Annotated in this window: 46 protein-coding genes and 1 riboswitch (1 of these 47 running past the window's edge); of the genes, 25 read left to right on the plus strand and 21 right to left on the minus strand. The window is 72.8% G+C overall.

What is annotated here, in order from left to right; all coding sequences use genetic code 11:
• On the plus strand, nt 1-1290 hold the 3' portion of the coding sequence (locus ACFW3D_RS10705; protein ID WP_500503607.1) for an acyltransferase family protein. Its footprint begins 813 nt before the window's first position; the window shows 1290 of its 2103 coding nt (coding positions 814-2103); the start codon falls outside the window, past its left edge; its stop codon occupies nt 1288-1290.
• Nucleotides 1291-1309: 19 nt separating this feature from the next.
• On the opposite strand, the gene ACFW3D_RS10710 is transcribed toward ACFW3D_RS10705, so the two are convergent.
• Nucleotides 1310-1798 carry a DUF1877 family protein gene (locus ACFW3D_RS10710; RefSeq protein WP_500503609.1) on the minus strand — a complete coding sequence of 163 codons (489 nt, stop codon included), beginning with the start codon at nt 1796-1798 and terminating at the stop codon, nt 1310-1312.
• Nucleotides 1799-1842: 44 nt separating this feature from the next.
• Between ACFW3D_RS10710 and ACFW3D_RS10715 the strand changes: the two genes are divergently transcribed.
• Nucleotides 1843-3039: a hypothetical protein gene (locus tag ACFW3D_RS10715; protein ID WP_500503611.1), complete on the plus strand. Its 1197-nt coding sequence runs from the start codon at nt 1843-1845 to the stop codon at nt 3037-3039.
• A 7-nt stretch (nt 3040-3046) separates the two neighbouring features.
• Here ACFW3D_RS10715 and glgB read toward each other — a convergent pair whose 3' ends face one another.
• The 4 genes from glgB to ACFW3D_RS10735 form a co-directional block, all read right to left on the minus strand.
• Nucleotides 3047-5674 carry a 1,4-alpha-glucan branching enzyme gene (glgB, locus tag ACFW3D_RS10720; protein ID WP_500503613.1) on the minus strand — a complete coding sequence of 876 codons (2628 nt, stop codon included), beginning with the start codon at nt 5672-5674 and terminating at the stop codon, nt 3047-3049.
• 37 nt (nt 5675-5711) lie between these two features.
• Complete coding sequence (locus ACFW3D_RS10725; RefSeq protein ID WP_500503615.1) at nt 5712-7169, minus strand: maltokinase N-terminal cap-like domain-containing protein; 1458 nt, start codon at nt 7167-7169, stop codon at nt 5712-5714.
• A gap of 253 nt (nt 7170-7422) precedes the next feature.
• The gene (treS, locus tag ACFW3D_RS10730) at nt 7423-9123 is read right to left on the minus strand and encodes a maltose alpha-D-glucosyltransferase (protein ID WP_500503617.1); all 1701 of its coding nucleotides are present in this window, start codon (nt 9121-9123) and stop codon (nt 7423-7425) included.
• Nucleotides 9120-11117 (minus strand): alpha-1,4-glucan--maltose-1-phosphate maltosyltransferase, encoded by a 1998-nt coding sequence (locus ACFW3D_RS10735; RefSeq protein WP_500503619.1) that lies wholly within the window; start codon nt 11115-11117, stop codon nt 9120-9122. Before ACFW3D_RS10735 ends, treS begins: the two co-directional genes overlap by 4 nt.
• A 567-nt stretch (nt 11118-11684) precedes the next feature.
• Here ACFW3D_RS10735 and glgP point away from each other — a divergent pair.
• Nucleotides 11685-14321 carry an alpha-glucan family phosphorylase gene (gene glgP, locus ACFW3D_RS10740; protein ID WP_500503621.1) on the plus strand — a complete coding sequence of 879 codons (2637 nt, stop codon included), beginning with the start codon at nt 11685-11687 and terminating at the stop codon, nt 14319-14321.
• Between the two features lie 87 nt (nt 14322-14408).
• Here the strand turns inward: glgP and ACFW3D_RS10745 are convergent, their stop codons facing one another.
• The 5 genes from ACFW3D_RS10745 to glgX form a co-directional block, all read right to left on the minus strand.
• Nucleotides 14409-16784, minus strand: a complete 2376-nt coding sequence (locus ACFW3D_RS10745; RefSeq protein WP_500503623.1) for a M4 family metallopeptidase — start codon at nt 16782-16784, stop codon at nt 14409-14411.
• A 411-nt stretch (nt 16785-17195) separates the two neighbouring features.
• Nucleotides 17196-19082: an ABC transporter ATP-binding protein gene (locus ACFW3D_RS10750; protein WP_500503626.1), complete on the minus strand. Its 1887-nt coding sequence runs from the start codon at nt 19080-19082 to the stop codon at nt 17196-17198.
• Nucleotides 19079-20923, minus strand: coding sequence for an ABC transporter ATP-binding protein (locus tag ACFW3D_RS10755; RefSeq protein WP_500503628.1), 1845 nt, complete (start codon nt 20921-20923; stop codon nt 19079-19081). Before ACFW3D_RS10755 ends, ACFW3D_RS10750 begins: the two co-directional genes overlap by 4 nt.
• 34 nt (nt 20924-20957) lie before the next feature.
• Complete coding sequence (locus ACFW3D_RS10760; protein ID WP_500503761.1) at nt 20958-22157, minus strand: MFS transporter; 1200 nt, start codon at nt 22155-22157, stop codon at nt 20958-20960.
• Between the two features lie 135 nt (nt 22158-22292).
• Nucleotides 22293-24575 carry a glycogen debranching protein GlgX gene (glgX, locus tag ACFW3D_RS10765; RefSeq protein WP_500503630.1) on the minus strand — a complete coding sequence of 761 codons (2283 nt, stop codon included), beginning with the start codon at nt 24573-24575 and terminating at the stop codon, nt 22293-22295.
• Between the two features lie 262 nt (nt 24576-24837).
• Between glgX and ACFW3D_RS10770 the strand changes: the two genes are divergently transcribed.
• The 5 genes from ACFW3D_RS10770 to ACFW3D_RS10790 all read left to right on the plus strand — a co-directional run bounded on the left by ACFW3D_RS10770 (nt 24838) and on the right by ACFW3D_RS10790 (nt 30154).
• Nucleotides 24838-25974, plus strand: coding sequence for a L,D-transpeptidase (locus ACFW3D_RS10770; RefSeq protein ID WP_500503762.1), 1137 nt, complete (start codon nt 24838-24840; stop codon nt 25972-25974).
• Between the two features lie 202 nt (nt 25975-26176).
• Nucleotides 26177-27355, plus strand: a complete 1179-nt coding sequence (locus ACFW3D_RS10775; RefSeq protein ID WP_500503763.1) for a L,D-transpeptidase — start codon at nt 26177-26179, stop codon at nt 27353-27355.
• 58 nt (nt 27356-27413) lie between these two features.
• A complete protein-coding gene (locus tag ACFW3D_RS10780) occupies nt 27414-28181 on the plus strand; it encodes an enoyl-CoA hydratase/isomerase family protein (RefSeq protein ID WP_500503632.1) in 768 nt (255 codons plus the stop codon).
• 377 nt (nt 28182-28558) lie between these two features.
• Complete coding sequence (locus ACFW3D_RS10785) at nt 28559-28933, plus strand: ATP-binding protein (protein ID WP_500503634.1); 375 nt, start codon at nt 28559-28561, stop codon at nt 28931-28933.
• 288 nt (nt 28934-29221) lie between these two features.
• A complete protein-coding gene (locus ACFW3D_RS10790) occupies nt 29222-30154 on the plus strand; it encodes a scabin-related ADP-ribosyltransferase (RefSeq protein ID WP_500503637.1) in 933 nt (310 codons plus the stop codon).
• A 204-nt stretch (nt 30155-30358) separates the two neighbouring features.
• Here ACFW3D_RS10790 and ACFW3D_RS10795 read toward each other — a convergent pair whose 3' ends face one another.
• Nucleotides 30359-31996, minus strand: a complete 1638-nt coding sequence (locus ACFW3D_RS10795) for an FAD-dependent oxidoreductase (RefSeq protein ID WP_500503639.1) — start codon at nt 31994-31996, stop codon at nt 30359-30361.
• 140 nt (nt 31997-32136) lie between these two features.
• Here ACFW3D_RS10795 and ACFW3D_RS10800 point away from each other — a divergent pair, with 140 nt between their 5' ends.
• The 10 genes from ACFW3D_RS10800 to ACFW3D_RS10845 all read left to right on the plus strand — a co-directional run bounded on the left by ACFW3D_RS10800 (nt 32137) and on the right by ACFW3D_RS10845 (nt 41029).
• Complete coding sequence (locus ACFW3D_RS10800) at nt 32137-33237, plus strand: SchA/CurD-like domain-containing protein (RefSeq protein WP_500503641.1); 1101 nt, start codon at nt 32137-32139, stop codon at nt 33235-33237.
• An 81-nt stretch (nt 33238-33318) separates the two neighbouring features.
• Nucleotides 33319-33756 (plus strand): cupin domain-containing protein, encoded by a 438-nt coding sequence (locus ACFW3D_RS10805; RefSeq protein ID WP_089225060.1) that lies wholly within the window; start codon nt 33319-33321, stop codon nt 33754-33756.
• A complete protein-coding gene (locus ACFW3D_RS10810; RefSeq protein ID WP_500503643.1) occupies nt 33753-35021 on the plus strand; it encodes a beta-ketoacyl-[acyl-carrier-protein] synthase family protein in 1269 nt (422 codons plus the stop codon). Before ACFW3D_RS10805 ends, ACFW3D_RS10810 begins: the two co-directional genes overlap by 4 nt.
• Nucleotides 35018-36238 (plus strand): ketosynthase chain-length factor, encoded by a 1221-nt coding sequence (locus ACFW3D_RS10815; protein ID WP_500503645.1) that lies wholly within the window; start codon nt 35018-35020, stop codon nt 36236-36238. The genes ACFW3D_RS10810 and ACFW3D_RS10815 overlap by 4 nt, the downstream gene beginning before the upstream one ends.
• 28 nt (nt 36239-36266) lie before the next feature.
• Entirely contained in the window at nt 36267-36524 is a 258-nt protein-coding gene (locus ACFW3D_RS10820; RefSeq protein ID WP_500503646.1) for an acyl carrier protein, read from the plus strand.
• Nucleotides 36525-36527: 3 nt separating this feature from the next.
• Nucleotides 36528-36986, plus strand: a complete 459-nt coding sequence (locus ACFW3D_RS10825) for an SRPBCC family protein (RefSeq protein WP_500503648.1) — start codon at nt 36528-36530, stop codon at nt 36984-36986.
• A complete protein-coding gene (locus tag ACFW3D_RS10830) occupies nt 36983-37315 on the plus strand; it encodes a TcmI family type II polyketide cyclase (protein WP_500503650.1) in 333 nt (110 codons plus the stop codon). Before ACFW3D_RS10825 ends, ACFW3D_RS10830 begins: the two co-directional genes overlap by 4 nt.
• Nucleotides 37308-39038 carry a carboxyltransferase subunit alpha gene (gene accA, locus ACFW3D_RS10835; protein ID WP_500503652.1) on the plus strand — a complete coding sequence of 577 codons (1731 nt, stop codon included), beginning with the start codon at nt 37308-37310 and terminating at the stop codon, nt 39036-39038. The genes ACFW3D_RS10830 and accA overlap by 8 nt, the downstream gene beginning before the upstream one ends.
• Nucleotides 39035-39676: an acetyl-CoA carboxylase biotin carboxyl carrier protein gene (locus tag ACFW3D_RS10840; protein ID WP_500503654.1), complete on the plus strand. Its 642-nt coding sequence runs from the start codon at nt 39035-39037 to the stop codon at nt 39674-39676. The genes accA and ACFW3D_RS10840 overlap by 4 nt, the downstream gene beginning before the upstream one ends.
• A 6-nt stretch (nt 39677-39682) precedes the next feature.
• The gene (locus ACFW3D_RS10845; protein WP_500503656.1) at nt 39683-41029 is read left to right on the plus strand and encodes an acetyl-CoA carboxylase biotin carboxylase subunit; all 1347 of its coding nucleotides are present in this window, start codon (nt 39683-39685) and stop codon (nt 41027-41029) included.
• Between the two features lie 4 nt (nt 41030-41033).
• Here ACFW3D_RS10845 and ACFW3D_RS10850 read toward each other — a convergent pair whose 3' ends face one another.
• From ACFW3D_RS10850 to ACFW3D_RS10860, 3 genes are all read right to left on the minus strand, one after another.
• Complete coding sequence (locus ACFW3D_RS10850; RefSeq protein ID WP_500503658.1) at nt 41034-42110, minus strand: methyltransferase; 1077 nt, start codon at nt 42108-42110, stop codon at nt 41034-41036.
• Nucleotides 42107-43177, minus strand: coding sequence for a right-handed parallel beta-helix repeat-containing protein (locus ACFW3D_RS10855; protein WP_500503660.1), 1071 nt, complete (start codon nt 43175-43177; stop codon nt 42107-42109). Before ACFW3D_RS10855 ends, ACFW3D_RS10850 begins: the two co-directional genes overlap by 4 nt.
• A 91-nt stretch (nt 43178-43268) precedes the next feature.
• Nucleotides 43269-44333 carry a hypothetical protein gene (locus tag ACFW3D_RS10860; RefSeq protein ID WP_500503662.1) on the minus strand — a complete coding sequence of 355 codons (1065 nt, stop codon included), beginning with the start codon at nt 44331-44333 and terminating at the stop codon, nt 43269-43271.
• Nucleotides 44334-44516: 183 nt separating this feature from the next.
• Here ACFW3D_RS10860 and ACFW3D_RS10865 point away from each other — a divergent pair, with 183 nt between their 5' ends.
• Nucleotides 44517-45074, plus strand: coding sequence for a sigma-70 family RNA polymerase sigma factor (locus ACFW3D_RS10865; protein ID WP_500503664.1), 558 nt, complete (start codon nt 44517-44519; stop codon nt 45072-45074).
• The gene (locus ACFW3D_RS10870) at nt 45071-45769 is read left to right on the plus strand and encodes an anti-sigma factor family protein (RefSeq protein ID WP_500503665.1); all 699 of its coding nucleotides are present in this window, start codon (nt 45071-45073) and stop codon (nt 45767-45769) included. Before ACFW3D_RS10865 ends, ACFW3D_RS10870 begins: the two co-directional genes overlap by 4 nt.
• A gap of 111 nt (nt 45770-45880) precedes the next feature.
• On the opposite strand, the gene ACFW3D_RS10875 is transcribed toward ACFW3D_RS10870, so the two are convergent.
• Entirely contained in the window at nt 45881-46504 is a 624-nt protein-coding gene (locus ACFW3D_RS10875; RefSeq protein ID WP_500503667.1) for an FMN-dependent NADH-azoreductase, read from the minus strand.
• Between the two features lie 125 nt (nt 46505-46629).
• The gene (locus tag ACFW3D_RS10880) at nt 46630-47076 is read right to left on the minus strand and encodes a MarR family winged helix-turn-helix transcriptional regulator (protein ID WP_500503669.1); all 447 of its coding nucleotides are present in this window, start codon (nt 47074-47076) and stop codon (nt 46630-46632) included.
• A gap of 68 nt (nt 47077-47144) precedes the next feature.
• On the opposite strand from ACFW3D_RS10880, the gene ACFW3D_RS10885 reads away from it, so the two are divergent.
• Nucleotides 47145-48236: a YhgE/Pip domain-containing protein gene (locus ACFW3D_RS10885; RefSeq protein WP_500503670.1), complete on the plus strand. Its 1092-nt coding sequence runs from the start codon at nt 47145-47147 to the stop codon at nt 48234-48236.
• 85 nt (nt 48237-48321) lie between these two features.
• Nucleotides 48322-49107, plus strand: a complete 786-nt coding sequence (locus ACFW3D_RS10890; RefSeq protein ID WP_500503672.1) for a hypothetical protein — start codon at nt 48322-48324, stop codon at nt 49105-49107.
• A gap of 355 nt (nt 49108-49462) precedes the next feature.
• On the opposite strand, the gene ACFW3D_RS10895 is transcribed toward ACFW3D_RS10890, so the two are convergent.
• The 4 genes from ACFW3D_RS10895 to gcvT form a co-directional block, all read right to left on the minus strand.
• A complete protein-coding gene (locus tag ACFW3D_RS10895) occupies nt 49463-50845 on the minus strand; it encodes an L-serine ammonia-lyase (RefSeq protein ID WP_500503674.1) in 1383 nt (460 codons plus the stop codon).
• 154 nt (nt 50846-50999) lie between these two features.
• On the minus strand, nt 51000-52271 hold the full coding sequence (gene glyA, locus ACFW3D_RS10900; protein ID WP_500503677.1) for a serine hydroxymethyltransferase: 1272 nt from the start codon (nt 52269-52271) through the stop codon (nt 51000-51002).
• Between the two features lie 64 nt (nt 52272-52335).
• Nucleotides 52336-52716, minus strand: a complete 381-nt coding sequence (gcvH, locus tag ACFW3D_RS10905) for a glycine cleavage system protein GcvH (protein WP_500503679.1) — start codon at nt 52714-52716, stop codon at nt 52336-52338.
• Between the two features lie 84 nt (nt 52717-52800).
• Nucleotides 52801-53913, minus strand: coding sequence for a glycine cleavage system aminomethyltransferase GcvT (gene gcvT / locus ACFW3D_RS10910; RefSeq protein WP_500503681.1), 1113 nt, complete (start codon nt 53911-53913; stop codon nt 52801-52803).
• A 178-nt stretch (nt 53914-54091) separates the two neighbouring features.
• Nucleotides 54092-54192, minus strand: a riboswitch (glycine riboswitch).
• 173 nt (nt 54193-54365) lie between these two features.
• On the opposite strand from gcvT, the gene ACFW3D_RS10915 reads away from it, so the two are divergent.
• Nucleotides 54366-55043 carry an AAA family ATPase gene (locus tag ACFW3D_RS10915; RefSeq protein WP_500503683.1) on the plus strand — a complete coding sequence of 226 codons (678 nt, stop codon included), beginning with the start codon at nt 54366-54368 and terminating at the stop codon, nt 55041-55043.
• Nucleotides 55044-55077: 34 nt separating this feature from the next.
• Here ACFW3D_RS10915 and ACFW3D_RS10920 read toward each other — a convergent pair whose 3' ends face one another.
• Entirely contained in the window at nt 55078-55824 is a 747-nt protein-coding gene (locus tag ACFW3D_RS10920) for a hypothetical protein (RefSeq protein ID WP_500503685.1), read from the minus strand.
• 196 nt (nt 55825-56020) lie between these two features.
• Between ACFW3D_RS10920 and ACFW3D_RS10925 the strand changes: the two genes are divergently transcribed.
• A complete protein-coding gene (locus ACFW3D_RS10925) occupies nt 56021-56803 on the plus strand; it encodes an enhanced serine sensitivity protein SseB (protein ID WP_500503686.1) in 783 nt (260 codons plus the stop codon).
• 77 nt (nt 56804-56880) lie between these two features.
• Nucleotides 56881-57666: an enhanced serine sensitivity protein SseB C-terminal domain-containing protein gene (locus tag ACFW3D_RS10930; protein ID WP_500503688.1), complete on the plus strand. Its 786-nt coding sequence runs from the start codon at nt 56881-56883 to the stop codon at nt 57664-57666.
• The last annotated feature ends 5 nt before the right edge of the window (nt 57667-57671 follow it).

The following is a 57671-nucleotide window of genomic DNA, read 5'->3' on the forward strand; positions in this document are numbered from 1 at the left end:
GGTGCCCGGGCGCTCCTGCCGGTGCTCGGCGCCTCGCTCGTCGTGGCGGGCGGCTGCGCGCCGGACGAGGGCGCGGCCCGGCGGCTGCTCGCCTCCCGGCCGGCGACCTGGCTGGGCGGGCTCTCGTACGGCTGGTACCTGTGGCACTGGCCGATGCTGGTCATCGGCCCCGCGGCGCTGGGCCTGGCCCCTTCCGTGCCGTCGGCCCTCGCGCTCGGCGTGGCCGCGCTGCTGCCCGCCTGGCTCACGCTGCACCTGGTCGAGAACCCGGTGCGCTTCCACCGGGCACTGCGCGGCCATCCCCACCGCGCCCTGCGCCTGGGCATCGGCCTGTCCGCGGTGACCGCCGTGACGGCCCTGACCGTGACCGCGTTCCCGCCCGCGGTCGACTCCGGCGCCGCGGCCCCCTCGCTGCGCCGCGCCCTGGCCACCGCGCCCGCCCCGGAGCAACGTCTCGCCACGCTCCTGGCGGGCGCCGACACGCGCCTGCCCGCCAACCTCGCGCCGCCGCTCGCCCGGATCAAGCAGGTCCGCTCCGCGGTCTACCGGGACGGGTGCCACGTCGACTACGCGAGCACCAGCACACCGCCGTGCGCCTACGGCGACCTCTCCTCCGGCACCGTCGTCGTGCTCTTCGGCGACTTCCACGCCGCCCAGTGGTTCCCCGCACTGGACCGGCTCGCGCACGAGCACCACTGGCGCCTGGTCTCCCTGACGAAGGCTTCCTGCAAGACCGCAGCCGTCACCATCGTCAACCACAACCGGCCCTACACCGCCTGCGACCGCTGGCGCGAGAAGGCCTTCGCCCGGATCGCGCGGCTGCGTCCCGCGCTCGTCCTGGTCTCCTCCTCCGAGGCGGGCACCCCGGCCCGCCTCGCGGCCGACCCGCGGCGGCAGTGGACCGACGGGTTCCGCGACACCTTCGGCCGCCTCACCGCCACCGGCGCCTCCGTCGGCGCCCTCCTCGACACCCCCTGGCCGGAGCTGGACGCGGTCGACTGCACCGCCGCCCACCCGCTGCGGCTGTCCCGGTGCACCCGGCCCGCCACCGAGGCGATCAGGGACCCCGCCCGCAGGACCGCCGTCCGCGAGGCCGCCCGTGCCACCGGCGTCCACGTCATCGACCCCGAGCCCTGGCTCTGCGTCCCCGACGGCACCTGCCCCGTCGTCGTCGGCGACACCTTCGTCTACCGCGACGACAGTCACCTCGCCGACGCCTACAGCGAAGCCCTCGCCCCCGTCCTGCACACCCGGCTCGCCCCGCTGCTGCCGCCCACCGCGGGCGGGTGAGCGACGCGGTGAGGGATGCTCAGTCCCACCACACGACGACGTACAGCCCGCGCCGCGAGGCCTCTTCGTAGAAGGCCCGCAGCATGGAGAAGTGGCCCGTCAGGTATCCCCAGGGGTCACGGACGCCCGGCATCCCGTGATCCGCCCCGTGCGCCCGCACCGCGGCCCAGTCGATCGCCGCCAGACCCTCCGCGACCTGCGTCACACCCGCCGGGGCGACCGCACCGGGAGGCGGCCCGAACACGCCGACCGCCTCCGGGTGGTCGAGGAAGGCGACGTCGGCCTCAGGGTCGCCGTCCAGCGCGCGTTCCAGCGCGGCCAGGGCCGGTGCCGCCACGCCCGCGGCCCGGCACACCGTCCGCAGTGGTGCCGGTGCCCAGTCGAGGTCGAGGACGTCCGCGCGTGGTGGGTCCCAGTTCGGGTCGCCGTCCGGGCTCTCCCGGGCCGCCTTACGGCAAAGGTCCAGGAACTCCTCTGTCACCCGTGCGAGTTGCTGTGTCACTGCCATGGGACCGTATTGTCCCGTTGCTGCGCCGCTGGTAGGAACGCCGCATGGATGTGGGGACGCTCACCGCGGTGGCCGGCCTGCCGCTGGCGGCCCTGGCGGCGTATCTGGCGTGGGAGCCGCAGCGCACCGTGCGCCGGCAGCGTGCGGCCGATCGCTTCGTCGAGGTGCGCCGGCACCTCAAGGAGCACCGGGCGGAGCTGGCGGAGGCGGGACTGGCCGCGCATCCCACGCGGGACCGCGACCTGACGCTGCTCACGGCGCCGGGATGGATCCCCGCCGAGCCGCTGCCCGCCGCCCGGGTACGCCTCGGTCTGCGGCCCGAACCGGAGCCGGGAAAGGGCGAGTTCGAGGTCGCGCGGCGCAGGCTGCGCGGCTACTGGCCGCGCGGGGACGGGTTCGCCTCGGCCGTGGGCGAGTACGACCGGCCCGCGATGTGGTTCAACGGGCCCGGCTACCGGTTGACCGGGGTGACGCCCGAGCAAGGGACGCTGGCCCTGGAGTTCGCGCTGGCCGGCTACTTCGACTCCTACGACACCGCCGAGCCGCTCGCCTACGAGGCAGCACTGCGCCACCGCGACGGCGACGACCCGATGACCGGCCGCTACCGCCGCTGGCTGCGGGACCCCTTCGACCTGGGCCGCCGCTGCGCCCAGTCCGGCGTCAGCACCCTCACGGTCAGGGTCGACGGCGACCGGGCGTACTTCTTCCTGCACCGGCGCGATGCCCAGGGCGTGGCCACCGCCATGAACACCACCCACGTCGTCCCCGCCGGGGAGTTCCAGCCGCACGTCGACGTGCTGCCGGTGTGGCACTCCGACCTTGACCTGTGGCACAACACGATGCGCGAGTACGCGGAGGAGTTTCTTGGCGCGCCGGACGCCGGCGGCGTCGGCGGGGCGACCCTCGACTACGACACCGACGAGCCGTACGCGAGCATGAACCGCGCCGCCCGCGAGGGCCGCGCCCGCTTCAGCTTCCTGGGGCTCGGGCTCGACCCGCTGAACTGGAAGCCGGAGCTGCTCACCGTCTGCGTCTGGGAGGCGGCCACCTTCGACACCGTCTTCGGCGGGATGGCCGAGCGCAACGAGGAGGGCGTCATCGTGGTCGGCCACGGCCACCAGGGACTGCCCTTCACCGAGGAGAACGTCCTCGGCTACGCCCGGCACCCGCGCACCCACTCCGCCGGGCGGGCCTGCCTGCACCTGGCGTGGCGCAGGCGGGCCGCACTCGGCATCCCGTGACGTCCGGTCAGGCGGGCCGCAGCCAGACCGTGGCCAGCGGCGGCAGCGTGAGCTGCACGCTCTGGCGCCGCCCGTTCCAGGCGACCGGCTCGGACTTCAGCGGCTCGGCGTTGGTGACGTCGCTCCCGCCGTACGCCGCCGCGTCGGTGTTGAGCACCTCCCGCAGCGCCTCCACCCCGTCCGGCACGCCGATCCGGTAGCCGTGCCGGACGACCGGCGAGAAGTTGCTGACCGCGACCAGCGGGTTCCCGTCGGCGTCCAGACGCACGAAGGAGAAGACGTTGTCCTCGGCGGCGCCGCCGTCGAGCCAGGCGAAGCCGTCCGGGGTGGTGTCGCGCTGCCACAGCGCCGGCGTGGCCCGGTACAGGGTGTTCAGGTCCCGCACGAGGTCCCGGACGCCGCGGTGGTCGCCCGCCGCGGAGTAGGTCTCGTCGAGCAGCCACCAGTCCGGTCCGTGGTCGTGGGACCATTCGGCGCCCTGGGCGAACTCCTGTCCCATGAACAGCAGTTGCTTGCCCGGGTGGGCCCACATGAAGCCGAGGTACGCGCGGTGGCCGGCGCGCTGCTGCCACCAGTCGCCGGGCATCTTGGCCACCAGCGCGCCCTTGCCGTGGACGACCTCGTCGTGCGAGATCGGCAGGACGTAGTTCTCGCTGTAGGCGTACACCATCGAGAAGGTCATCTCGTTGTGGTGGTACTTGCGGTGCACCGGCTCGTGCTTGATGTACTCCAGCGAGTCGTGCATCCAGCCCATGTTCCACTTCAGGCCGAAGCCGAGCCCGCCGAAGCCGGCCGGGCCGACGTGGTGGGTGGGCCGGGTGACACCGTCCCAGGCGGTGGACTCCTCCGCGATCGTGACGACACCGGGGCAGCGCCGGTAGACGGTCGCGTTCATCTCCTGGAGGAAGGCGACGGCGTCCAGGTCCTCACGGCCCCCGTAGGCGTTCGGCGCCCACTCGCCGTCCTCGCGCGAGTAGTCCAGGTAGAGCATCGAGGCGACCGCGTCCACCCGCAGCCCGTCGATGTGGAACTCCTCGCACCAGTAGACCGCGTTGGCCACCAGGAAGTTGCGGACCTCCGTGCGCCCGAAGTCGAACTCCAGCGTCCCCCAGTCGGGATGGTCCCCGCGCCAGGGGTGCTCGTAGAGGTTGGTGCCGTCGAAGTCCGCCAGCGCCCAGTCGTCCTTGGGGAAGTGGGCCGGAACCCAGTCCATGATGACGCCGATGCCGGCCCGGTGGAGCGCGTCCACCAGGTACCGGAAGTCGTCCGGGGTGCCCATCCGGGCGGTCGGCGCGTAGTACGAGGTGACCTGGTAGCCCCACGAGCCGCCGAAGGGGTGCTCGGCGACCGGCATCAGCTCCACGTGCGTGAAGCCCAGGTCCCGCACGTACGCCGGGAGCTGCTCGGCCAGTTCGCGGTAGGAGAGCCCCGGCCGCCAGGAGGCGAGGTGCACCTCGTACACCGAGAAGGGGGCCTCGTGCACCGGCAGCCGGCCGCGCGAGGCCATCCAGTCGGCGTCCTGCCACTCGTGGCGGGAGGCGGTGACGACGGACGCGGTGGCGGGCGGTTCCTCGGTGCGGCGGGCCATCGGATCGGCCTTGAGCCGCCGTCCGCCGTCCGCACCGCAGACCTCGAACTTGTACCGCTGCCCCTCGCCGACCTCGGGCAGGAACAGCTCCCACACGCCGGACGAGCCCAGCGAGCGCATCGGGAAGGCGGTGCCGTCCCAGTAGGTGAAGTCGCCGACCACCCGCACTCCGCGCGCGTTGGGCGCCCACACGGTGAACCGGGTGCCGGTGACACCCTCGTGCGTCATCGGCTCGGCACCCAGCGCCCGCCACAACTGCTCGTGCCGTCCCTCGTTGACGAGGTGCAGGTCGAACTCGCCGAGCGCGGGGAGGAAGCGGTACGGGTCGTGCACCTCGTGCTCGTCGCCGTCGTAGGCGACGGCCAGCCGGTACTCGGGGACCTCGCTCAGCGGCAGCACACCGCTGAACAGCCCCTCGCCCTCGTGGTTCAGCACCGTCCGCGTCCCGCCGGTCAGGACGGCCACGCTGCGCGCGTACGGCCGCAGCGCCCGGAAGGCCAGGCCGTCCGCCACCCGGTGGACGCCGAGCAGTCCGTGCGGGTCGTGGTGGGCACCGTCCAGCAGCCGCCGGCGCTCGCCGGGGTCGAGTTGCGGGGCCGGCGGCACGTCGCCGGGCACCGGGCCCGCGGCCGCCGCGACCTCGGGTGCCGGCGGCGGCGCCTGGTGGCCGACGGCCGCGTGGGGCGTGGTGCGCGGGGCGGTGCCCGAGGCGGGCGGCCGCTCGGACCCGGCGGGGTCGTAGCCCCGCGCGACGGACTCGGAGGAGCCGGACGTGTCCGTTCGGGGACGGTCCGCCGCGGCCGGGCGGGCGCTCTTGGCCGCGGATTTCGCGCCGGCGGCCTTCCCCCCGCGTGCGGGCTTCGCCGCGGCGGCCTTCTGCGGCCGGCCGGCCGAGGCCGGTGGGGTCGGCGGGGCTGCGGGGGGCGGCGGGGGAGCCGAGCCCTCGGACCCGGTGCCGCGAGCGGGACGTGCGGCGCGGGCCCCCCCGTTCCCGCCCGGGCCGGGGGTGCCGGGTGTGGCGTCGGGGAACGGCTGGCGATCGGTCACGATCAGGTCCTCCTCGGATGGGCGTGGGGGTGCCCGGTCAGGGGGTGCGGCCGTGCGGCGGCTGCGCGAGGCGGCGCACCGCGGCCATGGGGATGGGGAGCCAGGCGGGCCGGTGCCTGGCCTCGTAGAGCACCTCGTAGACGGCCTTGTCGGTCTCGAAGGCCCTTATGACGACGGGCTCGTCCCGCGGATCGGTCCCGGCGGCCTCCGCGTAGCCCGCGCAGAAGGCGGCGCGCTGCGTCTTAGCCCATTCGGGCGCCCCGGGGGCGGACGGGTCGTGGTGCCGGGCGGCGTAGTCGAAGGAGCGCAGCATCCCGGCGACGTCCTGCACCGGCGGCGCGGGACGGCGGCGTTCGGCCAGCGGCCGGGCCGGCTCGCCCTCGAAGTCGATCAGCACCCACCCGCCGGGGCCCGTGCGCAGGGCCTGGCCGAGGTGGAGATCGCCGTGGACGCGCTGCGCGGCCAGGGTCGTGCCGCGCCCGCCGAGCGAGGCGAGGTCGTCGAAGGCGGTCCGCAGCGCCGTGCGGTACGGCCGCAGCGCGGGCACGGCCGTCGCGGCGGCGTCCAGCCGCCCGGCCATCGCGGCGGCGAGCAGTTCGATCTGGGGACGGCGCAGGGTGGTCGTCGGCAGGGCGCGCGCCAGCGCCAGGTGGACCTCGGCGGTGGCGCGCCCCAGCGCGCGCGCCTCGCCGGAGAAGTCCGTGCCGTCCTCCACGGCCTGCAGGGCGAGTTCCCACGCACCGGCGGAACCGGGCAGGAAGCGCTGCAGCACGCCGAGTGTGGCGGGCTCGTCGTACAGGCCGAGCGCCTCGAACCAGGCGGCGGGCGCCGGGACGCGCCGCGAGCCGGCCCGCGCCAGGGCGAGGGAGAGCTCCAAGTCGGGGTTGGGGCCCGGGGCGACCCGCCGGAACAGCTTGAGGATGAAGGTGTCGCCGTAGATGACGGAGCTGTTGGACTGCTCCGCGGTGACCAGTCGCGGCGCCAGCCCCGCCGGGATCGCCGCGGCCGGCTCGGAGCCGAAGCGCAGGTGCCCGGTGCGGCCGGGGGCGCGCAGCCGTTCCAGCAGCAGGGACGTCAGACGGGGGTCGTGCAGCGCCTCGTAGATGGTCAGCCCGTCCAGGGGCCCGCCGACGGCGTGCCCGACGAGGGCGGGCGCGAGCGCGGGCGGCAGCAGCGCCCGGGTGCCGAGCAGCAACTGGTAGGTGTCGGCCGGCTTCCCGTGCCCGGCGCCCGGCAGCCGCTCCTGCACGTCGTGGTGGACGTCGAGCAGCAGATGGAGCAGTCCCGGGGTGCCCAGCCGGCCGTCGGCGGGCAGCAACTCGGTGGCCGAGACCAGCCCGAAGCCGCCGATCGGCCGCCCCTTCCCGGCGAACCACCGCTGCCGGGGCAGCCATTCCCGCAGCATCGGGACGAGCGCGGGGAGCAGCCCGGGCGCCGGGGGCACGGTGGTCCCCGACCGGACTGCGGAGGTGCGAAGCCACGAGGTGTCCGACATGACGTCCTTTCCTCGGGTGCCGGGCCTGCTGGTTCCCTAAGTGAAGGGGCGTGCTGCGGCGATGGTCCGACGAGTGGGACGTGTCGGACGAATATCATCCGAGCCGGTGGAGCAATTGGCGTACTTGGCGTACGAGGGACAAGGGCCCGTACAGCATCCGATATGACGCTGGATCCGGCAGGGGGAGCCTGCCCCGGCGGCCCGGCACGAAACCGTGCCGGGCCGCCGGGTCGCCGTCACCCGGCGGGCCCGCCTACACCGCGTCGCGGCGCAGCCGGAACCAGTAGAAGCCGTGACCGGCGAGGGTGAGCAGGTACGGCCATTCGCCGATGGCCGGGAAGCGCACCCCGCCGATCAGCTCGACGGGATGCCGTCCGGTGAAGGACCGCAGGTCGAGCTCGGTGGGCTGGGCGAAGCGCGAGAAGTTGTTCACGCACAGGACGAGGTCGTCCTTGTACTCGCGCAGGAAGGCCAGCACGGCCGGGTTGGTGGAGGGCAGCTCGGTGTACGAGCCCAGGCCGAAGGCCGGGTTCTGCTTGCGGATCTCGACCATCCGACGGGTCCAGTGCAGCAGCGAGCTCGGTGAGCTCATCTGTGCCTCGACGTTGGTGACTTGGTAGCCGTAGACCGGGTCCATGATGGTCGGCAGGTAGAGCCGGCCCGGGTCGCAGGAGGAGAAGCCCGCGTTGCGGTCCGGGGTCCACTGCATGGGGGTGCGCACCGCGTCGCGGTCACCGAGCCAGATGTTGTCGCCCATGCCGATCTCGTCGCCGTAGTAGAGGATCGGCGACCCCGGCAGGGAGAGCAGCAGGGCGGTGAAGAGCTCGATCTGGTTGCGGTCGTTGTCCAGCAGCGGGGAGAGCCGGCGCCGGATGCCGATGTTGGCCCGCATGCGCGGGTCCTTGGCGTACTCGGCGTACATGTAGTCGCGCTCTTCGTCCGTCACCATCTCGAGCGTCAGCTCGTCGTGGTTGCGCAGGAAGATGCCCCACTGGCAGTTGCTGGGGATGGCCGGGGTCTTGGCCAGGATCTCCGAGACCGGGTAGCGGGACTCCCGGCGTACCGCCATGAAGATGCGCGGCATCACCGGGAAGTGGAAGGCCATGTGGCACTCGTCGCCCCCCTTGGCGTAGTCGCCGAAGTAGTCGACCACGTCCTCGGGCCACTGGTTGGCCTCGGCGAGCAGCACCGTGTCGGGGTAGTGGGCGTCGATCTCCTCGCGGACCATCTTCAGGAAGTCATGGGTGCGCGGCAGGTTCTCGCAGTTGGTGCCCTCCTCCTGGTACAGGTACGGCACCGCGTCCAGCCGGAAGCCGTCGATGCCGAGGTCCAGCCAGAACCGCAGGGCGGCCAGGATCTCCTCCTGGACCTTGGGGTTCTCGTAGTTGAGGTCCGGCTGGTGCGAGAAGAAGCGGTGCCAGTAGTACTGCTTGCGCACCGGGTCGAAGGTCCAGTTGGAGCTCTCGGTGTCGACGAAGATGATGCGGGCGTCCTGGTACTGCTTGTCGTCGTCGGCCCAGACGTAGTAGTCGCCGTAGGGGCCGTCCGGGTCCGTGCGGGACTGCTGGAACCACTCGTGCTGGTCGCTGGTGTGGTTGACGACGAAGTCGATGATCACCCGCATCCCGCGTTGATGGGAGGCGTCCACGAATTCCACGAAGTCGGCCAGGTCGCCGAACTCCGGCAGTACGGCCGTGTAGTCGGCGACGTCGTAGCCCCCGTCTCGCAGCGGCGAGGCGAAGAACGGCGGCAGCCACAGGCAGTCGATGCCGAGCCACTGCAGGTAGTCCAGTTTGGCAGTGAGCCCTTTGAGGTCGCCGATGCCGTCGCCGTTGCTGTCCTGGAAGGACCGTACGAGCACTTCGTAGAAGACGGCCCGCTTGAACCAGTCGGGGTCCCGGTCTTTGGCCGGGGTGTCTTCGAACGTGTCAGGTACGGGTTCGTTGACGATCAAGTGGGTGACCCTCCTGTCGATGGAGTAGGTCGCAGGGTGAGGATGTGCGCGGGCGCGCGGCCCGGCTCGAGGCGCACATAGTTGTCCCTGCCCCAGTGGTAGGTCTCGCCGGTGAGCTCGTCGCGCACCGGGGTGGACTCGTGCCATGCGAGGCCGAGTTCCGGCATGTTCAACGAGACGGTCGCCTCCTGGGTGTGGTGCGGGTCCAGGTTGACGACCACCAGTACGACGTCGCTGCCGTCGCCCGAGCGCTTGGAGTACGCCAGCACCGCGTCGTTGTTCACGGGGTGGAAGCGCAGGTCGCGTAGCTGCTGGAGCGCGGGGTGGCGGCGTCGCAGCCGGTTCAGCGTCGTGAGCAGCGGAGCCAGCGAACGGCCGTCGGCCTCGGCTGCCGCCCAGTCGCGGGGCTTGAGCTCGTACTTCTCCGAGTGTAGGTACTCTTCGCTTCCCTCGCGCACCGGCGCGTTCTCACAGAGCTCATATCCGGCGTACACCCCCCATGTGGGGGAAAGGGTCGCCGCCAGGACCGCACGCGCCTCGAACGCCGGGCGGCCGCCGTGCTGCAGGTAGGCGTGGAGGATGTCCGGGGTGTTGACGAAGAAGTTGGGCCGCATGTAGCTCGCGGCCTCACCGGACAGCTCCGTCAGGTACTCCGTCAGCTCCTGCTTGCCGTTGCGCCAGGTGAAGTACGTGTACGACTGCTGGAAGCCGATCTGGGCCAGGGTGTGCATCATGGCCGGACGGGTGAACGCCTCCGCCAGGAAGATGACGTCGGGGTCGGTGCGGTTGATGTCGGCGATGACCCTCTCCCAGAAGACCACCGGCTTGGTGTGCGGGTTGTCGACCCGGAAGATCCGCACCCCGTGGTCCATCCAGTGCCGCAGCACCCGCTCGGTCTCCTGCACGATGCCGCCCAAGTCGGCGTCGAAGGCGATCGGGTAGATGTCCTGGTACTTCTTCGGCGGGTTCTCGGCGTAGGCGATCGTGCCGTCCGCCCGGGTGGTGAACCACTCGGGGTGCTTGCCGACCCACGGGTGGTCCGGCGAGCACTGCAGCGCGAAGTCCAGGGCGATCTCCAGCCGCAGCTCGCGCGCCCGCTCCACGAAGAAGTCGAAGTCCTCGATCGTCCCGAGGTCGGGGTGGACGGCGTCGTGGCCGCCCTCGGCGGAGCCGATCGCCCAGGGCGAGCCGACGTCGTGCGGGCCGGCGTCTAGCGTGTTGTCCGGTCCCTTGCGGAACGCTGCGCCGATCGGGTGGACGGGGGGCAGGTAGACCACGTCGAAGCCCATCGCGGCGATCGCCGACAGCCGCTCGGCGGCCGTGCGGAAGGTGCCGGACCTCGGTGGCCGCCGGCCCGTGGGGTCCACCACGGCGCCCTCGGACCGGGGGAACATCTCGTACCAGGACCCGAACAGCGCCCGCTGCCGCTCCACCTGGAGGGCCGCCGGACGGGAGGCGCTCACCAGGTCGCGCAGCGGGTGCCGGCCGAGCACGTCCGCCACCTCGGGCGCGAGGGCGGCGGCGTGCCGCTCGGCGGGGGTGCGCGAGGTGTCGCGCAGGGCGTCGGCCAGGGCCAGCACCGTGGCCCGGCCGTCCTTCTTCGGTACCCCCGCCGCCGCGCGCTCGTGCAGTTCGGCCCCCTCGGCGAGGACCAGTTCGGTGTCGATGCCGGCGGGGATCTTGATGCCCGCGTGGTGCCGCCAGGTGGCCACCGGATCGCTCCAGGCCTCCACCGTGTACGTCCAGCGGCCCTCTGCGGTGGGCGTCACCTCGGCGCCCCACCGGTCGGTGCCGGGGGCGAGTTCGCGCATGGGGATCCGTGGCCCGGAACGTCCGGCGGGGTTGCGCAGGACCACGTTCGCCGCCACCGCGTCATGCCCCTCACGGAACACCGTCGCGGTGACCTGGAAGGTCTCGCCGACCACGGCCTTGGCGGGGCGGCGGCCGCAGTCGACCAGCGGGCGGACGTCCAGGACGGGGATACGACCGATCATTGCGCCTCACCAGTTTGTGCGGGTGGCCGGACGGGTACCTTCCGCTCTTTTTATCTGCTCCTTCGGATGCCTGCCTGTGGGCATGACCGCTCCTGTCCGCGTTCACTCGGGTGGGCGGATACGAGTTGTGGTGTGGGAGGGTTCGGCGCCGCGTCGCGCAAGGGTGAGCCTGCCCATTGGATGCCGGTCGAATACTCCCCGGGAAGGGGTACTGGCGCGTAAGTTGCGCGCCGGGCGGTCCCGGCGGCGCCCGGACGAAGACAACCGGCCACCGTCCGGCGGGCCGGCGCGCGGGGCCGCCGGGCCACCGGGCCACCACCGGTGACACCGTCCTGGCCGCCCGTCGTAGCCGTCGCGGTGCGTCCCGGCCGACGGCCCTGCCGCGACAGTCGTAGCCGCCGCCCGACACGCTGACGAGGCGTCCGCCGGGCGGCGCGCGGGGGCACCGGGACGGCCGGGACGTCCCGGTACGCCAGGGCACGGGTGCCGCGCGGCGCCGCCCCGCTTCGGGATGTTGGGTACCCGGTTGTCACCACCGCACCGAAAGATGCCGCTACCGTCGGAGTTGTGAAGGCTATTCGTCGATTCACCGTGCGAACCGTCCTGCCCGAACCACTACGTCCCCTGGGGGAGCTCGCGCAGAATCTGCGCTGGTCCTGGCACAACGAGACCCGCGAGCTGTTCCAGTCCGTCGACCCCGAGGGCTGGAGGGCGGCGGCCGGCGACCCGGTGCGGCTGCTCGGCGCCGTCTCCAAGGACCGGCTGAACGCCCTCGCCAAGGACCGCAGGTTCCTCCGCCGGCTCGGCACCGCCGTCGAGGACCTCCACGACTACCTCGGCAACCCGCGCTGGTACCAGGGCGCCGCCGAGGCCGGGGAACTCCCCTCCGCCATCGCCTACTTCTCACCCGAGTTCGGTATCACCGCCGCGCTGCCGCAGTACTCCGGAGGTCTCGGCATCCTGGCCGGCGACCACCTCAAGGCCGCCAGCGACCTGGGCGTGCCGCTGATCGGGGTGGGCCTGCTCTACCGGCACGGCTACTTCCGCCAGTCCCTGTCCCGGGACGGCTGGCAGCAGGAGCACTACCCGGTGCTCGACCCGAACGAGCTCCCGCTGTCGCTGCTGCGGGACGAGGACGGCGGCCCCGTCCTGATCGCGCTGGACCTCCCCGGCGGGCGCAGCCTGTGCGCCCACGTGTGGCGGGCCGGGGTGGGCCGGGTCCCGCTGCTGCTGCTTGACTCCGACGTCGAGGAGAACCACCCCAACGAACGGGACGTCACCGACCGCCTCTACGGGGGCGGCAGCGAGCACCGGCTGCTCCAGGAGATGCTGCTCGGCATCGGCGGCGTCCGTGCCGTGCGCACCTACTGCGCGCTGACCGGGCACCCGGAACCCGAGGTCTTCCACACCAACGAGGGCCACGCGGGCTTCCTGGGGCTGGAGCGCATCCGCGAGCTCGCGGCCGACGGAGAAGGGCTGGATTTCGACTCCGCCCTGGAGGCCGTGCGGGCGGGCACCGTCTTCACCACCCACACGCCCGTGCCGGCCGGCATCGACCGCTTCGACCGCGAGCTGGTCGCCCGGCACCTCGGCGACGACGGCGAGCTGCGCGGCGTCGACGTCCAGCGGGTGCTGGAGCTGGGGATGGAGACCTACCCCGGCGGCGACCCCAACGTCTTCAACATGGCCGTGATGGGGCTGCGGCTCGCGCAGCGCGCCAACGGCGTGTCCACCCTGCACGGCGGCGTCAGCCGGGAGATGTTCGCCGGGCTGTGGCCGGGCTTCGATCCGGAGGAGGTGCCGATCACCTCCATCACCAACGGCGTGCACGCCCCCACCTGGGTGGCGCCCGAGGTGTTCCGGCTCGGTGCCCGGCAGGCCGGCGTCCAGAACGCCGAGGACGCGATGACCACCGGGCTCGCCGACACCTGGGAGAGCGTCTTCCGCATCCCCGACGCGGCGATCTGGGAGCTCCGCCGGGAGCTGCGCGAACAGCTGGTGCGGGAGGTGCGCCGCCGGGTGCGCGCCTCCTGGCGGCAGCGCGGCGCCGGTTCGGCCGAGCTGGGCTGGGTCGATGACGTCCTCGACCCGGACGTGCTGACCATCGGTTTCGCTCGCCGGGTCCCGTCGTACAAGCGGCTCACCCTGATGCTGCGCGACCAGGACCGGCTGATGGAACTGCTGCTGCACCCGTCCCGGCCCATCCAGATCGTCGTCGCGGGCAAGGCGCACCCGGCAGACGACAGCGGCAAGCGGCTGGTGCAGGAGCTGGTGCGGTTCGCCGACGACCCCCGGGTGCGGCACCGCATCGTCTTCCTGCCGGACTACGACATGGCCATGGCCCAGCACCTCTACCCCGGGTGCGACGTCTGGCTGAACAACCCGCTGCGGCCGCTGGAGGCCTGCGGCACCTCGGGCATGAAGGCCGCGCTGAACGGCTGCCTCAACCTGTCCGTCCTGGACGGCTGGTGGGACGAGTGGTTCGACGGCAACAACGGGTGGGCGATCCCTACCGCCGACGGCTTCGGCGCGGCCGGCGACCCGGACCGCCGCGACGACATCGAGGCGGCCGCCCTCTACGACCTGGTCGAGAACCAGGTCGCGCCCCGGTTCTACGACCGCGGCGCGCACGGACTGCCGGTCCGCTGGATCGAGATGGTCCGGCACACCCTGAGCACCCTGGGGCCGAAGGTGCTCGCCGGGCGCATGGTCCGCGAGTACGTGACCCGGCTGTACGCGCCCGCCGCGCGCGCCCACCGCCTCGCGGGCGGCGGGGAGTCCGTCGAACTCGCCGCGTGGAAGCGGCGGGTGCGCGAGCAGTGGCCCATGGTCGGCGTCGACCACGTGGAGACCGGTGCCTCGGTCGGCGGCTCCCCGGAACTCGGGAGCACGCTCACCCTGCGGGTCCAGGTGGCCCTCGGCGGCCTGGAACCCGGGGACGTGGACGTCCAGGTGGTGTCCGGGCGCGTCGACGACTCCGACCGGATCGCCGACCCGACGGTGGTCTCCCTCAAGCCGGGCGGCCGGCCGGACCTGGAGGGCCGCTGGCTCTACGAGGGCCCGCTCTCCCTCGACCGGACCGGCCCCTTCGGCTACACCGTCCGCGTCCTGCCGATGCACCGGCTGCTCGCCTCGGTCGCCGAGCTGGGACTGATCGCCGTGCCGCCCGAGGCGACGGGGATGACGGCCGGCGTGCTGCGCTGAGCCGGACGTCCTCCCCGGGAACGGGACCGGGCCCCGGCCCTAGGTGAACACGGCCGGGGCCCGGCGTGTGCGGTCAGCCGACGGGGATCAGCTGCTGGTGTTCACCGCGGTGTCGTCGACCACGAAGCTCGTCTGCAGCGAGGAGTCCTCGGTGCCGGTGAACTTCAGGGTGACAGTGGAGCCGGCGAAGGAGTTCAGGCTGAAGGACTTCTGGGTGTAGCCCGTGGCCTTGTTGAGGTTGGAGTAGGTGGCCAGGGTGGTCGAGCCGGCCGTGACCGTCAGCTTGTCGTACTGGGTGCTGGTGGTCGTCTCGGCGGAGTCGATGTGCAGCCAGAAGGTGAAGGTCGCCTTGCAGCCGGCCGGGATGGTCACCGACTGGGTGAGCGTGTCGGTGTGGGTGGAGCCGTAGCCGTCCAGCCACGCCTTGTACGAACCGCCGTGGGCGGCCTGGCCGCTGTCGTTGGTGATCACACCGCTGGTCGCCGTCCAGGAGGCGCTGCCGGACTCGAAGCCGGGGTTGCCGAGCAGCTGGGCGGAGGCGCAGCTGCCGGGGGTGGTGACGGTCCAGGTGAACGAGGCGGTGCCGGTCTTGGCGGCGGAGTCGGTGACCGTGACCGTGGTGTTGTACGTGCCCGCGGCGGTCGGGGTGCCGGAGACCAGGCCCGTGGAGGCGTTGATCGACAGACCGGAGGGCAGGCCGCTCGCCGCGTAGCTCAGCGCGCCGCTGTTGGTGCTGCTGGCCTGGATCTGCAGGCTGACGGCGGTGCCGACGGTGCTGCCCTGGTTGCCGGGGTTGGTGACCGTGACGCCCGAGACGGGCGCGTGGCTGCCGACGCCGATGCCCGCGAAGGCGTTCTGCACGCCCGCGTACTGGGCGGAGCCCGCGCCGTAGAGGGCCTGGGCGGCGTTCAGCGAGGCGGTGCGTGCGCCCGCGTAGTTGGTGCTGCTGGTCATGTACGTGGTCAGCGCCTTGTACCAGATCTGCAGCGCGGCGGCGCGGCCGATGCCGGCGACGGCGATGCCGTCGGCGGTCGGGCTGTTGTAGCTGACCCCGTTGATCACCTTGGCGCCGCTGCCCTCGGAGAGCAGGTAGAACATGTGGTTCGCCGGGCCCGAGGAGTAGTGGACGTCCACGTTGCCGATGCCGGAGTACCAGTTGTCGGGCGAGGTGCCGTCGCGGGACGGCTTGTCCTGGTAGCGCAGCGGGGTGCCGTTGCCGTTGATGTTGATCTCTTCACCGATGAGGTAGTCACCGATGTCGTTGCTGTTGTTCGCGTAGAACTCGACGCCGGTGCCGAAGATGTCGGAGGTCGCCTCGTTCAGGCCGCCGGACTCCCCGGAGTAGGTGAGGTTCGCCGTGGCGGAGGTGACGCCGTGGCTCATCTCGTGGCCCGCGACGTCCAGCGAGGTCAGCGCGTGGGTGTTGCCCGAGCCGTCGCCGTAGGTCATGCAGAAGCAGCTGTCGTCCCAGAAGGCGTTGACGTAACCGCTGCTGTAGTGGACCCGCGAGTACGCGGCGACACCGTCGTTGCGGATGCCGCTGCGGCCGAAGGTGGTCTTGTAGAAGTCCCAGGTCGTCTGGGCGCCGTAGGCGGCGTCGGCGCCCGCGGTCTGGGTGTTGGAGCCGGTGCCGTCGCCCCAGACGTCGTCGGCGTCGGTGAACAGGGTCCCGGTGCCGGAGGTGCCGCGGTTGAGGTTGTACGTCTTGTGGCCGCCGCGGGTCGTGTCGTTCAGCTGGTACGTCGAGCCGGACAGCGTCGTGGACAGCGTCACCTGGCCGCTGTACTGGGTGTTGCCGGTGCCGGTCTTGACGTCCTGGTACCGGTGGAGCTCCTTGCCGGTCACGGCGTCGGTGACGACGTGCAGCCGGCTCGGCGTGCCATCGTCCTGCAGGCCGCTCACCACGGTCTCCCAGGCGAGCTTCGGCGTGCCCTGGCCGGCCCAGATCACCTTGCGGGCGTTGTCGGCGGCGGGCGCCTCGGCCTTGAGCGTCTTGGCGGTCTTCAGCGCGGCGGTGGTCGCGGCGGACTCGGCGACCTTCGGCGTCGTCGAGGCGACCGTGATCCGCTGGTCGGTGTTGAACGTCGTGCCGACCGTGCCGGTGCCCTTGGCGGGCGTGTGCACCACGAGGTCGCCGCCGAGCACGGGGAGCCCGGCGTAGGTGCGCTCGTAGCGGGTGTGCAGCGTGCCGTCGGCGTCCTTGACGACGTCCTTGACGACCAGCTTCTCCTTGCTGCCCAGACCCAGCGACCGGGCCGTGACGGCCGTGCGGTCGCTCGCGCTCCTGATCAGTGCGGTGCGCTGGGTGGGGGTGAGCTTCGCCTCGAGGGCTCCGGCGCGGAGCTGGCTCGTGTGGGGGGCGGCGTTCGCCGTCGCGGACGTGGCCGGTATGCCGACGGCGATGAACGCGGCGGTGGCGACCACACTGGCGGCCGCGACTGCCTTGCGGGGGGATCGTCTCACTCGGACTCCTACTGCGTCGGCCGCGGTTGGCGGCCGGGGACAGCCGGGCAGACGGGGTGTGCTGCCCGGGCGGAACTAGCCGTGCGGGTGGGACGTGCGGAGTTCGGACGGTGCGTCAGCACGAAGCGGTGCGGTGTGGGCGTACTGACGGCCGACCGGGGGAAGAGTGCCACTGTTGATGGCTTGGTGTCATGTACGTGACGAGAAGTTGGCCGAATTCGTCCTCTGAGGGGGACGCGGAGTTCGCATTCCGGACAGTGCGGGGCGAACGGTTGGTTCCGGCGGGGTGGGGGGTGGGGCCGGCGAGACAGCCGACCCAACCACTCACCCCCGCCACCAGGCCAAGGGGGCTCCGAGGGCCGACCGGTGAGCCCCGCCGACACCAACGCGCCACGCGCGCCGGCCGTGACCCTAGACCAGGCTGTCGCGCCAGGCCTGGTGCAGATCGGCGAAGCGGCCCGCGCCGGAGACGAGTTCGGCCGGGGTGCCGTCCTCCACGACGCGGCCCCGGTCCATCACCAGCACCCGGTCCGCGATCTCCACCGTCGACAGCCGGTGCGCGATGATCACGGCCGTGCGGCCGCGCAGCACCTCGCGCATCGCCTGCTGCACCGCGCGCTCGCCCGGCACGTCCAGCGAGGAGGTCGCCTCGTCCAGGATGAGCACCGCCGGATCGGCCAGCAGGGCGCGGGCGAAGGCCACCAACTGGCGCTGGCCCGCGGAGATGCGGCCGCCGCGCTTGCGGACGTCGGTGTCGTAGCCCTCGGGCAGCGCCGCGATGAAGTCATGGGCGCCGATCGCCCGGGCGGCGGCCTCGATCTCCTCGCGGGTGGCCTCCGGACGGCCGATGGAGATGTTCTCGGCGACGGTGCCGGAGAAGAGGAACGCCTCCTGGGTCACCATGACCACCCCGCGGCGCAGTTCCGGCAGGGCCAGGTCGCGCAGGTCCACCCCGTCCAGGGTGACCCGGCCGTCGGTCGGGTCGTAGAACCGGGCCAGCAGCTTGGCCAGCGTCGACTTGCCCGCACCGGTGGCGCCGACCACCGCGACCGTCTGCCCGGCAGGCAGCCTCAGGTCGAAGCGGGGCAGCACCTCGCCGCCCGTCCGGTACGCGAAGCGGACCTGCTCGAAGACGACCTCACGGCCGGGGATGTCCGCCTGCGTGGCCGGCAGCGCCCGCGGCGTCTCCGGCTCGGGCACCGAGGGCCGCTGCGCCAGCAGCCCGGCGATCTTCTCCAGTGAGGCGGCCGCCGACTGGTAGGAGTTGAGGAACATGCCGAGCGGGTCGATCGGCGCGTACAGCCGCCGCAGGTAGAGCACGAAGGCGGCGAGCACGCCCAGCGCCAGCGAGCCGGAGGCCACGCGGTACGCGCCCCACAGCACCACCAGCGCCACCGAGGTGTTGGCGATCATCCAGGAACCGACGGTGAAGCGGCCCATCTCCAGGATCGCGTCGCCGTTGGCCTGCCGGTGGGCGGCGTTGAGCTCGTCGAACGCCTCGTCGTTCGCCTTCTCGCGGCGGAAGGCCTGCACGGGCCGGATGCCGTTCATCGTCTCGGTGAAGCGCACGATCACGGACGCGATCGCCGCGGAGCGGCGCGTGTAGACCTTGGCCGAGCGGCGCCGGAAGATCCGCACGGTCACCACCAGCGGCACCGCGGTGGCGAGCGCGAACAGGCCGAGCCCCCAGTCCAGCCACAGCAGCACCGCCGAGATGTAGAGCACCGACAGCCCGACGTTGAGCAGCTCCTGGAGGCCCTCGGTCAGCAGCTCCCGGATCGACTCCACGTCGGAGGTGGCGCGGGCGATGATCCGGCCCGAGGTGTACCGCTCGTGGAAGTCCAGGCCGAGCGCCTGGGCGTGCCGGAAGATCCGGCCGCGTAGCTCGACCAGGACGTCCTGGCAGACCCGGCCTGCCTGCCGGATGAACGAACGCTGCAGCAGAGCGCCGGCGACGGCGCAGCCGATGTAGCCGACCGCCACCGCGATCAGCGGACCGTGGTCGTCGCGGCGCAGCGCCGGGATGGCCCGGTCGATCGCCAACGCCACGATCAGCGGGCCCGCCTGCACGGCCGCCTGCTGCACCAGCAGGAGCACGGCGGCCAGCCACACCCGCCGCCGGTGCGGCCCGACGAGTTCCCGCAGCAGGGCGCGTGACGCCCCCTCGGGCGCCGGGAGCCGGTCCAGGTCGAGGGGGTCGTCCTCCCGGCCCGTGCGTGCCTCCCCGGTGTCCCGGTGCCCCGCCGGTTCCTCGTCGGCCGACTGTTCGGCGGGCTGCGACTCCGTGACGGAGGTCATCGGGTGCTGCTCCCTTCGAATTGCGCGTGGTCCGGCGCGGCGGTCGTGCTCGCGTCCTGGCCGGACATCAGGCGGCGGTAGGCCGCGGAGGAGGACAGCAGCTCCTGGTGGGTGCCGACCGCGGTGACCCGGCCCTCGGACAGCAGCGCCACCCGGTCGGCGAGCATCACCGTGGAGGGGCGGTGCGCCACCACCAGCGCCGTCGTGGTGGCCAGCACCTGGCGCAGGGCCGCCTCGACGAGGGCCTCGGTGTGCACGTCGAGGGCGGACAGGGGGTCGTCCAGCACCAGGAAGCGGGGGCGGCCGACGACCGCACGGGCCAGCGCGAGCCGCTGCCGCTGACCACCGGACAGGCTCAGGCCCTGCTCGCCGACCTGGGTGTCCACACCCTGCGGCAGCTTGTGGACGAAGTCGCACTGGGCGATCTCCAGCGCCCGCAGCAGATCCGTCTCATCGGCGTCGGGCGCGCCCATCAGCACGTTCTCCCGCACGCTGGCGGAGAACAGGGTCGGTTCCTCGAAGGCCGTCGCGACCAGGGAGCGCAGCGTGGACCGGGTGAGCAGCGCGGCGTCGGTGCCGTCCAGCGTGATACGGCCGCCGGTCGGCTCGTACAGCCGCGGGATGAGCGAGGTCAGGCTCGTCTTGCCGCTGCCCGTCGCGCCGACCAGCGCCACGGTCTCGCCGCTGCGGATGTGCAGGTCGATCCCGGTGAGCAGGTCGGGGGTGCCCTCGGGGGCGTCGGGGTAGCGGAAGCGGACGGCGCTGAACCGGATGCCGTCGGCGGGCCGCCCCTCCTCACCGGGGGCCGCACCGGCACCCGTGCCCGTCCCCGTCTCCGGCGGGACCTCGGTGTCCAGGACCTCGAAGACGCGGTCGGCGGCGGTGGCCGCCTCGTTGCTGAAGGACAGCAGCCAGCCCAGCGACTCCACCGGCCAGCGCAGCGCGAGCGCCGTGGAGAGGAAGGCGACCAGCGTGCCCGCCGACAGGTCGCCGTCGGCGACCTGCACCACGCCCAGGACCAGCGCCGCGCCGAGGGCGACGTCAGGCAGGCCGACGATGACCATCCACAGGTCGGCCAGCAGCCGGGCCTTGCGGAGCTCTGTGCCGCGCAGTTCGCGCGACTGCCGGCGGAAGGCCTCGGCCTGGCTGCGGTGGCGGCCGAAGGCCTTGATGATGCGGATGCCGAGCACCGACTCCTCGACCAGCGTGGTCAGGTCGCCGACCTGGTCCTGCGCGGTCCGGGAGGCGAGCTGGTAGCGCGACTCGAAGTACGAGCAGAGGATCACCAGCGGCACGACCGGCCCCAGCAGGATCAGCCCCAGTGACCAGCGCTGCACGAACAGGATGCCGAAGCCCGCCAGGATGGTGGCGGTGTTGACCGCGAGGAAGACCATCGGGAAGGTCAGGAACATCCGCAGGATCTGCAGGTCGTTGGTGGCCCGGGAGAGCAGCTGCCCCGATCCCCAGCGGTCGTGGAAGGACACCGGCAGGCGCTGCAGCCGCCGGTAGAGGTCCGCCCGGATCGTGGCCTCGAGCGCGGCCATGGGGCGCGCCACCAGCCAGCGCCGTACGCCGAAGAGCCCGGCCTCCAGGAGGCCGAGCAGCAGCACCAGCCCGCCGCCGAGCCACACCCCGGACGGATCGTGGTGGGCGACCGGGCCGTCCACGATCCACTTCAGGACCAGGGGGATCAGCAGCGCGAGGCAGGACGCGACCACGGCCACGCCCGCGGAACCGAACAGCCGGTGGCTGATCGGCTTCACGTACGGCCACAGGCGCCGCAGCGAGCGCACCGCGGATCGGGAACGTTCGGGCTCGGGTTGGTTGGTCGACTCAGGCATCGTTTCAGAGACTACGTGCGACCACCGACAACGCTCATCCGGATTTTCGGCCGAGGTCGCGCACGGCGGGCACCGCCAGCAGCGCCACGCACACCAGCAGGGTCACCGCGCCCCCGGCGAGCAGCACCGGGCGCGCCCCGAAGAAGCCCGCCGCCGGCCCCGCGAGGGCCTGGCCGACGGGCAGCATGGCGACCGAGCCGGCGACCTCGTACGCGTGGATCCGGTTGAGGATCTCACCGGGCACCTGGGTCTGGACGCTGGTGGCCCACATCACACTCCAGAACGCCCAGGCCGTCCCGGCCACCAGCACCGCCCCTGCGACCGCCGGCACCGGCAGCCCGGCGCCGACCGCCGCCGGGTAGAGCGCGAACCCGAACAGCGCCACGGCCCCGCCCCGCAGAGGCCGGGCCGGCCGCAGCCGTATCGCCAGCAGCCCGCCGAGCGCGGTGCCCGCCCCCAGCGCGGAGGAGACCAGGCCGTACGCCTTCGGGCCGTGCGCGGGCAGGATCTCGCCGGCCGCCAGCGGGGTCACCGGGCCCATGACGAGGATCATGAAGCCCATCCAGATGACGATCACCGACCACATCCAGGTGCGGGCCCGGAACTCCCGCCACCCCTCGACCAGGTCGGCCCGGAAACTGCTGCGCGGCGCGGCGTCCCGCGGCCCCCGGGCGGTGCGCCCCGGCAGCCGGAGCAGCAGCAGGCAGACGGCGCTCACCGCGTACGTGCCGGCGTGCGCGGCGAACACCCCGCCCGCGGAGGTGAAGGCCACGAGTACCCCGGCGAGTGCCGGTCCGGCCAGCGCCATCAGCGACTCGGCGGTGCGCACCACCCCGTTCGCCTCCTGGACGTCCCGGGCCACCAGGGGCACCGTGCTCGCCACCCCGGGCTGGAACATGGCGCCCGCCACGCCGTTGACCGCGCCGATCAGGCAGATCTGCCAGAGCACGACGTGCCCCGAGAAGAAGAGCCAGGCGGCCAGCGACTGCGTGCCGACCCGCGCCAGGTCCGCGCCGATCATCAGGCCGCGGGCGCTGAACCGGTCGGCGAACACCCCGCCGAGGACGACCAGCCCGGCGAAGCAGGCGGTGAAGGAGGCCATGGCGTAGCCGATGTCCCCGGCGCCGTAGCCGTGCTGGAGCAGTCCCGCCGACAGTGCGACGGGCAGCATCGAGTCGCCGAGCATGGCGACGCTGCGGGCGGTGAAGTACAGGCTGAACCCCCGTGACCACAGGCGGTCCCGGGGGACGCCCGGTGTGTCGAGGGCGGAGGCGCACGGCGGCGAGGGCGGGGGTGCGGAGGTCACGGCCGACCAGTGTGGACTGGACCAATTGGCCGAGTCCACACCTTTGCCGCCGCGTCTCGCCCCTCAGACGGCGCGCAGCAGCAGCACCGTCCTCCCCGGCACGGTCAGTGCCCGCCCGCCGGGGTGGCGGCTGCCCGGCGGTTCCGCCTGGTCCTCGCGCGAGGTGTCGAGCAGCAGCTCGTACTCCCGGGCCCACGGCCCGCCCGGCAGGGTGAAGCGGACCGGGCGGTGCGAGGCGTGGAAGACCGCCAGGAAGCTGTCGTCGGCCACCGGGCGGCCGCGGGCGTCGCGGTGCGGGATGTCGGCGCCCGACAGGTACATCCCGAGCGTGGACGTGGGGCCGTGCCAGTCGGCGTCGGTCATCTCCCGGCCCTGCGCGGTGAACCAGGCCAGGTCCCGCAGTCCCTCGGCGGACTGCGGTCGGCCGGAGAAGAAGGCCCGCCGGCGCAGTACGGGGTGGGCCCGGCGCAGCGCGATCAGCCGGGCGGTCAGCTCGCGCAGCGAGGCCCAGGCCGGCTCCTCCGGCAGCGACCAGTCCAGCCAGCTGATCTCGTTGTCCTGGCAGTACGCGTTGTTGTTGCCGCCCTGGGTGCGGCCCGCCTCGTCGCCGGCCACCAGCATCGGCACGCCGGTCGACAGCAGCAGCGTCGAGAGCATGTTGCGCAGCTGGCGGCGGCGCAGCCCGCCCACGGCCGGGTCGTCGGTCTCGCCCTCGTGGCCGCAGTTCCAGGCCCGGTTGTCGTCGGTGCCGTCGCGGTTGTCCTCGCCGTTGGCCTCGTTGTGCTTGCGCTCGTAGCTCACCAGGTCGCGCAGGGTGAAGCCGTCGTGCGCGGTGATGAAGTTGACCGAGGCGTACGGACGGCGCCCGCCCCACGCGTAGAGGTCGCTGGAGCCGGACAGCCGGTACCCCAGGTCGCGCACGTCCTGCCGGGTGCCGCGCCAGAAGTCCCGGACGGTGTCGCGGTAGCGGTCGTTCCACTCCGTCCACAGCGGCGGGAAGGCGCCGACCTGGTAGCCGCCGGAGCCCACGTCCCAGGGTTCGGCGATGAGCTTGACCCGGCGCAGCACCGGGTCCTGGGCGATGACGGCGAGGAAGGGGGAGAGCATGTCGACGTCGTGCATCGACCGGGCGAGCGCCGCGGCGAGGTCGAAGCGGAAGCCGTCGACGCCCATCTCGGTCACCCAGTAGCGCAGGGAGTCGGTGATCAGCCGCAGGACCTGGGGCTGGACGACGTGGAGGGTGTTGCCGCAGCCGGTGTAGTCGGCGTACCGGCGCGCGTCGCCCGCCAGCCGGTAGTAGCCGCGGTTGTCGATGCCGCGCAGGGAGAGGGTGGGCCCGAACTCGCTGCCCTCGGCGGTGTGGTTGTAGACGACGTCGAGTATCACCTCCAGACCCGCGTCGTGCAGGGCGCGCACCATCCGCTTGAACTCGCCCACCTGCTGACCGCGGGTGCCGGTCGCGGCGTAGCCGGCGTGCGGGGCGAAGTAGCCGATCGAGTTGTAGCCCCAGTAGTTGCGCAGGCCCCGGCGGAGCAGATGGTCCTCGTGGGCGAACTGGTGCACCGGCAGCAGTTCGACGGCCGTCACACCGAGGCCGGTGAGGTACTCGACGGCCGCCGGGTGGGCCAGCCCGGCGTAGGTGCCGCGCAGTTCGGGCGGGATGCCGGGGTGGCGCATGGTGAAGCCGCGGACGTGCAGCTCGTAGATGACGGAGTCGGCCCAGGGCGTCTTGGGACGGCGGTCGTCCGTCCAGGGGTCGTCGTCGTCCACCACGACGCCCTTGGGCACGTACGGGGCCGAGTCGCGGTTGTCCCGGACGGTGTCGGCGACCGCCTGCTCCGGCCAGTCGCGGACGTGGGCGTACACCTCGGGCGGCAGCGTGAAGTCGCCGTCGACCGCCCGCGCGTACGGGTCCAGCAGCAGCTTGGCCGGATTCCAGCGGGCACCGGTCCACGGGTCCCAGCGGCCGCCGACCCGGTAGCCGTAGCGGTGGCCGGGCAGCACCCCGGGCACGAAGCCGTGCCAGATCTCATGGGTCAGTTCGGTCAGCGGGACCCGGGTCTCGGTCCCCTCGTCGTCGAACAGGCACAGCTCCACCGACTCGGCGCCGCCCGCCCACAGGGCGAAGTTCGTGCCCGGGCGTCCGTCGGGTCCGGTGTGGAAGCGCGCCCCCAGCGGCTGCGGGCTGCCCGGCCACACCACGGCGTCCCCGGCCCCCGCGGGCCCCGGCACGGCCGGCGCGGTCTCCGGGCGCGGCAGCGGCACGGCCACGGGGGCGGTCCGGTGGCCGTTCGGGCGCCGCTTTCCGGCCCGGTCGACCGATTCGTCCTCGCGCGTCTCCGACACGTGCTCGCCTCCTGCGGCTCGGGGGACGCCGGACCCGGCCGGCGCCGGCCGTGCCCGTGCGCGGCGCGGTGTCCCTCCGCGCGCGCGTCGCGCCCTCCCGCTTTACCTTCCCGTTCACCCTGCGGCGTCACACGCGTGATCGATCGGACGCGTCGCAGACGTTTCCCCGGGGCCGTCCGGTCGTTGACCGAACGTGACGACTGCGGTGCGGCGCGCTCTGCGCGCGGGGGCGGGGCTTGCCACCGCCATGTGGCTGGCGGGGATGCTGACGGCGTGCGGGCTCGGGTTCGGGCCGGCGGACAGCGGTGCGCCGGCCGACGACACCCCGACGGTGTCAGAGGCGAGGATCAGGATCACTCCGGTGGACGGAGCCCGTGACGTGGAGGCGGACGACCCGCTCACGGTCGAGGCCCAGGACGGCCGGCTCACCTCCGTGCAGGTCGAGGACGGGGACGGGGAGGTGGTCGAGGGCGTGTTCACCGCCGACCGGTCCCGCTGGCACGCCCGGTCCAGGCTGTCGCTCTCGGAGAAGTACACGGTGGACGCCGTCGCCGAGGACACGGGAGGCCGGCGCGCCGCCAAGCACGCGGTGTTCACCACCCTCGTCCCCAAGAACACCCTCATCGGCTACTTCACCCCCGAGGACGGCCAGACCGTCGGCACGGGGATGATCGTCTCCCTGGACTTCAACCGGCCGGTCGCCGACCGCGAGGCCGTCGAGCGCGCCGTCCGCGTCGGCTCCTCGCCCGCCGTGGAGATCGCCCCGCACTGGTTCGGCGACCGGCGCCTCGACTTCCGGCCCCGTGAACGCTGGCTCCCCGGCACGAAGGTGACGCTCTCGCTGCGGCTGCGCGACGTCGAGACCGCCCCCGGGGTCTACGGGGTGCAGTCCAAGGACGTCACCTTCGACATCGGCCGGGACCAGACCAGCACCGTGGACGCCGCCGCGCACACCCTGACGGTCAGCCGCGGCGGGCAGGTGACACGTGTCCTGCCGATCTCGGCGGGAGCCCCGTCCAACCCGACCTACAACGGCGCGATGGTCATCTCCGAGAAGCTCCGGCTGACCCGGATGAACGGGGACACGGTGGGCTTCGGCGGCGAGTACGACATCCCCGACGTCCCGCACGCCATGCGGCTCACCCGCTCCGGCACCTTCGTGCACGGCAGTTACTGGGCCGCCCCAGGCACTTTCGGCGCGGCCAACACCAGCCACGGCTGCGTCGGCCTCTACGACGTGAAGGGCGGCGGCGCGGTCACCCCGGCGGGCTGGTTCTTCGCGCACTCGCTCGTCGGCGACCTGGTCACCGTGGTCAACTCCCACGACCGCACCGTCTCTCCGGACAACGGTCTGGGCGGCTGGAACATGACCTGGGAGCAGTGGGTGGCGGGCGCCTGAGACCGGGCCCGGCGACTGGGACGGAACGGTGACAATACCGGGATCCACAACACCGGTTTCGTGTGGTTTTCTAAGCGCAAGGTGAGGGGGACTCACACTTGGGCCACGGGGCCACGGGCCGGTTTTGGGGAGACGACAGTTGAAGGCGATACAGGGCGCGCCGGGCGCAAGGCGGACCACCTTGGCCCTGGCGGTGGGGGCGATGCTGCTCCTGGTCAGCGCGTGCGGGGGCAGCGCCAGCGGCGACAGCAAGGACGGCGACAAGGCCAGGCCCGGTGCCTCGGCCTCGCAGGGCGGCAAGGGTGACACGACCGAGTCGCAGGCCGTCGTCACCATCGCGCCGGAGGACGGCGCCGACGAGGTGGCCACGGCGGGGGACCTCAAGGTCACCGCCGGCAAGGGCAAGCTCACCTCGGTCGTGGTGAAGAGCGGCAAGGGCGACCCGGTCGAGGGCAAGATATCCGCCGACGGCACCAGTTGGGAGCCGACCGAGACGCTGGGCACCTCCACCAAGTACTCGGTGGACGCGATAGCCAAGGACGGCGCGGGCCGTGAGTCGGCGAAGCACGCGAGCTTCACCACGGTCACCCCGAAGGACACGTTCATCGGCTTCTTCACCCCCGAGGACGGCCAGACGGTCGGCGTCGGCATGCCGGTCTCGCTCAAGTTCAACCGGGCGATCACCGACAAGAAGGCGGTGCAGGACGCGATCAAGGTGACCGCGAGCCCCTCGGTCCCCGTCGTCGGCCACTGGTACGGCGACCAGCGCGTCGACTTCCGTCCCGAGAAGTACTGGGCCAAGGGCACCAAGATCACCCTTTCCCTGCGGCTGAACGGGGTCCAGGCCGCCAAGGGCGTCTACGGCACCCAGTCCAAGGATGTGCACTACACCATCGGCCGCAGCCAGGTCAGCATCGTGGACGCCGCGAAGCACACGATGAAGGTCTACCGCGACGGCAAGCTGCTGAAGACCATCCCGATCACCTCGGGCGGGCCCGGTACGACCACCTACAACGGCAAGATGGTCATCACCGAGCGGTACAAGGTGACCCGCATGAACGGCGACACCGTGGGCTTCGGCGGCGAGTACGACATCAAGGACGTGCCGAACGCCCAGCGCCTGACCACCTCGGGCACCTTCATCCACGGCAACTACTGGGCCTCGTCGGGGACGTTCGGCAACGCCAACGTCAGTCACGGCTGCGTGGGCCTGCGGGACGTGCGCGGCGGCAACGGCGCCACCCCGTCCTCCTGGTTCTACAACAGCTCGATGATCGGTGACGTCGTGGAGGTCAGGAACTCCCACGACAAGACCGTGCAGTGGTGGAACGGGCTCAACGGCTGGAACCTGCCGTGGAGCCAGTGGACCCCCGCCTCCTGACGCGCCCCGTGAGGCACGTCGCAGCGTAAACGGGCGTTCACGGATACCCTCGTCGGCCATGACAGTTAATCTCGAGGTCGACGAGGGTGTCGGCACCATCCGCCTGGACCGTCCCCCGATGAACGCCCTGGACATCGCGACCCAGGACCGGCTCCGCGAGGTGGCGGAGGAGGCGTCCCGGCGCGAGGACGTACGGGCCGTCGTGATCTGGGGCGGCGAGAAGGTGTTCGCGGCGGGCGCGGACATCAAGGAGATGCAGGTCATGGACTACGAGGCCATGGCCGTGCGGTCCCGCGCACTGCAGGACTCCTTCACGGCGGTCGCCCGGATCCCCAAGCCGGTGGTGGCCGCCGTGACCGGTTACGCCCTCGGCGGCGGCTGCGAACTGGCGCTCTGCGCCGACATCCGGATCGCCGCGGCGGACGCCAAGCTCGGCCAGCCCGAGATCCTGCTCGGCCTCATCCCCGGCGCGGGCGGCACGCAGCGCCTGTCGCGCCTGGTGGGCCCGGCCAAGGCGAAGGACCTGATCTTCACCGGCCGCATGGTCAAGGCCGAAGAGGCGCTCACCATCGGTCTGGTGGACAAGGTGGTCCCGTCCGCGGAGGTGTACGCCGAGGCCCGCGCGTGGGCCGAGCGGCTGGCCCGCGGGCCGGCGCTGGCGCTGCGCGCCGCCAAGGAGGCCGTGGACGCCGGTCTGGAGACCGATCTGGAGACCGGCCTCACCATCGAACGGAACCTGTTCGCAGGGCTGTTCGCCACCGAGGACCGTACGACGGGCATGCGCAGCTTCGTCGAGGAGGGTCCGGGCAAGGCGAAGTTCCGCTAGAGCGAACCCGGTTGAGTGACAGCCGGCAGCCGTCTGGTCGCCTTAAGCCGACCTTAAGAGGACCTTAAGGCGACCTGCGCCGATTTCACCGGCCGTTCGTCGCGGGCGCCCCCTTCGTGCAGGTGAGGGGGGTCGCGTGAGATCCATCATTGCCCTTGACATATGCCAGTACGGCAACTCGGAATGACGCGTTCCGCCCCGTCAATTCCCCCGATCCGCCCCGAACCGCCGTTGTGTACGGCCATCATGAGAGCATGGCGGGGCAGCAGGGAGCATCTGAGCAGCCGCAGCGGGTAACGGTCCCGGCGGCGGGGTGGCCGCCCACGGCGGTCGACGATCTGGCGGCGACGTCCCTCGATCTGTTGGGGAGTCCCTCCGTGGACGAGGTGCGGCTCACCTCGCGACCGGAGTCCGCGGCCGCGGCCCGCCGGCTCGCCCGGTCGGTGCTGCGGCTCTGGGGGCTTCCCCAGTTCAACGACGTCGTCGAGTTACTCGTCTCCGAGCTCGTGGGCAATGCCGTGCGTCACACGGGGGCCCGGACCTTCGGTCTGCGCATGCTGCGCCGCCGCGGCTGGATCCGGGTGGAGGTGCGCGATCCCTCCCGGGCGCTGCCCTGCCTGATGCCGGTGCGCGAGATGGACGTGAGCGGACGCGGGCTCTTCCTGATCGACAAGCTCGCCGACCGCTGGGGCGTGGACCTGCTGCCGCGCGGCAAGACCACCTGGTTCGAAATGCGGGTCATGGACCGCTGAACGGCAAATGAACAGCTAACCTGCGTTTGCAAGGTCAGTGTCCCACCTCACTCCCACATCGTGAGGTTTCAGCTGCGATGTCTCGTATAGTTGTGGAGCACGACCCCCATGACCCGGGCTCGGTCGTCCCATGGCGTCGTGGATCACACCCCCTGGCTCCACGACGAATCGAGAGGCCCCAGCAGCGTCGCACAACGATGCGCAGGGGCCTCTTCTGTCTTCCGGCGGGACACGCCGACAAGGGTGACCATTCCGGCGACCGGGCGATACCGGGGTGATCGTGGGCATATGATCGCACTGCGTACACTGCGCCGGCTCTGCGCCGCCGCCCTTTCGCTGGGGGTGCTCGCACTCCCCGTCTGCACGGCCGCCGCGGCCGTCGACCCGGGTCTTCCACGCGACCCGGCCGTCCCCGAATGGTGCCCCGTCGTCCCGGACCGGCTCTACGCGGCCGCGGACACCAGCGTCGACCTCGACCGGATCAGGCCCGGCGAGCCGAGCTGGCGCTCCAACTGCAACGCCCTCTTCCGCGGCGACGACCGCCCGCCGGAGTCCGTCTTCAAGGACGGGCTGCGTCCCGAGGACGTGAGCGACGGCGAGTACGACCTGCAGGCCTATGCCCGGCGGGAGCAGCCCTCGCCGTTCGTGGCCACCACCTACGACCACGAGGCCCTCAAACAGCGGACGACCGTCTACCACTACTACATCGACGCCCCCGGGGGCATCGAGCTCGACGAGACCCTCGGCACCCGGGAACTGCGCTCGGCCCGTACCGGCGTGGTCTTCCCGGGGGGCGTCGCGCGGCAGTTCATCGTGAAGGCCTGCCCGGTGGACAAGGCCACCAAGGCCGAACTCACGGCCCGGTGCGTGCCCAACCCCGCGTACTCGCCGTGGCGCGGCTGGCCCGCCCCCGACTGGACGGGAGTGAAGGAACCCGGCGCCCAGCCGCCCGCCGTCAAGCCGCCCGCCGTCAAGCCGCCCGCCGTCAAACCCCCTGCCGTCAAACCCCCCGCCGTCAAGCCGCCCGCCGCTCAGCCGCCCGCCGTCAAGCCGTCAGCGCCTCCGGCGGTCCGGCCGGGCGCGTCACCGGCCGGCCGTCCGGCCGCGCCCCAGCCCGTCCAGCAGGGCACGCCTCCGGCGGCCCGGCCGGCCGCGCCGCCCGTCGCCCAGCCGGGCGCACCCCGGACCCCGGTGGAGGGCGGGGACGGCCCGGTGGGCTGACGGCACCCGCGGTACCCGCTCCGTCGTGCGGTGCGGTGACCGGCCCCGGCCGGACACCGCACCCGCGGCGGAGCCCGCTTCGCCACGGGCCGTTCCTCATCCCGGCCCGTGGGCGATCGCCCCGGTCACGGCAACGCGAACGGCGGCCACCAGCGCTCCGGTGAGCGTGGCGGCCGCCGTTCGGCAGGTGCTGCGGCGGGGCTTTCAGCCGAGGCGCAGCACCGAGGCGAGCACCTCTTCCAGGGTTGCCGCCGGGTCCTCCACGGCGTCCCGGCTCCGCCACGCGACGAACCCGTCCGGGCGGACCAGGATCGCGCCGCTCGGCGTCATGCCGTGCACGGCCGTCCAGTCCGTGCCCGCCTCGGGCACCAGGTCGGCCTGGGTGGACTCACCGAGCCGGTACGCCTGCAGCGGCACCCCGAGACGCTCCGCGACCGAGCGGGCCGCGTCGTGCCAGGCCGTGCCCTTCGGGCCGTCTCCGGTGAGCAGCACCATGGAGCGCTCGTACAGGTCCAGCGTGGAGCGCCGCTCGCCCTCCCGGGTGGTCACCCACACGTGCGGGGAACGGCCACCGGGCTCGGCGACCGGGCGGAAGTCCTCGGGGACGACCGGGCGCCCCGGATCCGCGCCGAGGAAGGCGCCCTCGGGGTAGCGGTAGCCCAGCGCGACCACCAGGACCCCCTTCTGGGGACCACCGCCCGCCGGCGGCGCGTAACCGGGGTGGGCGTGCTCGGCGGAACGGGCGGAGGCCCGCTCGCTGGTGGCCACGGCGACCGGGCGGCGCTCGGCCTCGTACGTCTCCAGCAGCCCCGGACCGGCCCAGCCGCCCACCACCGCGGCGAGCTTCCACGCCAGGTTGTGGGCGTCCTGGATACCGGTGTTGGAGCCGAAGGCGCCGGTGGGGGACATCTCGTGGCACGAGTCGCCGGCCAGCAGCACCCGCCCGCGGCCGTAGGAGTCCGCGACCCGCTCCGCGGCCCGCCAGGGGGCCCGGCCGGTGATCTCGACCTCCAGGTCCGGCACACCCACCGCGGTGCGGATGTGGGCGGCCAGCCGGTGGTCGGTGAAGTCCTCCGGCGCCTCGCCCCGTTCGGGGTGCCAGGGTGCGTGGAAGACCCAGTTCTCCTGGTTGTCGACGGGCAGCAGCACCCCGTCGGCGTCCGGATTGGTCAGGTAGCACGCGATGAAGTAGCGGTCGCCCACCGCGTCGGCCAGCCGCTTGGCGCGGAAGGTCGCGCTGATGTTGGCGAACAGGTCGCCGCGGCCGCTGTGCCCGATGCCCAGGGCGCTGCGCACCGGGCTGCGCGGGCCGTCGGCCGCGACCAGGTAGTCGGTCCTGACGGTGCTGCGCTCGCCGGTCTCCCGGTCCATCAGCTCGCAGGTGACGCCGTCGTCGTCCTGGGTGAACGACAGCAGCTCGGTGCTGAAGCGCAGGTCGCCGCCGAGCTCCCGGGCGTAGTCCAGGAGCACCGGCTCCAGGTCGTTCTGGCTGCACAGGCACCAGCCGCTGGGGCTGATGCCGGACAGCCGGCCGCCCGGGTCGATCTCCCGGAACAGCCATTCCGCGTTGTCCGAGGTCAGCGAGTCGGCTTGCAGGATGCCGTGGTTGTCGGCGAGTACCGAGGCGGCCCGCCGGATCAGCGGCTCGGCGCCGGCGGTGCGGAACAGCTCCATGGTCCGCAGGTTGTTGCCGCGGCCACGGGGGTGGATGGAGGTACCCGGGTGCTTCTCGACGAGGACGTGCCGGACGCCGAGCCGGCCCAGGAAGACTGAGGTGGAGAGCCCGACGAGGGAGCCCCCCACGATGAGGACCGGGACCCGGTCTTCGGCCTGTGGAGTCATAGGTCCCTTGATGCCCGATTACCGGGAGTATTTTCGCCCGTCACCCAATTGGATCACATATCTCGCACCGGTTGGGCCACCACAGCACGATCGTTGGACGACGGACCTCGGGGGTTGCTCGCTCTCGGAAGAGGTGGAATATGCCGGCCCAGGCCGAAAAGGTCTCGCAGTCCGCGCTCGATGGCAATCGCCTGCGCGTCGTCCTCATGCTTGAAGTCGAGGACGGTGCCGAGCAGCGGTTTCTTGATGCGTATGACCAGATGTGCCGCCGTGTCGCTGCCGTGCCCGGACACGTCAGCGACCAGCTTTGCCAGTCGATCGAAAATCCCTCGCAGTGGCTGATCACCAGTGAGTGGGACAGTGCGCTGCACTTCCTCGCCTGGGTGGACAGCCCGACCCATCTGGAGATGGTGCAGCCGATGCACGGCTGCGTGAAGGACACCCGCTCGCTCCGCTTCGGGGTGCTGCGGGAGACCCGTACCTCCTACGAGTCCGGTCGCATGCAGACCGTGCCGCGGGTCGGGGACGGGATCATCCGCCACGCCATCACCTTCACCGTGAAGCCCGGCAGCGAACAGAAGGTGGCGGACATCCTGTCCGGCTACACCTCGCCGCAGGCCGTGGTCGACGAGAACACGCGGCTGCGCCGCACCTCGCTGTTCATGCACGGCAACCGCGTCGTGCGCGCCGTGGAGGTGGAGGGCGACCTGGCCAGGGCACTGCGCCATGTGGCCCGCCAGCCCGAGGTGCGGGCGGTCGAGGAAGCCATCAACCCCTACCTGGAGGTGGACCGGGACCTCAACGACCCCGGCTCGGCACGGGAGTTCTTCGCCCGCGCCGCGCTCCCGGCCGTGCACCACGTCGCCATGGGCGCCGACCGGCCGGAGCAGCTGAGCCGGCACGCCCTGATCTACCCGGCCAAGGCGGGCTCCGGCCCGGCCGTCGCCAAGATGCTCGCCCAGCAGGACGAGGAGGCCGTGGACGCCCCCAAGGGGCCGCTCGCGCGCAGCACCGTCTACCTCCGCGAGGACATCGTCGTGCGACTGGTGGACCTGCGGGTCCCGGTCGAGGAGGTCCCGCTGGTCGCCGTGGGCGCCGCCGGCAAGCACAAGGCCGGCGTCCTCGCCAGGCTGCTCGACCTCGGTCCCGACTGGGACCTCGCGGACGAGCAGGGCCTGAAGCGGTTCCTCGTCGAGTGCGACATGCGCCTGCTCACCGACCGCAGCGCGGCCACGTCCTGACCCGTCCGAGCCATTGGCAGCCGGCAGGTACCGGCCGGTCCGGGGTGCGCCCCGGACCGGCCCCCGCCGGAGGAGGCAAGCATGGATGATCTTCTGACCAACGAACGGAACGTCCCGTTCACGCCGACCATCGTGAACCTGGGGGACACCCCGCACAACCGCCGCCGCGGCGGCGACCTGCGGGCGATGCTCACCCCGACCGCGTGCGGCGCCACCAGCGGCTTCATGGGCGTCGCGCTCGTGGACCCCGGTGACCGGATCGGCGAGCACTACCACCCGTACTCGGAGGAGTTCGTGTACGTGGTGTGCGGCGCGCTGGAGGTGGACCTCGACGGCGAGCCCCACGTGCTCCGCCCGGAGCAGGGCCTGATGATCCCGCCGTACGTCCGCCACCGCTTCCGGAACGTGGGCGACACCGAGGCCCGGCTCGTCTTCCACCTCGGTCCGCTCGCTCCGCGCCCGGAGCTGGGCCACGTCGACACCGAGGTCACCGAGCAGACCGAGGACGCGGCGTCATGACCCGCCGGGTGGCGGTCACCGGGGCCGGTGTCGTCGCCCCCGGCGGTGTCGGGGTCCCCGCTTTCTGGGAACTGCTCACCGCCGGCCGGACGGCGACCCGCGGGATCACGCTCTTCGACCCGACGGGCTTCCGGTCCCGCATCGCCGCCGAGGTCGACTTTGACGCGGCGGCCTGCGGGCTGAGTCCGCAGGACGTGGAACGCGCCGACCGGTACGTCCAGTTCGCGCTCGTCGCGACCGCCGAGGCGGTCCGCGACGCCGGGCTGGAACTGGACGAGGAGGACCCCTGGCGGGTCGGGGTCTCCCTCGGCACCGCCGTCGGAGGCACCACCCGGCTGGAACACGACTACATACGAGTCAGCGAACGCGGCGCCCGCTGGGACGTCGACCACCGCCAGGCGGGCGCGCACCTGCACCGGGCGTTCGCGCCCAGCGCGCTCGCCTCGGAGATAGCAGAACGGCACGGCGCCCGCGGCCCCGTGCAGACCGTCTCCACGGGCTGCACCTCGGGTCTCGACGCTGTGGGGTACGCGTTCCAGACCATCGAGGAGGGACGTGCCGACGTCGTCATCACCGGCGCGTCCGACTCCCCGATCTCACCCATCACGGTGGCCTGCTTCGACGCGATCAAGGCCACCTCCCCCAACAACGACGACCCGGCCCACGCTTCCCGGCCCTTCGACGCGCATCGTGACGGCTTCGTCATGGGCGAGGGCGGCGCCGTGCTCATCCTGGAGGAACTGGAGCACGCCAAGGCCCGGGGGGCCCGGATCTACTGCGAGATCGGTGGCTACGCCACGTACGGCAACGCCTACCACATGACCGGGCTCACCACCGACGGCCTGGAGATGTCCGAGGCCATCGACCGGGCCCTGGACCACGCCAGGCTCGACCCGGCCGACGTCGACTACGTCAACGCCCACGGCTCGGGCACCAAGCAGAACGACCGCCACGAGACCGCGGCGGTGAAGCGCTCGCTGGGCGCACATGCCTACTCCACGCCCATGAGCTCCATCAAATCCATGGTCGGCCACTCCCTGGGTGCGATCGGCGCCATCGAACTCGCCGCCTGCACCCTGGCCCTCGCCCACGGCGTGGTGCCGCCGACCGCCAACTACGAGACCCCGGACCCGGAGTGCGACCTGGACTACGTCCCGCGCACCGCCCGTGAGCTGAAGCTGCGCGCCGTGCTGTCCGTCGGCAGCGGATTCGGCGGCTTCCAGTCCGCGGTGGTCCTCAACCGACCGGAGGGGAACCAGCGATGAACACGCAAGCGGTGGTCACCGGCATCGGCGTCGTCGCGCCGAACGGCATCGGAGCCGACGCATTCTGGAAGGCGACCAGGGAAGGTGTCGCCGTCCTCGACGCGATCAGCCGCGAGGGCTGCCGGGACCTGCCGCTTCGCGTCGCGGGAGAGGTCCGCGGCTTTGAGGTGTCGGCGGTCGTCGAGGACCGCTACACGGTGCAGACCGACCGGTTCACCCACTTCGCGATGGCGGCCGCCGACCAGGCACTCGCCGACTCCGGACTGCGCTTCGACGAGGAGGCACCCTTCGACATCGGAGTGGTGACCGCGGCCGGTTCCGGCGGCGGCGAGTTCGGCCAGCGCGAGCTCCAGCAGCTGTGGGGCAAGGGGCCGCGCTTCGTCGGCCCGTACCAGTCCATTGCCTGGTTCTACGCCGCCAGCACCGGACAGATCTCGATCCGCGGCGGCTTCAAGGGACCGTGCGGCGTGGTCGCCAGCGACGAGGCCGGCGGCCTCGACGCCATCGCCCACGCCTGCCGCAACATCACCCGCGGCACCGGCACCCGGGCCGTCGTCGTCGGCGCCGCCGAGGCGCCGCTGGCGCCGTACTCGGGTGTCTGCCAGCTCGGATACGAGGAACTCAGCCTGGAGGAGGACCCCCAACGGGCCTATCTGCCCTTCACCCGGAACGCCCGCGGTTTCGCCCCCGCCGAGGGCGGCGCGATGCTCGTGGTCGAGGACCCCGGGCACGCCGCCGGCCGCGGGGCCGAGGTGCAGGCCGTCATCGCGGGGCACGGCGCCACCTTCACCGGCGCCTCGCGCTGGGCGGAGTCCCGCGAGGGACTGGCCCGCGCCATCGGCGACGCCCTCGCGGAGGCCGCGTGCGCACCCGGGGACATCGATGTCGTCTTCGCGGACGCGCTCGGGACCCCGGAGGCGGACCGCGCCGAGGCGCAGGCACTGGCCGACGTGTTCGGCAAGCGCGCCCCGAAGATCCCGGTGACCGCTCCCAAGACCGGTACCGGCCGCGCCTACTGCGGCGCCCCGGTGCTCGATGTGGCCGCCGCCGTGTTCGCCCTGCGGCACGGAGTCGTGCCCCCCACCCCCAACATCACCGACACCTGCCACGACCTCGACCTGGTCACCGGCCGGCCCCGGCCGGCGGAACTGCGGACCGCGCTGGTGCTCAGCCGCGGCCTCATGGGTTCCAACTCGGCCCTGGTCGTCCGGTCGTGACGCAGGCGCAGTGAAGGAGAGCTCTTCCATGAGCAAGGAACTGACCTACGGCGAACTCGCCGCCCTGATGAAGTCCAATGCCGGCATCACCGTCGACGTGGCCCTGCTGAGCGGCCACCCCGAGACGCCCTTCGCCGAGTACGGCCTCGACTCGCTCGGCCTGCTCGGCATCGTCGGTGCCCTGGAGAACGACCGGGGCATCCCGATCGCCGGCGACGCCGACTCGTGCAAGACCCCCGGCGCCTTCATGAACGTCGTCAACAACTCACTCAAGGCAGGAGTCTGAGCCATGCCCGGCCACACCGAGAACGAGATCACCATCCCCGCCCCCATGGACGTCGTCTGGGACATCACCAACGACGTGGAGGGCTGGCCGGACCTGTTCAGCGAGTACGCCTCCGTGGACATCGTGGAGCGCGAGGGCGAGCGGGTGGTCTTCCGGCTCACCATGCACCCCGACGAGCACGGCCAGGTCTGGAGCTGGGTCTCCGAGCGGACCGCCGACCGGGCCACCCGCACGGTGCGCGCGCACCGGGTCGAGACCGGCCCGTTCCAGTACATGGACATCCACTGGGAGTACGAGGAGGTCCCCGGCGGCACCCGGATGCGCTGGACCCAGGACTTCGCCATGAAGCCCGGCGCCCCCCTCGACGACGAGGCGATGACCGCCCGGATCAACGACAACTCCAAGATCCAGCTGGAGCTGATCCGCGAGCGGATCGTGCAGCGCCACGGCGGCGGCGCATGAAGACCTACCGCAGCCTCATCGTGGCCAGGATGAAGCCCGGAGTCGAGGACCGGGTGGCGCAGGTCTTCGCCGAGTCGGACAAGGGCGAGCTGCCCGGTCTGATCGGGGTCACCGGACGCAGCCTGTTCCAGTTCGGCGACGTCTACCTGCACCTGGTCGAGGCCGACCGGCCGCCCGGCCCGGAGGTCGGCAGGTACAAGGACCACCCGGCGTTCCGGGACATCAGCGAACAGCTGTCGTCCTTCATCTCCGCGTACGACCCCGAGACCTGGCGCGAGCCCAAGGACGCCATGGCCCGGGAGTTCTACCGCTGGGAGCGCAGTGGCTGACGAGGCCACCGCCGAGCCGGACTGGGTGCGCTGCGAGCGCTGTGCCGCGCTGGTGTACGGCAAGCGCTACGCCCGCACGCTGCGCGTCTGCCCCGAGTGCGGCGCGCACGGCCGGCTCACCGCCGGGCAGCGGCTCGACCAGCTGCTGGACCCCGGCTCCTGCAAGCCGCTCGCCGCGGAGCGCGGCGAGCGGCCGGCGGAGCACGACCCGCTGGGCTTCACCGACACCCGCCCGTACGCCGAGCGGCTGCGGGAGGCCCGGGCGGAGACCGGGATGGACGAGGCCGTCGCCTGCGTGCAGGGCACCGTCGAGGGACAGCCCGTCGTCGTCGCCGCGATGGACTTCCGCTTCCTCGGCGGCAGTCTCGGTCTGGGCGTCGGTTCGCAGATCACCCGGGCCGCCCGGACCAGTCTGCGACGGCGCGTCCCCTTGCTGCTCGTGACCGCCTCCGGCGGCGCCCGTATGCAGGAGGGCGCCCTGTCGCTGATGCAGATGGCCAGGACCGCCCAGGCGCTCGCCGAACTCGACGAGGCGGGCGTCCTCGTGGTCTCCCTGGTCACCGACCCCACCTACGGCGGCGTCGCCGCGTCCTACGCGACCCTCGCCGACGTCATCATCGCCGAGCCCGGCGCCCGGATGGGCTTCGCCGGGCCGCGCGTCATCCAGCAGACCACCGGCCAGCGGCTCCCCGAGGGCTTCCAGACCGCGGAGTTCCTCCTCTCGCGCGGCCTCATCGACGACGTCGTCCCCCGTGCCGCGCTCCGCCCCACCCTGGCCCGGCTGCTGCGGCTGCGCTCGGGGGAGGAGCCCGAGCGGGCGGGGGCGCGCCGCCCGGCCGAGCGGCCCCGTCCGGCGACCGTGCCGCGCGGGCCGGCCGTCCGCGTGGTCCGCACGGCGGACGAACTGCCGGAGCGGGACGCCTGGGAGGCGGTGCGCCTGGCCCGGCACCCGCTGAGGCCCACGGCCGCCGACTACGCGACCCATCTGCTCCAGGACTTCCACGAGTTGCACGGCGACCGGCTGGCGGCCGACTGCCCGGCCGTCATCGGCGGGCCGGGCCTGCTCCACGGCAGCCCCGTCATGCTGATCGGCCACCACAAGGGCGGCCCCGGGCTGGAGGAACGCCGGCGACGGCACTTCGGCATGGCCACCCCGGCCGGCTACCGGAAGGCGGCGCGCCTGATGCGGACCGCCGCCAAGCTGGGCATGCCGGTGGTCACCCTCATCGACACCCCGGGCGCGAACCCCGGCCCGGAGGCGGAGAGCGGCGGCCAGGCCCTCGCCATCGCCGAGAACCTGCGGCTGATGGCCCGGTTGCCCGTACCGGTCGTCGCCGTGATCACCGGCGAGGGCGGCAGCGGCGGGGCACTGGCGTTCGCCGTCGCCGACCGGGTCCTGGTCAGCGCCAACGGCATCTACTCCGTGATCAGTCCCGAGGGCTGTGCCGCGATCCTGTGGAAGGACCCCGGCGCGGCCCCCGCCGCGGCGGCAGCCCTGCGGCTGCACGCCCGCGATCTGCTCCGGCTGGGCATCGTAGACGGCGTGGTCCCCGAGCCGCCCGACGGTGCCCACGGGGACCACGCCCACGCGGCCGCCCTCGTCGGCGGCGCGCTCTCGGCCGCCCTGGACGAACTGCGTCCCCGGGCCCCCGACCGGTTGCTGGCCGAGCGCCGCGACCGGTTCCACCGTTTCGGCCGACTGGAGGAGGAGGCAGCACCGTGACACTCCACGGCGACGACAGGACGGCCCGCCCCACGGGCGCGGGCAAGGCCCTCAACGGAACGTCCCCCGCCGGTGCGGCGGCCGCGCTCCCGGCGCTGGAGGCGGTCTGCCGCAGCGCCACCGAGCTGGCCCGTTCCATGCCCACCCCGCCGCGGCGGATCAGGCTGCGGCACGGCCAGACGGCGGTCGAGATCGAGTGGCCGGAACCGCAGGCACAGGCCCCCGCGCAGGCTTCCGCACACGTCCCGGCGGCCGAGGCCGCCGTGGCACCGGCGACCGCTCCCGCGGCGGCCTCCGCACCGGCTCCGCCACCCGCCGCCGGCCGGACCCAGGGGGCCGGCGCACCGGGGGCGCAAGGGGCGCACGGAGCGCACGATTCAACGGCACTTCACTACGTCTGCGCCCCCACCGTGGGCACCTTCTACCACGCCCCGGAACCCGGCGAGCGCCCGTGCGTCTCCGTCGGCGACCTCGTCCGCCCCGGCCAGCCGGTGGGCGTCCTGGAGGTCATGAAGATGATGAGCATCGTCGAGGCGGACGCGGCCGGCCGGGTCGTGGAGGTCGTCGTCCCGGACGGGCAGCCGGTCGAGTTCCAGCAGCCGCTGATCGCACTGGAGCCCATACCGGCGGGGGAGTGAGGGCCCGTGTTCTCCACCGTCCTGATCGCCAACCGTGGCGAGATCGCGCTGCGGGTCGCGCGTGCCTGCCGTGAACTCGGCATCCGGACGGTCGCGGTGTACTCCACCGCCGACCGTGACTCGGCCGTCGTCCGCTTCGCCGACGAGGCCGTGCACATCGGGCCGCCCCCGGCGAGGGCGAGCTACCTCAACATCCCCGCCGTCGTCGAAGCCGCCCGCCGCACCGGCTCGCAGGCCGTCCACCCCGGTTACGGCTTCCTTTCCGAGGACCCCGACTTCGCCGAGGTCTGCGAGGCCAACGGCCTCACCTTCATCGGGCCCTCCCCGGAGGTGCTCTCCCGGCTGGGTGACAAGGCGGCGTGCCGCACGCTGATGGCCGAGGCCGGACTGCCCGTGCTGCCCGGCAGCACCGGTCCGCTGGCCGGGGTCGCGGACGCGAAGGAAGTGGCACAGCAGACCGGCTACCCGGTGATCCTCAAGGCCGTCGCGGGCGGCGGGGGACGCGGCATGGCCGTGGTCACCGACCCGGACCGGCTGCTCGACACCTACCGGCGCACCGCGGCGCACGCCCGCTCGGTCTTCGGCGACGACCGGCTCTACCTGGAGCGGTACGTCGAGCGGGCCCGCCACGTGGAGGTGCAGGTGCTCTGCGACCGGCACGGCGCGGTGGTCCACCTCGGCGAGCGCGACTGCTCGGTCCAGCGGCACCACCAGAAGCTGGTCGAGGAGACCCCCGCCCCGGACCTGCCGGCGCGGCTGCGGTCGGCGATGTGCGACGCGGCCGTGCGCGGCGCCCGGGCGGTCGGCTACACGGGCGTGGGCACCTTCGAGTTCGTGCTCACCCCGGAGCGTAACTTCCACCTGATGGAGGTCAACTGCCGGCTCCAGGTGGAGCACCCGGTCACCGAGATGGTCACCGGGATCGACCTGGTCCGTGAGCAGATCCTGGTCGCCGCCGGACATCCGCTGACCCTGCGCCAGGAGGACGTCGTGCACCGCGGGGTCGCCGTGGAGTGCCGGGTCAACGCCGAGGACCCGGCGCGGGACTTCGCACCGGCCCCGGGCCTGCTCACCGAGTTCGAGGTGCCCGGCGGGCCCTTCGTACGGGTGGACACCCACGCCTTCCCCGGCTGGCGGATCGGCCCCGACTACGACTCCCTGCTCGCCAAGGCCGTGGTGTGGGCCCCGGACCGGGAGCGGGCGCTGGCCCGGATGGACCGCGTCCTGGAGGAACTGCGGGTGCGCGGCGAGGGCGTGTGCACCACGGCCGGCTTCCTGCGCAAGGTGCTGGCCCGCCCGGAGTTCCGGGCGGGCCGGCACACCACCGGTCTGGTGGGGGAGATGACCGGCTAGCGGGTCACCGCGCCCCGCCGACCGTGCTGTGCAGGGCGTGCAGGTAGGCGTTGACCGGGGTCACCTCGCCCACCTGCAGCCCGGCCTCCGTCATCAGCTTCACCATGCTGTCGCGCGTGTGCTTCTGGCCGCCGACGTTCAGCAGCAGGAGCAGGTCCATGGCGGTGGTGAAGCGCATGGACGGCGTGTCGTCGACGAGGTTCTCGATGACGACCACCTTCGCGCCGGCGCCGCCCGCCGCGACGACGTTGCGCAGCGTGCGCCGCGTGCTGTCGTCGTCCCACTCCAGGATGTTCTTGATGATGTACATGTCGGCGGACACCGGGATGTCCACCCGGCAGTCCCCGGGCACCATCCGGGCGCGCGCGGCCAGCGGACCGCCCTCGCGCAGCCGCGGGTCGGCGCCGGCGACGACCTTCGGCAGGTCCAGCAGCGTGCCCTGCAGATCGGGGTGCTTCTCCAGCAGCGCGGCCAGCACATGTCCCTGGCCGCCGCCGATGTCGGCGACCGAGCCGACGCCCGACAGGTCGAGCAGCGCCGCGATGTCCTCGGCGGACTGCCGGCTGGAGGCGGTCATGGCGCGGTCGAAGACCCGGGCGCTCTCGCGGGCGTCGTCGTGCAGGTACTGGAAGAACTCCTTGCCGAAGACCTCCGGGAAGATGTTGCGGCCGCCGCGCACCGCCTCATCCAGCCGCGGCCAGACCTCCCACGTCCAGGGCTCGGTGCACCACAGCGCGATGTAGTGCAGGGTGTTCGGGCTGTCCTTGCGGAGCATCCGCGACATCTCGGTGTGGACGAAGCGGCCGTCGGCCTGCTCCTCGAAGACCCCGTACGAGGCCAGGGCCAGCAGCAGGCGGCGCAGCTGGCGCGGCGCCGTGCCGACCATGGCCGCGAGCTCGTCCACGGGCGACGGGTCCTTGCCGAGCGCGTCCGGCACACCGAGCCTGACCGCGGCCCGTACGGCGGCGGCGCAGGCGGCGCCGAAGACGAGCTCGCGCAGCCGCATCGCCGGCGGCGTGGCGGCCTCGGCGGCCGCCGCGTTCGCGGTGCCGTCCGCGCTGGTGGTTTCTGTCAAGGTCATTCCTCGCACAACCCCTTCGGTTCGGAGACGCGGCACGTGTTGTCACGGAGGACATTCGCGGTGCCCTGGTCACGGTCGGCCAGATCGGCCGGGCTGTTGCCCAGGGTCGTGTTGCCCCGGACGGTGTTGCCGGTGTCGGGGGCGCCCACCACGCTGCGGAAGAGCACGATCCCGCCGGACATCGGTGAGGTGCCGTGGTTGTCCACGACCCGGTTGCGGACCACCAGGGTCCGCTCCGCCCCCGTCAGCACGATCCCGGCACCCTGGATGAAGGGGAGCCGGGCGTTGGAGGGGCAGTACTTGTTGTTCGCCGCCACGAGGTTGTCGGAGACGGTCAGGGCCCCGGCCCGGGGAACGCCCTCGTCCCCGACGACGAAGACGCCGCCGCAGTTGGCGGTGATGCGGTTGTCGACGACCCCCAGGTTGCGCACCCGGCGCAGCACGACCCCGATCCGGTTGCCCGTCAGCTCGTTGCCGCTGACGCGGGTGCGCCGGGTGTCCAGCGCGCCGCCCTCCGCGGCGGCGGTGTTGGCCAGGAAGATCCCCGACTCGGCGTTCTGCCGGGAGACGTTGTCGCGCAGGAGCGCGCGTACCGAGTGCTGGACGCCGATGCCCTGGCGCCCGTTGTGCTCGGCGGTCACGTCACTGACCTCCAGGCGGTCGGTCCACGAGGCGTCGACGCCGTTCTTGGGGAAGCCGGAGACCGACAGCGACCGCAGCCGGACGCCGTCCAGCCCGCTCTGCTCCGTTCCGGTGACGCACAGCCCGTTGCCCGCCAGGGCGCAGGCGTTCCCGTCATGCCCCGCGCCGGGGGTGAGGACGGTGTCCGCGCCGTGGCCGATCAGCGTCAGCCGCGGCTTGGTCACGTTGACGCTGCCCGGGTAGGTACCGGGGAGGATCTTGATGACGTCGCCCGGCCGGGCCCGGTCCACCGCGGCCTGGACGGATTCCCCGGGCCGGACGACGAGTGCGCCCGGCGAAGCCGCCTCGGCCCGGGGAAAGGCGCACAGCCCCAGCACACTGACGACCACGGCCACGGCGGCCGCGTGGGGCCGACGAAGTGTCATGACTGGCGTACCTGCTTTCCGAGTGACGTCCCGGGTCACCCGAAATCTGACGCTATGAGTGGTTCTGTCGGATCGCCACTCTGCCGGGGCATCAGAGGCGGCAGCGGGCGGAGGGCCGCACGGGCACCACCACCCGGTGACCGAGCACCCCCGCGTCCACCGTTCCGTCGGCCGCCGCGTACCAGCGCCAACGGGCGCCAGGGACCTGGCCGACCGTCAGGACCGTCCAGCCGCCGCCCTTCGGGCCCGCCAGCGCCGCCAGCAACCGGGCCTCCTCGGCCCCCGGCCGGTGCAGCAGCACGACCAGTCCCGTCGTGGCCTGCGGCGTCCCCGCCCCGCGCAGCGCGGGGATCTGACGGATGCTCCGGACCCGGATCACGGTGGGCGGCCCGGGCAGGTCACGGGCGCCGGGACCCACGGCGACCACCACCGTGCGGGCCGCGGGTGCCGCCGCCAACACCCCGTCCACCAGGGCGAGCACCGCGTCCCGTGCGACGGCAGGATCCCCCAGCACGCTGAGCACGCCGCCGATCCGCGCGAGGTTCACCAGCACCTGGCCCCGGCCGACCGCACCGAGCCTGGTCAGTTGGGGGAGCGGCCCCGGGCCGGTGGCGGCCGTCTCGGCCGGAGCGAGACCCGTGCGCTCCCAGCGGGTCGGGGTCAGCGCCGTCCACGGCGCCGGGGCCGGCCCGCACGCCGAGACCGTCGCCAGCACCCGGCCGGGCTCGGCGAGCACGCCCCGCACCCGGACCGGGCTGTCGGGCCGTCCCGCCAGGGCCAGTTCGCGCAGCGCGTGCCGGACCACCAGCGGGGTGCGGGTGTCCGCGGCGAGCCGCCGGCCGAGCGCCGCCCGCCGGCGCCGCCGCACCGCCCGCAGCAGCGGCCGCCGTCCCGCGGCGAGAGCGGCCAGCAGCACCACCGCCCCGATGGCCGCCGCCCCGGCTCCGTACGCCGGCCGGCCGGCCGCCCCGTCACGGGCCGCCCCGTCACGCGCCGGCCCCGGCGCACCGGCGGCGGTTCCCGGGCCCTCCGGCACCAGTCGTACGGGGGCGGCGGGGGAGCGGTCCGCGGCGGCGCCGGGGGAGGGGGCGACGGCGAACAGCACGGCGGCCGCCGCCAGCAGACGGACCGTCCTCATCGCGGGGCTGTACCGCATCGTTCCTCTCCTCCTGTGGACCGGCCGGGCACGCGGGGCGTGTGACCAGACACGGCCCGCGCCGCCCGGCGGTTCAATCGCGGGCCGCGCGGTGTGAGGCGGCTCACCTGAACCCGCCCCGGACGGGGGCCGTGTCTGCCTCGAGGCACCGCGGCACGGTCGGTGGGCGGACGGAGTGGGCGGATGGCGGCAGTGCGGCCCCGTACCCGGCAGAGCCGGGGCACGAGTGACGAGGCGCTCGTCAGGGCGCTCTACGAGGAACACGGCAGAGCCCTGCTCGCGTACGCGACCCGCCTGACCGGAGACCGCGCCGCGGCCGAGGACGTCGTCCAGGAGACCCTGATCCGCGCCTGGCGCCATCCCGACGCGCTGCTCAACGGCAAGGGCTCGGTGCGGGGATGGCTGCTCACCGTGGCGCGCAACATCATCACCGACCGGCACCGGGCCAGGGCCGCCCGTCCCACCGAGGTCGCCGAGTCGACGGCGACCCCACCCGTGGCACGTGACCACGCGGAGGCGGTGGTGGACGCCATGGTCGTCATGGAGGCCCTGGAACGGCTCTCCGCCGACCACCGCGACGTGCTCTACGTGCTCTACTTCCGGGGGCAGAGCGTCGCCGAGGCCGCCAGAACCCTGGGCATCCCCCCGGGCACGGTGAAGTCCCGGTCGCACTACGCCCTCAAGGCGCTGCGCGACTTCTGCCGGCAGGGGCCCGTCGAGCTGGGGGAGGTCGCCGCATGAGCACGCGGGAGCGGCACGACGGGGAGGCGCTCACCGCCCGCGTCCTGGGCGGGCTGGACGAGGAGGAGGCCCGCGCGGTGGACGAGCACGTCGCGTCCTGCGAGCCCTGCCGGACCGAACTCGGCGAACTGCGCGCGATGGTGCACGCACTCGGTGACGTCCCGCCGGAAGCCTTCCTGGACGGAACGCCGGAGGGCGGGGACCTGCTGCTGCAGCGGACGTTGCGTCAGGTGCGTGCCGAGCGCGCGGGCGCGCTGCGCCGCCGGCGGGCGGCCGCCGTGTTTGCCGCCGCGGTGGCGGCGGCCGCGCTCCTCCAGGGCGGTGTGATCATCGGTGAGCACCGGGCCGGGCGGGGGGCCCGGCCACCGGCCGCGGCCGCGCCGCCGGGGCCCGTGCGCACCGTCTCGGCCGCCGACCCGTCCACCGGGGCCCGGTTGACGGTACGGCTCACTCCGGCCACCGCCTGGGTGCGGCTGCAGGCCCGTGTCGGCGGCGTCCCGGCGGGGGAGCACTGCCTGCTGGTCGTGGTGGCCCGGGACGGTGCCCGGCAGATCGCCGGCAGCTGGGTGGTCCCGCCGACCGGGGAGGGCCACGGCGTCAGCCTGGACGGCTCGGCGGCGGTGGCCCCGCAGGAGGTCGTCGCGGTCGTCGTTGAGTCCGCCGACGGCAGGGCGTACGTGTCGGCGAGACCCTGACCGTCCCGCCGGCCGGGCAGGGCACCGGCCCCCGGACCCCGCTCCGGTGCGGGGACTTCTCGCTCCGCCGCGGGCGGCCGGCGCCGCCCCCGGCGAACGCCCGCGCGGGCCTCAGGCCGCCCGCGGTGCCGTGCCGAGGGAGGCGGTGATGGCGGCGCCCGCCCCGCGCACCGAGGAGTCGAGCTGCTCGGAGGTGTGACCGTTGACGGCGATGATCTCCACGTCGGTGATGCCCATCCAGCCGAGGACGCCGCGGACGTAGGGGGCGTGGAAGTCCATGGGCGCGAAGTCCGGGTTGTCGAAGTCGCTGCCGGACGCCCGCAGGACGACCGCCTTCTTGCCCTTCAGCAGACCCTCCGGGCCGTCCTCGCCGAAGGCGAAGGTGCGGCCCGCCATCATCACCTGGTCGATCCACGCCTTGAAGGCTGCCGGGACGCCGAAGTTGTACATCGGCACGCCCAGCACCAGGACGTCGGCCTCCTCCATCTCGCGGATCAACCGCTCGGATGCGGCCACCGCGGCCTCGGTGCCGGCGTCGGCGGCCTCGGCCGGGCCGAACACCCCGGTGATCCACTCGGGCGAGACGAACGCCGGGGTGTCGACGGTGAGGTCGCGGTAGGTGACGGTGCCGTGCGGATCGCGCGCCTTCCAGGCGGCGACGTACGCGGCGGACAGCCGGCGGCTCGCGGAGCCTTCGGCGCGGGCGCTGGAGTCGATGTGCAGCAGGTGAGCCATGGGATTCCCCAAAAAATACTGGATCGCACAATCCATATCCCGGGTGGGCGGAGCGCGATCGTGTGGTCGGTGTTCCTGCCACGGTAGGGGAAAGTTCGTTGAAAGATAAACTAGTGAGAGTTCAATCACTCGGGCAGTGCGTGCGGGTTCAGGGCCGCCAGCATCCGCTGCAGGTCGGCCTGGACGCGTCCCCGCTCCTGCGGGGCGAAGAGCGAGAGGGCCTCCTCCTCGGCGGGCATGACGGCCCGCTCGGCGCGGACCGCCAGCTCCTCGCCCTCCGGGGTGACGCTGATCTCGATGATCCGGCCGTGCGTCGGATGTGCCCTGCGTTCGACCAGTCCGCGCTCGGCCAGTCCCTGGACCGCGGTGCCCATGGACTGCGGTGTGACCCCGCAGCGGCGCGCCAGTTCGGCGCTCGACATGGCCCCGTAGACGCTCAGTTGCATGAGGGTGCTGAACTGCGCCTGGGTCAGCCGGAGCGGGCGCATCGCCTGCTCGATGCGGATCGCGTAAGCCTGCGAGAGCTGCCAGATCAGGTAGCCGATGTGCTCGCGGGGTTCGCGCAGGGGCATGCCGGGTGCCTCTCTGTTGTCTGTTAACTTATATAAGTCAACTTACATTATAGGAGGGACTCCCCCTGGTGGACACTGTGATCATCACCGATGCGAACCCCCCTGCGGACCCGCCCCCGTCCCACCACCGGCACCGGCACCGGCACGGCCCGGGGCCGCAGACCGACGCACCACCCGCCCGGGCGGGACTGACCGGCCCGAAGGCCGTGATCACCCCGGTGATCACGGTGCTCGTCGTCGGGCTCTCCTTCGTGAGCGTCTTCCTCGCCGCCTTCCACACGCCCACGGCGCACCGGCTGCCGGTGGCGGTCGTCGCCTCGGACCACTCGGCGGCCCTGTTCGACGTCCGCCTCCAGCGCATCGCGCCCGAGGCCTTCCAGGTCGACCGGTACCCCGACGCAGCCTCGGCCCGGCAGGCGGTGGAGCACCGGGAGGCCTACGCGGCCTACCTGTCCGAGGGCGGCAAGCCCCAGGTCGTCTACGCCGGTGCGAACGGCCCCGCGGTGTCCGCCCTGCTCACCCCCCTGGCGTCCGTTCCGCACGGCGAGGAACACAAGATCCCCGTGGTCGACATCCTGCCGCTGTCGTCCGGTGACAGCAGAGGGCTGTCGGTCTTCTACGCCTCCTTCGGCCTGATCCTGGCCGGCTTCCTCTTCGGCCAGCTGACCTACCAGGTCGCGCCACGGCTCTCCTTCTACCAGCGGGTCCTGAGCATCGGCCTCTTCGCCGTCGTCGGCGGCCTGGCCACCACCCTCATCGCGAGTACGGCCTTCGGCGCGATACCCGGCTCCTTCTTCGGGATCTTCGGCGTCGTCACCCTCATGGCCGGCGCGGTCGCCGCCGCCACCGTCGCGCTCATCCGCGTCTTCGGCCCGGCCGGGGTGCTCCTGGGCTCGATCTTCATGCTCATCATCGGGAACGCCACCAGTGGCGGCGTCCTCCCGCCGTACTTCCTGCCGGGCTGGCTGGAGCCACTGGCCTCCGTCATGCCGGCCGGAGTGGGCGTCCGTGCCATGGACGGAATCGCCTACTTCCACCACGACGGCCTGACCCGCGGGATCGTCATCCTCTGCAGCTGGATCGTGGCGAGCGTCGGCACCATGTTCCTGCTCGACCGCATCGCGGCGACCTCGGGGATCGTGCACGCGGCCACCCGCTGAGCCGGAACCACTGCTCCCGGGGACGTATCCGGCCGGCCTCCCCCCGGACGACGACCGGGCGTGCCGCCCCCGGCACGCTGGGGCCATGGCGACGACCACCATCCCCACCGCCGGGGCACGGGCGCACGACGGCCCCCGCACGGCCGACCGCCTGTGCCACGCGACCGGCGCCCTGCTGATCCTCTCGGGCCTGTTCCACCTCGGCGTCCTCGCGGTGGACGGTGGCCCCTGGGACGGCCCGGTCTCCTGGCGCAAGCCCGTGACCTTCGGGCTCTCCTTCGGCCTCACCCTCGTCGCGATCACCTGGGTCACCTCGTACCTGGACGTCGGCGCGCGCCTGCGCACGCCGCTGCTCGCCGTGTTCGCCGCCGACTGCGTCGTCGAGGTCGCCGGCATCACCCTGCAGGCGTGGCGGCGTGTGCCGTCGCACCTCGACATGGAGACCGGCTTCGACACCGCCGTCTCCATGACGCTCGCGGTCGGCGGCGCCGTTCTCGTGGCCGTCCTGTCGGTCTTCGCCGTCGCGTCCTTCCGGCGCCGGCCCGCCGGCCCCGCGGGCATGCCCCTCGCCCTGCGCGCCGGCTTTGCGATCCTGCTCCTCGCCCTGCTCTCCGGCGCCGCCATGATCGCCCGCGGCGTATATCTCACCCGCACCGGCCACCAGGCCGCCGCGTACGCCTCGACGGCCCCCCTCAAGCCCCTCCACGGCGTCAGCCTGCACGCCGTCCTCGTCCTCCCCGCCCTGGCCCGGCTGCTGTCCCGCACCCGCCTGACCGACCGGGCGACGACACGCATCCTCCTTGCCGCCACCGCCTGTTACGCCCTCGCGGTCGCGGCGGCCGCGGTATGGGCGGTGGCCACGTACCGCTGACGCGGGGTCCCGGTCCGGGCCGACGCGAGGGGACGGCTGCGCCGGATTCCCGAGGCCGACCTCGCCGTGCTGCGCAGGCTCCCCACCAACGGCGGAGCGTGCTGCCGACCGACCACCACACCGGCAGCGAGGCCGTGCGAGGCGGTCGGCGGACCGTGGGAGAGACGAAGGGCCGCACCAAGGAGCCGGGCGTCGACGTCGACATCGCCCACGGGCGGCTACCGGGGAGGGCGACCGATATCTCCGGGGCCGAACCCCCGTGGCCGGGCCCGGGGCGCGAACCCGTCGGGTCCGCCCGGGCGCGGCAGGACCCCGGCCGCTCCGGGAGGATCCGGGCGGGCCGGGGCCCGTGGCGTCAGCACTCGATGACGTTGACCGCGAGGCCGCCGCGTGCGGTCTCCTTGTACTTGACTTTCATGTCCGCCCCGGTCTCCTTCATGGTCTTGATGACCTTGTCGAGGGAGACGTGGTGCCGGCCGTCCCCGCGCATCGCCATGCGCGCGGCGGTGACGGCCTTGACCGCGGCCATGCCGTTGCGCTCGATGCAGGGGATCTGGACGAGCCCGCCGACGGGGTCGCAGGTGAGGCCGAGGTTGTGCTCCATGCCGATCTCGGCGGCGTTCTCGACCTTCTCCGGGCCGCCGCCGAGGACCTCGGCGAGGCCGCCCGCGGCCATGGAACAGGCGGAGCCGACCTCGCCCTGGCAGCCGACCTCTGCGCCGGAGATGGAGGCGTTCTCCTTGAAGAGCATGCCGATCGCGCCCGCCGCGAGCAGGAAGCGGACGACGCCGTCCTCCTTCTCCGCCTCCGTCGACTGCCCGGCCACGAAGTTGACGTAGTAGTGCAGGACGGCCGGGATGATGCCGGCGGCGCCGTTGGTGGGGGCGGTGACGACGCGGCCGCCCGCGGCGTTCTCCTCGTTGACGGCCATGGCGTAGAGGGTGACCCACTCCATGGCGTGGGCCGCCGTGTTGCCCTCGGCGCGCAGCTGCCGGGCGGTGGCCGAGGCGCGGCGGCGGACCTTGAGGCCGCCGGGGAGGATGCCCTCGCGGGTCAGCCCGGCCTGCACGCAGTCCTGCATGACGCGCCAGATCTCCAGCAGGCCCGTGCGGATCTCCGCCTCGGTGCGCCAGGCCTTCTCGTTCTCCAGCATCAGGCCGGAGATGGACAGCCCGGTCTCCCGGGTGAGCCGCAGCAGCTCGTCGCCGGTGCGGAAGGGGTACTTCAGCGCGGTGTCGTCGAGCTTGATGCGGTCCTCGCCGACCGCGTCCTCGTCGACGACGAAGCCGCCGCCCACCGAGTAGTAGGTCTTCTCCAGCACGGGCGCGCCGGTCCCGTCGTACGCGAAGAGCGTCATGCCGTTGGCGTGGTACGGCAGCGAGCGGCGCCGGTGCAGGATCAGGTCGTCGTCGGCGGAGAACGGGATCTCGTGGGCGCCGAGCAGGCTGATGCGGCGGCCGCTGCGGATCTGCTCGACCCGCTCGTCGGCGGTGTCGACGTCGACCGTGCGGGGGGAGTGCCCCTCCAGTCCCAGCAGCACCGCCTTGGGGGTGCCGTGCCCGTGACCGGTCGCGCCGAGCGAGCCGAACAGCTCGGCGCGCACGGAGCCGACGCCCGCCAGCAGGCCGTCGTTCTTCAGCCGCTGGGCGAACATCCGCGCGGCGCGCATCGGGCCCACCGTGTGGGAGCTGGACGGGCCTATGCCGATCGAGAACAGGTCGAAGACGGAGATGGCCACGGTGCGATGACTCCTCGGGTTCGCGGACCCCGTTGTCCGCGGGCGGCCGGCGGGGTCACCGCCGGAGTGGTACGTGTGCGGCGTGGGTGCGCCGCGCTTGTTCCAGTGTGCGGGACCGTCCTCGCGGTCGGCCCCGCACACCGGGTGACGCTCGCTACTTCAGGCCGGGGTACAGCGGGTGCTTGCCGGCCAGGGCGGTGACCCGGGCGCCGAGCGCCTTGGCGGTCTCCGCGTCGAAGCCCGGCTTGAGGGCCTCGGCGATGACGTCGGCGACCTCGCGGAAGTCCTCCGTGCCGAAGCCGCGGGTGGCCAGCGCCGGGGTGCCGATGCGCAGACCGGAGGTGACCATCGGCGGGCGCGGGTCGTTCGGGACCGCGTTGCGGTTGACCGTGATGCCGATCTCGTGCAGCCGGTCCTCGGCCTGCTGCCCGTCGAGCTCGCTGTCGCGCAGGTCGACCAGGACCAGGTGGACGTCGGTGCCGCCGGACAGCACCGAGACACCGGCCGCGGCCACGTCGTCCTGCGTCAGCCGCTCGGCGAGGATCCTCGCGCCCTCCAGGGTGCGGACCTGGCGGTCCTTGAACTCCTCGCTCGCCGCGACCTTGAAGGCGACCGCCTTCGCCGCGATGACGTGCTCCAGCGGGCCGCCCTGCTGGCCGGGGAAGACCGCCGAGTTGATCTTCTTGGCCAGCTCCGCCTTGCACAGGATGACGCCGCCGCGCGGGCCGCCGAGCGTCTTGTGCGTGGTCGTGGTGACGACGTCCGCGTACGGCACGGGGGAGGGGTGCAGCCCCGCCGCCACCAGACCGGCGAAGTGCGCCATGTCGACCATCAGGTACGCGCCGACCTCGTCGGCGATCCTGCGGAAGGCCGCGAAGTCCAGCTGCCGCGGGTACGCCGACCAGCCGGCGATGATCAGCTTCGGGCGGGACTCCTTGGCCAGGCGCTCGACCTCGGCCATGTCGACCTGCCCGGTCTCCGCGTCCACGTGGTACGCGGCCACGTTGTACAGCTTGCCGGAGAAGTTGATCTTCATGCCGTGGGTCAGGTGCCCGCCGTGGGCGAGGTTCAGACCCAGGATCGTGTCGCCGGGGTTCAGCAGCGCGAACATCGCGGCCGCGTTGGCCTGCGCGCCCGAGTGCGGCTGGACGTTGGCGTGCTCGGCGCCGAAGAGCGCCTTGACCCGGTCGATCGCGAGCTGCTCGACCACGTCGACGTGCTCGCAACCGCCGTAGTAGCGGCGGCCGGGGTACCCCTCGGCGTACTTGTTGGTCAGCACCGAGCCCTGGGCCTGGAGCACCGCGACCGGAGCGAAGTTCTCCGAGGCGATCATCTCGAGGGTGGACTGCTGGCGGTGCAGTTCGGCGTCGACGGCGGCGGCGACGTCGGGGTCGAGCTCGTGCAGTGAGCTGTTGAGAAGCGACATCAGGGGGGTCATCCGTCCGGAGGTCGGAGTGGACAGGGCGGAGCGGTCGGGAGGTCCCGAGCGGTCAGGCGCCGGTGAAGGCGGTGTACTCGTCCGCGGAGAGCAGGTCGCCCGGCTCCTCGGAGATCTTCACCTTGAACAGCCAGCCGCCCTCGAAGGCCGCCGAGTTCACCAGCGAGGGGTCGTTGACGACGTCCTCGTTGACCTCGGTGACCTCACCGGAGACCGGGGCGTACAGGTCGCTGACCGACTTGGTCGACTCCAGTTCACCGCAGGTCTCGCCCGCGGCGACCGTGTCGCCGACCGCCGGGAGCTGGACGTAGACGACGTCGCCGAGGGCGTTCGCCGCGTGCTCGGTGATGCCCACCGAGGACACACCGTCCGCGTCGGCGGCCGAGACCCACTCGTGCTCCTTGCTGTACCGCAGCTGCTGGGGGTTGCTCATGGCGTGAATTCTCCTGGATGACGGTATGTGCTGGTGACGGCTGTCTTGACAGGTGGGACGGCTGTGCCGGATGTGAGCGGGAACTCAGCGCTGCCGCTTGTAGAACGGCAGGGCCACCACCTCGTACGGCTCATGCGTACCGCGGATGTCCACGCCCACACCGGAGGCGCCCGGAACGGCGTGCTCGGCGTCCACGTACGCCATGGCGATCGGCTTGCCCAGGGTCGGGGACGGCGCGCCGGAGGTGACCTCGCCGACCACCTCGCCGCCCGCCACCACGGGGTAGCCCGCCCGGGGGACGCGGCGGCCCTCGGCGACCAGGCCGACCAGCTTGCGCGGCGGCGTGGCCTCGGCCTTGGCGGCGGCCGCGGTCAGCGCCTCGCGGCCCACGAAGTCACCCGGCTTGTCGAACTTCACGACCCGGCCGAGCCCGGCGTCGAAGGGGGTGAGCGCGGTGGTCAGCTCATGCCCGTACAGCGGCATGCCCGCCTCCAGGCGCAGCGTGTCGCGGCAGGACAGGCCGCACGGCACCAGGCCGGCGTCCGCGCCCGCCTCGGTCAGCGCCAGCCACAGCTTCTCCGCGTCGGCCGGGGCGACGAAGAGCTCGAAGCCGTCCTCGCCGGTGTAGCCCGTGCGGGCGATCAGCGCGGGGACCCCGGCCACGGTGCCCGGCAGGCCCGCGTAGTACTTCAGCCCGTCCAGGTCGGCGTCGGTGACCGACTTCAGGATGGCGGGGGAGTTCGGGCCCTGGACGGCGATCAGCGCGTAGGCGTCCCGGTCGTCGCGGACCGCCGCGTCGAAGCCGGCGGCGCGCTCGGCCACCGCGTCGAGGACGACCTGGGCGTTGGAGGCGTTGGCGACGACCATGTACTCCTCGTCGCCGAGGCGGTAGACGATCAGGTCGTCGAGGATGCCGCCGTCGGGCGCGCAGATCATCGTGTAGCGGGCACGGCCCACGGCCAGCGCCGAGATGTGGCCGACCAGCGCGTGGTCCAGCGCCTCGCCCGCGGCCGGACCGGTGACCGTGATCTCGCCCATGTGGGACAGGTCGAAGAGACCGGCCCGGGTCCGCACGGCGGTGTGCTCGTCGCGCTCGCTGGCGTACCGCAGCGGCATGTCCCAGCCCGCGAAGTCGGTCATGGTGGCGCCGAGGGCGCGGTGCAGCGCGTCCAGTGCGGTACGGCGGGGTTCACTCATCGGTCGGGCTCCCAAGGCGAGGAAGAGACAGGTAGGGCGATGACGGGGCAGGCCCTCCCCATCTGTCATCGGAACCTGAGAGGTTCACCTGGACCCTCCGGTCGGAGGAGCCTGGCTTGCACCTTGGGTGGGGCGGCACCCCCGTCGCCGGGAGGGCTCGCCCGCTTTTCAGATGTGCCTCGAACGCGCGGTATCTGTGCCTGAGAGATTCAAGGGAGGACTTGCTCCTTCGGCGTCCCGCCCGCCGCAGCGGTGCGGAAGCTCTCCCGCGCGGCCTCGAACGGCCGATATGAGATTGAGGGCGCCATCATTGCACGGGCGCCCGTCGTTGTCGCGATCGCGTCCCGGATGTCCGGGTCCGGTCCCGATCCGGTAGTAACGACGCCGCTTCTCTGGGTAGGCAAAGACACAGGATTTACCATTTCTTGAACGTCGGACCCGGAGGGCGAACTGTGCGGTGGCAGAGTGCGTATGCGACGGCCGGGGGTCCGGCCGTGTCCCGGCCGGTACCGGCGCGGGCCGGGGAGGCGCGCCGCGCGGGCCGCGCCGTGCGGCCGCGACGGCTGCTCGACCTGCGGCGGGGACGCCGGCCCGTGCGCACCCTGCGCTACCCGCCGGGTGACTTCCTGGTCGTCTCCGGACTGCCCGGCGGCGGCAAGAGCACCCTCATGCGGCGCGCGTCGGGCGGGGCCCGCCTGATCGACTCCCAGGACGTGCGGGAACGCTGGCAGGCCCGGGTTCCGCGGCTGCTGCCGTACGCCCTCTACCGTCCCCTGGTGCGGATCGCGCACTACGCCGGTCTGTGGCGGGCGCTGCGTTCGGGCGACAGCGTCGTCCTGCACGACTGCGGCACCCTGCGCTGGGTGCGCGCCTGGGTCGCCCGCGAGGCGCGGCGCCGGGGGCGGGGCATGCACCTGGTGCTGCTGGACGTTCCCGTGCGGACCGCGCTGGACGGTCAGCGCGAACGCGGCCGCGGGGTCTCGGCGTACGCCATGGCCCGGCACCGCGCCGCCTCCCGCCGCCTGCTGACCGAGGCGGAAGCGGGCCGGCTGCCCGGGGCGTGCGCCTCGGTGGTGCTGCTGGACCGCGAAGCGGCCCGGGAGCTCGAGGCCATCGACTTCGACGGCTGAGCGGCCGGGCCGCGTCGCGTGAGGGGCGGTACCGCTACTGGAGCTGCGGATCCACCTGGGCCTCCGGCGCGAGCTGCGCCTCGGGCGGGAGCTGCTCGCCCTGGTCGTTCAGGGGGAGCGGCAGCGGGAGCGGAAGCGGCAGCGGCAGCGCGCCGGTGAGCAGCTTCGGCACCGCCAGCAGCAGGGCCTGCAGGTCGGCGACGACGGTGGCGACACCGGCCGTCACGCCCGCGAGGTCCTTGGCGACCACCTTGGCCAGCAGGTCCGTGACGTCCTGGACCAGCTTGGTGAGCGCGTTCTTGACGTCGGTGACGGCGTCCGCGGCGCTCTGGTCACCACCCGGTCCGCCGACCTGGTCGATGAGGGCCGGGTCACCCGGCTGGCCGGGATCGCCCGGCTCCAGGCCCGGTTGTGGCGCGCCCGGATCGTAGGCCGACGGGTCGGTGATGCCGGGAGATACCGCACCAGCCTGGTCGAGGACCGAGGCCAGCTGCCGGCTCGACTCCTCCAGACCCTTGCGGAGGTCCTCCAGCTTCGCCGAGTCGGGGCTTTCGACCTGGGCTTCCTGGGTGAGCTTGGCCCCGATGGACAGCGTGTCACCGAGCTTGGCGATGAGTTCGGCGTTACCCGTGTCCGCCGCGCGAGCGGCGAGGTGCTCGACCTCGACGGCCGTGCTCCGGGTGGGGGCCTGGGCACTCGCGACACCGCCGGTGAGGCCCATCGTCAGCGAGGCGCACACGGCCGCCGCTATGAGGGTGGAGTTGATCCTGGTGATGCGCATGTCGAGATATCTCCCGGTTGAGGGTTTTCTCCTTGCTCGTCCTACCTTCGGAGCGGCGGTGACGCTTCGCAACCGGACGATCGCATCGCGTGACGGGCTCGTGTGGCGGGCTTGTGATGCGGGGGTCGCCCGCGCCCGCCGCCGGATAGGGTTTCCACGGAGCGCACGACCACAGGAAATTGCGAGGCGAGACGCAGTGAACATCCCGGGGCAGCGGATACCGGACGGCTTCGCCCCGTCGGGCCACGGTGCCGGCGGCTGGCCCGCCAACGAGCTGGAGGAAGTGCTCTCCGCGGCACTCGGCGATCCGGGTGCCACGGCCCGCGTCCTGGAGGTGCTCGGGCGCTCGCAGTTGTGGATCCCGCTGCCGAACGGCGGCGGCCCCGACAGCACCGACCTCGACCTGCCGACCCTCGAACTCGAAGGCGGCGTCTACGTCCCGGTCTTCAGCTCCGAACAGCAGTTCCTCGCCGCCGGATCCGGCATGAGCTTCGCCGTCGCCCCCGCCCGTGAGTTCGCCCGCGGGCTGCCCCCGCAGCTGGGGATCGCCGTGAACCCCGGAGGCGCGGTGGGCATCCCGCTGCCGCCCGCCGCGGTGATGGAGCTGTGCCGCACCGACCGCGAGCCCGGCACCCCGAGCGGCGCCCGGGTCCGGCTGTGGGAACCCTCGCCGGAAGAGGAGCCGGTGGACTTCCTGGCCGTCGCCGCGGGCGAGTTCGCCGTGACCCCGGTCGTGCTCTCCGCCCGCCGCGCGCTGGCCAGCGTCGAGGGCGACCCGGCCACGCTCTTCGTCGGCGTGGAGCTCGACCGCTGGCAGGAGGAGGACCGGGCCGCCGCCATGGCCGCCATCGGGCGCGCGCTCGGCGCCGTACCACTGCCCTGGCAGGTCAATCTGGTGCTGCTGGACGTCGCGCAGGACCCCATCGGCGACTGGATGCTGGAGCGCGTGCGACCCTTCTATGTCGGCACGGGCGCATAACCTGGGTCCGGCACGGCACCAGAGGCATTCGGCGAAGCAGACGACGCGGACGAGGCAGACGCGGAAGGGCGGGACACGTGAGCGCCGGCGTGGGAGGGGGCGGGGGGCTGGAGCATGCGCTCCGGCAGGTGACGCCCGGTAGGTACGACGCCTACGAGGAAGTGCTGAGGACCCTCGCCGACAGTCAGGTGTGGATGCTGCTCTGGCAGGGCACCCCCGGCGGGGCGGACGCGCAGTACGGCAACATGGAGGTCGCGGGCCACGGCTACGCGCCCTGCGTGACCTCGCCGCAGGAGTTCACCGCCTGCGGCTGGAACCGGGCCCACGAGGTGGTGTCCGGTCGCGAGATCGCGGCCTCGCTCTTCCCCGACCGCTGGGGACTGTGGCTCAACCCGCACGCCCCGGGCGGCGGCGTCGGCATCCCCTGGCTCGACCTGCGGCGCGTGTGCCTCGGGCTCGACCGCTCCCCGGCCGGACCGCTGCGGATCGGCGAGCCCGCGCTCCAGATCCCCCAGTACTACGCCCTGTTGACCCAGCAGGCCCATCGCAATCCGGCCGTCCGCTCGCTGCGGCGCGCCTGGGTCCAGCCCGTGCTCGGCGAGCCGTACCTGGCGATCGGCGTCGACCTCTACGACGCCGGGCCGCAGGCCGCGGAGACGGTGCGCCTGATGATGCAGTCCGCCCTCGGGGCGGTGCCGCAGGGGCTGCCGGTCGCCACGGTCGCGCTCACGGACGAGTACGACCCGGTCGGCATGTGGATGCGGGCCTCGGCGCAGCCCTTCTACTCCCGCGACGCCCACGGCGCACCGGGTGCGCCGGGCGCTCCCGGGGCGACGTACGGCTGGGCCCCGCAGCCCTACTGAGCCTC

It is taken from the genome of Streptomyces sp. NPDC058864, assembly GCF_042742985.1.
In the GTDB taxonomy this organism is placed as follows: Bacteria; Actinomycetota; Actinomycetes; order Streptomycetales; family Streptomycetaceae; genus Actinacidiphila.

Coding starts and splice junctions, on each gene's coding strand:
- ACFW3D_RS10825 (WP_500503648.1), top strand. CDS start 36,528: ATGCCCGGCCACACCGAGAACGAGATCACCATCCCCGCCCCCATGGAC.
- ACFW3D_RS10810 (WP_500503643.1), top strand. CDS start 33,753: ATGACCCGCCGGGTGGCGGTCACCGGGGCCGGTGTCGTCGCCCCCGGC.
- ACFW3D_RS10795 (WP_500503639.1), bottom strand. CDS start 31,996: ATGACTCCACAGGCCGAAGACCGGGTCCCGGTCCTCATCGTGGGGGGC.
- ACFW3D_RS10815 (WP_500503645.1), top strand. CDS start 35,018: ATGAACACGCAAGCGGTGGTCACCGGCATCGGCGTCGTCGCGCCGAAC.
- ACFW3D_RS10800 (WP_500503641.1), top strand. CDS start 32,137: ATGCCGGCCCAGGCCGAAAAGGTCTCGCAGTCCGCGCTCGATGGCAAT.
- ACFW3D_RS10920 (WP_500503685.1), bottom strand. CDS start 55,824: ATGCGCATCACCAGGATCAACTCCACCCTCATAGCGGCGGCCGTGTGC.
- gcvH (WP_500503679.1), bottom strand. CDS start 52,716: ATGAGCAACCCCCAGCAGCTGCGGTACAGCAAGGAGCACGAGTGGGTC.
- ACFW3D_RS10890 (WP_500503672.1), top strand. CDS start 48,322: ATGGCGACGACCACCATCCCCACCGCCGGGGCACGGGCGCACGACGGC.
- ACFW3D_RS10860 (WP_500503662.1), bottom strand. CDS start 44,333: ATGCGGTACAGCCCCGCGATGAGGACGGTCCGTCTGCTGGCGGCGGCC.
- ACFW3D_RS10780 (WP_500503632.1), top strand. CDS start 27,414: ATGACAGTTAATCTCGAGGTCGACGAGGGTGTCGGCACCATCCGCCTG.
- ACFW3D_RS10790 (WP_500503637.1), top strand. CDS start 29,222: ATGATCGCACTGCGTACACTGCGCCGGCTCTGCGCCGCCGCCCTTTCG.
- glyA (WP_500503677.1), bottom strand. CDS start 52,271: ATGTCGCTTCTCAACAGCTCACTGCACGAGCTCGACCCCGACGTCGCC.
- ACFW3D_RS10820 (WP_500503646.1), top strand. CDS start 36,267: ATGAGCAAGGAACTGACCTACGGCGAACTCGCCGCCCTGATGAAGTCC.
- ACFW3D_RS10735 (WP_500503619.1), bottom strand. CDS start 11,117: ATGATCGGTCGTATCCCCGTCCTGGACGTCCGCCCGCTGGTCGACTGC.
- ACFW3D_RS10770 (WP_500503762.1), top strand. CDS start 24,838: ATGCTGACGGCGTGCGGGCTCGGGTTCGGGCCGGCGGACAGCGGTGCG.
- ACFW3D_RS10830 (WP_500503650.1), top strand. CDS start 36,983: ATGAAGACCTACCGCAGCCTCATCGTGGCCAGGATGAAGCCCGGAGTC.
- ACFW3D_RS10855 (WP_500503660.1), bottom strand. CDS start 43,177: ATGACACTTCGTCGGCCCCACGCGGCCGCCGTGGCCGTGGTCGTCAGT.
- ACFW3D_RS10755 (WP_500503628.1), bottom strand. CDS start 20,923: ATGCCTGAGTCGACCAACCAACCCGAGCCCGAACGTTCCCGATCCGCG.
- ACFW3D_RS10875 (WP_500503667.1), bottom strand. CDS start 46,504: ATGGCTCACCTGCTGCACATCGACTCCAGCGCCCGCGCCGAAGGCTCC.
- ACFW3D_RS10715 (WP_500503611.1), top strand. CDS start 1,843: ATGGATGTGGGGACGCTCACCGCGGTGGCCGGCCTGCCGCTGGCGGCC.
- ACFW3D_RS10805 (WP_089225060.1), top strand. CDS start 33,319: ATGGATGATCTTCTGACCAACGAACGGAACGTCCCGTTCACGCCGACC.
- ACFW3D_RS10870 (WP_500503665.1), top strand. CDS start 45,071: ATGAGCACGCGGGAGCGGCACGACGGGGAGGCGCTCACCGCCCGCGTC.
- gcvT (WP_500503681.1), bottom strand. CDS start 53,913: ATGAGTGAACCCCGCCGTACCGCACTGGACGCGCTGCACCGCGCCCTC.
- ACFW3D_RS10725 (WP_500503615.1), bottom strand. CDS start 7,169: ATGTCGGACACCTCGTGGCTTCGCACCTCCGCAGTCCGGTCGGGGACC.
- ACFW3D_RS10750 (WP_500503626.1), bottom strand. CDS start 19,082: ATGACCTCCGTCACGGAGTCGCAGCCCGCCGAACAGTCGGCCGACGAG.
- ACFW3D_RS10775 (WP_500503763.1), top strand. CDS start 26,177: ATGCTGCTCCTGGTCAGCGCGTGCGGGGGCAGCGCCAGCGGCGACAGC.
- ACFW3D_RS10850 (WP_500503658.1), bottom strand. CDS start 42,110: ATGACCTTGACAGAAACCACCAGCGCGGACGGCACCGCGAACGCGGCG.
- ACFW3D_RS10865 (WP_500503664.1), top strand. CDS start 44,517: ATGGCGGCAGTGCGGCCCCGTACCCGGCAGAGCCGGGGCACGAGTGAC.
- ACFW3D_RS10710 (WP_500503609.1), bottom strand. CDS start 1,798: ATGGCAGTGACACAGCAACTCGCACGGGTGACAGAGGAGTTCCTGGAC.
- ACFW3D_RS10880 (WP_500503669.1), bottom strand. CDS start 47,076: ATGCCCCTGCGCGAACCCCGCGAGCACATCGGCTACCTGATCTGGCAG.